Consider the following 45112-nt stretch of genomic DNA (forward strand, 5'->3'; position numbering starts at 1 on the left):
GACACGCCGTGGCCACGGCGTGTCGCTGTCTCATACTCACCGCAAACGCTGTCTTACTCCGACGCCGACGTCAGCAGCGCCAGCTCCTGCTCCGTCAGCTTCAGCTCCGCCACCGCCAGCAGCGCCGGCAGCTGGTCCACCGTACGCGCGCTCGCGATCGGGGCCACGACCGTGGGCTGGGCCGCCAGCCAGGCCAGGGCGACCGTGGCGTGCGCGGCGCCGTGGCCCGCGGCCACGTCGTCGAGGGCGGCGAGGACCTTCTGGCCGCGCTCGGTCTGCAGGTGCTTGGCCGCGCCCTCGGCCCGGGCGCTGTCCACCGAGGCGCCGGGGCGGTACTTGCCGGTGAGGAAGCCTGACGCGAGGGCGTAGTACGGGAGGGTCACCACGCCATGGCGGGCGGCGACATCGGCGAGCGGGCCCTCGAAGGTGTCGCGGGAGACCAGGTTGTAGTGCGGCTGGAGGGCCACGTAGCGGGCCAGTCCCTCCTTCGCCGAGAAGTCCAGGGATGCCTCAAGGCGTTCGGCGGAGATGTTGGAGGCCGCGATCTGGCGGACCTTGCCCGCCTTCACCAGCTCGTCCAGCGTGGAGATGATCTCCTCCACCGGCACCGAGGTGTCGTCGTAGTGGGTGTAATAAAGGTCGATGTAGTCGGTGCGCAGGCGCTTCAGGGACTCGTCGAGGCCCGCCCTGATCGCTGCGGCGGACAGCCCGCGGGGCGTCGGCACGCCCGCGCCCACCTTGGTCGCGAGGACGATGTCGGCGCGGTTGCCCCGTGAGGCGAACCAGTTGCCGAGGATGGTCTCGGACTCTCCGCCCGAGTTGCCCGGTACCCAGGCGGAGTACACATCCGCCGTATCGACGAAGTTGCCGCCCGCCGCCACGTACGCGTCCAGCACGGCGAAGGACTCGGCTTCGTCCGCCGTCCAGCCGAAGACGTTCCCGCCGAGGGAGAGCGGGAAGACGGACAGATCACCGATCTGCCTACGGCTCTCGGCCTGCTTGGTCTGCTTGTTGTCCTTGGTGTCAGCCATGCATTGTTTCAGCGCCGAGGCGGAGGAGGGTATTCCGTCGTACGGGCGCCAATGAGCGGCAAAAAACCGGCGGCCCTGGCGTCAAGGGGGGAGAGAGCGCCAAGGCCGCCGGGGTATGGGGACCCGGTCAGCAGGTCATGTCGCGGCGGTCACGGGGTCAACCCGTGGGCGCGGAGCCAGGGCATCGGGTCGATCGGGCTGCCACCGCCCGGCCGGACCTCCAGGTGGAGGTGCGGGCCGGTCACATTGCCCGTGGCGCCGACGCGGCCGACGACCTCGCCCGTCGTCACCGAGCCCGACGTACGGACCATCGACGACAGGTGGCAGTACCAGATCTCGGTGCCGTCGTTCAGCTTGATCACGATGCGGTAGCCGTACGAACCGGCCCACCCGGCCGAGGTGATCGTGCCGCCGTGCAGCGCCTTGACCGGGGTGCCGGTCGGGGCGGCGAAGTCCTGGCCGGTGTGGTCGGCCGACCACATGTTGCCCGCCTGGCCGAAGGACGCGGTCAGGGTGTACGAGGCGACGGGGAGGGTGTACTGGGCGGCGAGCTTGGCCAGGCGCTCGGCCTCGGCCTTCTTCTTCGCCGCCTCCTCCGCCTTCCGCTTGGCCTCGGCCTCGGCGGCCTTCTTCTTCGCCTCCGCCTCGGCCTTACGCTTCGCCTCCGCGTCGGCGGCCTTCTTGGCCACGCCGGCGGCCCTCTCGGCGGCCTGCTTGGCGGCGGCGTCGGCCGCGGCCTCGCGCTGCGACTCGTCGGCGGAGTTCTGCTGGTTCTCGGCCTGCTGGAGGATGCGGGCGCGCAGCGCCTCACCGGCGTCGGTGGTGCCGTTCTCCTCGTCCTGGGAGGTCAGGCCGGCCTGGGAGAGGGGGGCGGCCGAGGTGCCGTCGGAGCCGGAACCGGAGTCCGAGGAGAGCAGCGAGCCGATGCCGGGCAGGTCCGCCGCGTCGGGGAGGACGTCCGTCACCTTGTCGGCGACGTGTGCGAGGTCCGGCATGGATATGGGGGCCTTGGGGCGGTCCTTGGCGCTCGCCATCCCGCCCGCGCCGACCGCCGCGATCACGCCGACGCCGAGCACGGCGCCGCTGCGGGCCATCGTGCCGCCGCGCTGCCTGGCGACTCGGTGCCGGCCGCGCACCGGGGCTATGGATTCCTCAGTGGGATTCCACTCGTCCCATGTCTCGGTGTCCTGCCCGTCCCTCGCCTCGGCGGCCGGTTCGAACCAGGAGCCGTAGCGGGTGGCTGTCCCCGCTCCGGCGCCGGACGTGCGGGACGGAGCTTCTTCTAGGGCAGACCTGTTGGACGCCACGCGGGCGCACTCCTTTCCTTCCCTCTCGCCTACCGGGTTAGCTGACGGGTTCGGAGCAGGAAGGTCTCCTACGGGTCAGGTTCGACCCGATTCACCCCAAGGTTGGTGGTTCCCCGGTTCCCTTGGTGTTGCTGTTGTCGCTCTGCTGCTGGTGCTGCTGTGCGTACGGGATTCGGCGACGGCGCACGGTGCCGCCTCTTGCGGCGGCAGTAACGACCGCGCTGCGTTATCGAACGTTAATAGAGAGCAGGACCCGATTCCAAGCCGTTCCCGGGAATCAGAGCAACCTTTGAGGTGACGTTCACGAACAACATGGGACAGATGAGGGCGAGTCGACAGCGACCCGAGCACACCCGGAAACGCCCCCGAACTGATCGTGCGTCAATCGTTATCCGGAGGGGTCATGCTCCGCTACGGAACGTGTTCGTGTCCGCATCCATGGTCCGCCCCCGGCGCCACCGGGGCGCGGCGCAGCGCCAGCAGCGCCATGTCGTCGGCGGTCCCGCCGCCCGTATGCCGCTCCACATCCGCCACCAACGCGTCGAGCAGCTCCACCGGTCCGGCGAAGCGACGGCCGCGCAGCTGGACCGCCGGATCGTAGAACGTGCCCTCCGCATCGCGCGCCTCGCTCACCCCGTCGGTGAACAGCAGCAGGGTCACCCCCTCCGCGAACCGCAGCTCCTCCACCCGGTCCGGCCACGCCCCCAGATCGCCCATCCCCAGCGGCAGCGCCGGCCTCTCGGGGTCGGCCTGGCACACCGCGCCCTCCCCGTCCAGCAGCAGCGGCGCCGGGTGGCCGCGGTTGATCAGGCGGAGCATGGAGTCGCCGCGGGGGATCTCGGCCAGCACCGCCGTGATGAACCCCTCGGCCTGCTCGATATCGGCCCGCCGGGCCCGCTCGCGCTGCAGCGCCCGCTCCAGCCGCAGCGTCAGCCCCTCCAGTGTGGCCTCCTGTTCGGCGGCCTCCCGGAAGGCGCCGATGACGATCGCGACCACCTCGACCGACCCCAGCCCCTTGCCCCGTACGTCGCCGATGACCATCCGTACGCCGTGCGGGGTGTCCTGCACCGCGTACAGGTCACCGCCGATCGCGGCGTCCCGCTCGGCCGCCACATAGCGGGCCGCGACGTCCAGGCCGGCCAGCCGGGCCGGCGGCACGGGCAGTACGGCGCGCTGGGCCGCCTCCGCGATGCCGCGCGCCGACGCCAGCCGCTGGGAGCCGCGGCGGACGACACGGTTGATGAGGAGGGCCAGTAGGGCGACCGTCACGACGGTGGCGATCTCGGTGGCCGACTGGGCCCAGTCCCGGACGCCATGGAACTCGGCCAGCAGGCAGGAGGCGGCGACGGCGAGGGTCCCGACGAGGGCGGTAAGCCGCAGCCGATAGAACGGGGCGGCGACCAGGGGGGCGGCGGCGAGGAAGGGGGCCGCGGTGTAGGCGGCCGGGGAGCTGATGTCGTAGATGACCCCGCCCACGATCAGCACGCCGGGGAGCCAGGGCGCGAAGCGGCGGCCGGAGGAGCCCATGGGCACCTCGTCGCCCACGCGGGGTCTGTCGGCGCGGGGCACGTCGGCCCGGGGTCCGTCCGCCCAGGGCCCGTCCGCGCGAGCCACGTCCGCGCGCGGCGGTTCCCCGCGCTGGGGCGCACGCGGTCTCGTACGGCGCCCCGTACGCCGCCTCATGGCCCTGTACGCCGTCTCATGCGCGGGTTCGGTTCGTACGCACCCCACCAGGCTCCCGGGTGACGGGGCGTCGGGCGAGCCGGTGTCGGCCAGGTGGGTGCGTCAGAACACGGCGCGGGGACGGGGACAGGTAAGGGAAAGAGGAAGAGGACGCGTCAGAGGTCGACGCCGAGCGCGCGGGCGTGGCGGTCCGCCGCCAGCTCGGCGGAGACCTCGTCGAGATACACCTCGCACACCAGCCGCCCGTCGGCGGTCAGGTTGTGCTCCAGCTCCCACAGGACGATCTCGTCCCCGCCGGCGAGGAGGAACGCGTGCTCATAGAAGCGGCACCACGTGGCGTCGGGGCCGCCGGGGCGGCGGCGCGGCTTCGGGGCCAGCGCGATGTCATGGGCGAACGCCGTGGCGAGCAGCCGCTCGGTGTCCGCGCCGGGGCGGTCGGGGTTCTCCGCGCGGCGCAGCACGCGGCGGGCGTGGTCGGCCGAGTCGTCGGACACGTACGCGCGCGGGGTCTCCACCGGCGCGACGGCGTGCAGCAGTTGCTCGGGCAGCCACAGCGGTAACCCCTCGAGCTCGTCCCAGCGGGCGCCGCCGATCCGCTCGTGCACCCGGCGCTCGGCCAGGGCCAGGGCGTCCTCGTCGGCGTAGAGCTCGAAGAGCGGGCGGCGGTCCTGGCCGGTGTTGTGCTCCAGCTCCCACAGCAGCAGGCTGCTGCCGTCGGGGAGCAGGAAGATATGGCGATAGGTGCTGTAGCCGAGCGGGCCGGCAGGCTCGTTGCACTGCCGGCAGGAGCGCAGCTCGGACTGGTGCATCAGGGCGTCGCGGGCCCGGCCCAGCACCGCCTCGTCGATCTCGAAGCCGTTCTGCGCGCGGGCGAGAAGCCCGTCCAGGTGCTCGGCTGGAGTGCCGCCACCCCCGCCGGCTCGTGAGTGCCCCATACCTGTCTCCTCCCGCCTCCCGGCCGTCCGCTCGCCGTCCCCCCGGCGACTGTTCTCGCGCACTTACCGTAGCGGCGCGAACACAGGCCGCGCGTGCGGTTCGGCGAAGCCGTCTGTGGGCCGTGCCTCACTCAGTGCTGCGCCGGGAGGCTCGGATATATCACTCGTTCGGCCCGTCGAACAACTCGGACGGTGGGATTCCGGTCCCGTATGAGGTTGACGGCACCTCTTTCGCAATTCGCATAACAGCCTCCGCGCTCGCCCGTCATCTACGGTCCGATCGGCTGGATTCTCCCGCCGGAAGGCGCAAGGCGAACGAGGCAAAGGGGCGAGTAATTATGCCGGATGAGTGAAGGTGAAAGCCAGCCCGAAGCTTTTACAGATTTTCTTCGTTGACGTGGATGTCCGTGAATCCGCGGCAGACACCCACCGGGAGGAATTAAGTGAACATCGCAAAGAAGGCAGCACTCTTGGCTGCGGCCGCCGGCACAATGGTGCTCGTCGGTGCCGGCGGCGCGTCCGCCGCCAGCGGCGGCGGTGGCAGCGTCCAGAGCAATGAATGTGACACTCGCACCGGCTGGACCAGCCAGTGGAGCGGACTCGCAGCCACCGGTGACATCGACATCACCTCCAACTGCGTCAACGTCGACTACACCGGCTCGGCGGTCCAGAGCAACGACTGCGACACCTCCACCGGTCCCACCAGCCAGTGGGCCTGGATGGCCCCGACGGGCGACACCAAGATCGGCAGCAACTGCTCCAACATCTCCTACCCCAAGTCGACCACGTCCGTCCGCTCGGGCGGCAGCGGCTACAACAACAGCGACGGACTCCGCAGCGACGGCCGCGGCAACTACGGCACCGAGCAGCACGGCAGCTACGGCAGCTGACCCCATGCCAAGTTCGCTGTGTTCCCCCGAATGAGAAAAGCAGGGTGAACGCATCTCTGGCTTCCATCGCGGCCCCGGACACTGCTTCGTCCGGGGCCGCGTTGGCGTTGCGAGGAGGAATCGGCCAGCGCAGACTGACGATGTCTCTAATGCGCCGGACGGGTAGAGGTGCGGCGGCTCGGGGACCCAACGCCGACTGCCCTCGTTAGTCAGATGTTCGCGGATAACCGTCGAGAACCCACATTGGAGGCTTTATGCACAGGCGCAAGAGGACAGCCTTGCTTCTGGCGGCTGTAGGTGCGCTGGCCATCGGCGGCGCGGGCAGTGCCGGCGCCACCGACCACGATTCGGGAGCCCAGCCCGCATCCGGCAGTCAGGACGGCGGTCAAGGCGGCAGCCAGAAAAACCGCTGTGACACGAATTCCGTCCTCGGTCCCATCAACATCGTCGGTCTGGCTCCGACAGGAGATCTCTCGACCGAGACCAACTGTGTCAACTACACCGAGTCGGGAGTGGTGGAGCAGAGCAACCGGTGCCGGACCAACTCCACCATCGGACCCATCACCATTAACGCGGGTCTCGCCGGGTCGCCCGATATCACCAGCCGGACGAACTGCATCAACTACAGCAAGACCGGTGGAGCGCTGAAGCAGAGCAACAAGTGCGATACCAACTCCACGATCGGACCCATCACGATCTCGCCGCTGGCCCCAGGACCCAAGGTCACCACCGAGACCACCTGCGCCAACATCTCCGGAGACGGAGCGAACGGCAAGCGGAGCAGCAGCGGGAACAGCGGAAGCCACTCCCGATGATGAGTTCCTGACGGCCTCGCTCGCGGCCCCCGGCGGACAACTCCCGCCGGGGGCCGCATACTTGGAACCCGGTTATGTGTTGTCATGAGGACTCGAAGGCGAAGATATCCTTACTGCGGCGGACGGGTGAAGCTGGGATCGGCCCCGGATCCTTCGCCAATTGCCTTCGTTGTTAAGGCGTCTGCGGAATTCGCGGAGAACCTAAATGGAGGCACCAACCAATGCAGATTGGCAAGAAGGCAGCTCTCATGGCCGCAGCGGCCGGCGCGATGGTCATCGGCACCGCGGGAGCGTCGAGCGCCTATGGCTTCGGCCCCCTGGTCGGCTCGAACGGCGGCGTCCAGAGCAACTCGTGTGACACGAGCACCGGCAGCACGGTCATCACCGGCGCCCTCGCGCCCACTGGTGACACGTCGATCGGCTCGGACTGCATCAACTTCACCAACACCCCTTCCGTGATCCAGGCCAACGACTGCGACACCGCGACCGGAACCACCACCAACACCGGTGGCGGGGCGCCGACGGGTGACATCGCCATCGGCAGCAAGTGCGCCAACGTCGCGCTGCAGTCCCCGGTGCACGAGAACAAGAACAAGGGCAAGAAGAGCAAGAAGTCGAACCGCCGCGGTCACGGCTACTGATGCGGTAGCGGGTGCCGCGTGCCCGCCCCGGCGGAATCGCGGCACCACCTCCCCGGTCGATTGCGACACGAACTCCATCCACTGCGGATGATGAGTTCGTGACCACTTCGCGCACGGCCCCTGGCGGGGATCAAATCTCGCCGGGGGCCGCGTTTTTGGCCTTCACGGTTAAGGCATCTGCGGAATTCAGGTAAGCTTAAAGGAAGGCACCAACCAATGCGGATTGGCAAGAAGGCCGCTGTCATGGCCGTAGCGGCCGGCGCGATGGTCATCGGCATCGCAGGGGCCACGAGCGCCTACGGCGTCGACGCCCAGAGCAACTCGTGCGAAACGGAGACCGGCAGCACCGTCAACGACATCAAGACCGCGCCCACCGGTGACATCGGCCTCGTCAGCACGTGCACCAACATTTCCCTGGCCCCGTGAGAAGCCGCGGCCACAGCGACTGATGCGGTAGCGAGTGCCGAGCCCCCGGCCGAACGGGCGCGGCCCTGGAACGAACCTCTTCCAGGGCCGCGCCCGTTCGGTGTCGGCAGCCGGATCGTCTCAGCACCCGGGCAGACCCGGCACGCAGTTGTTCGGGTTGTTGCCGGACACCACGGTTCCCGTCAGTGTCACCGTCCCCCCGTTCACGAAAATTCCGCCACCCTGGCCACCGTTGGCTGTATTCCCGGTCACCTGGTCGCCGATGAGCTGGGCATTACCCGCGTCGTTGTACAGACCGCCGCCGTTCTGCCCGGCGGTGTTGTTGGTTACGGCGACGGATTGCAACATCAGTTGGCTGCCAAAGTTGGCGATACCACCTCCGTGACTTCCGGATGTATTACCGTCGATGGAGCCGGAATACATGGCGAAATTGCCGCTGTTGGTAGTGATCCCACCTCCTTCGAAGTTAAGGGCGTCATTGCCCCGTACGTCCACCGCCGTCAACGTCACGTTTCCGAAGTTGGAGATTCCGCCGCCCGCGCCATTTGCGGTGTTGTCGGAGATCTCGCTGCTGACGGCCGTCAGCGATCCCCCTGAGTTGATGTGAATACCACCGCCGTCACCGGCGGTGTTGTGCGTCACCTGACTGGAGTTGAGATCCAGTACGGCATTGTTGGCGACCTCGATACCGCCGCCGACATTGCTCGCGAGGTTTCCGGTGACCACGCTCGACGTCAGCCTCAGCGTCCCCGCGTCGAGAATGCCGCCGCCGTCGATCCCCGCGCCGGCAGTGGTCGCCGACCCGTTGGAGACCGTGATGCCGTTGAGGGTCAGGGTTCCTCCGGGAGCGACCTCCGCGATACGGAAGGCCGTGGCCGAGCCCCGGGTGATGGTCGTGTTGGCGCCGATGAAGGTCACATTCCCGGTGATCACCGGCAGCCCGTCCGGCCCGTTCGTGCCCGGGGACACCGCCGGACCGGTGAGGGTGTAGACACAGCTCGGCGCGAGCTGGATCACACCCACCCCCGTGCTGTTGGCATCGTTGATGGCGCTGATCAGCCCGGAGACATCCCCACAGGCCACTTCGGGACGCTCGCCACCATCACCGCTGCCCTTGCCACCACCACCGTCGCCGCTGCCTCGGTCATGGCCCTCGTCGTAATCGGCGCTATGGGCGTATTCGTAGTCGTGGCCGTGCTCATGATCATGACCGTGCCCGCCACCGCCACCTCCTCCCCCGGATCCCACGGCCACCGCCGGCGCGGGGCCGCCCCACACGGACGCCGCCAGCATCATGACCGGGACGAGAGCACGGAGGCCACGGAGGGTTGTCACACATCGCACGAGGTGTCTCCTTCACCTTGCTGGAGTCCGGATGGCTCGAAGCAGCAAGATCAGCCTGAGCGGAGCGCCGGGGGACGGCATCCGCTCGGGCCCAGGTGGGTGACACCATGTGCCAAGAACGACGAAAACCGCAGGTCAGCGGTGCATACCTGCGGTTCGCCAGTGGGTCATCAGGGGCTCGAACCCTGAACCAATGGATTAAAAGTCCACTGCTCTGCCAATTGAGCTAATGACCCGCACCCCCGCAGCATAGCTCGGCCGGGGGCGAAGACCCGAGCCAATACCCCACGGGGTCGAAAGGCCGTGCAACAACCGGGTGTTGCACGGCCCCTCAGTAGGCCGTTCGGTCGGCATCACAGCCGGCCGGAGGGCGGCCCGTCAGCCGTTGCGCTTCCAGCGCGGCTTGTCGGCGCGGCGGTCGAAGGACTGGTTGTGCGAGCGGTCGTAGGACCGGCCGCCGGTGTTGCCGGACCGGTGGTCGTCGCGGCGGGCCGGGCGGTCGTCGCGGCGGTCACGGCCGAACGGGCGGTCGCCACCACGGTGGTTGTGGTCGCGGCGCTCGAACGGACGCCCCGGACGGTCGTCACGGCGGTCGTCGCGGCGGAAGCCGCCACGGTCACGGTCCTCACGACGCTCGAACGGACGGCCGCCACGGTCGTCACGACGCTCGTACGAGCCACCCGGACGGTCGTCACGGCGGTCACGGCCGAACGTGCGGTCACCACGGTCACCGCGGTCCCCGTCCCGACGGTCCCGACGCTCGAACCCACCGCGGTCATCGCGGCGGTCGTCACGCCGGTCGTACGAGCGGCCACCGCGGTCGTCGCGACGGTCGTCGCGGCGGAAGCCGCCACGGTCACGGTCCTCACGGCGCTCGAACGGACGGCCGCCACGGTCGTCACGACGCTCGTACGAGCCACGCGGACGGTCCTCGCGGCGGTCGCGGCCGAACGTGCGGTCACCACGGTCACCGCGGTCCCCGTCCCGACGGTCCCGACGCTCGAAGTTGCCCCGCTCGTCACGGCGCTCGTACGAGGAGCGCCGCGGCGCCTCGCCGGCCTCGGGGGCGGCTTCGGCCACCGCGGCCTCGGCCGAACGCTGGGCGGGCACCACGACGTCCGCCGACGCGTCGACGGGGGCGCCGGCGGCGCCCTCCGGGGCGGCAGCGGCAGCCTCGGTCCCTGCCTCGGCCACGGCCGACGCCGGGGCCACGTGCTCGCCGCGCTCCCGCGCCGCACGCGTGGTCAGCCGGTCGGCGTCCTCGCGCAGCTCCGTTGCCCGCCGCTGCGCCTTCTCCAGCTCCCGGGTGAGGTCCTGGACGTCGCGCTCGGCCTGCTTGGCGGCGTTCGCGGCCGACTCGGCCTGCACCTCGGTCAGCGAGCGGGCGCCTGTGATACGCGCCACGTCCTCGTCGAAGACACCGGCGCCGCCGACGATGTGGCGCGAGGCGTCGACGCCCGCGTCCTCCATCAGCCGGAAGATCTGCCGCCGCTGGTGCGGCAGCGCCAGCGAGACGACCGTGCCGCTCTGCCCCGCCCGCGCCGTACGGCCGGACCGGTGCAGATAGTCCTTGTGGTCGCCGGCCGGGTCCACGTTCAGGACGAGGTCGATGCCGTCGACGTGGATACCGCGCGCGGCGACGTCCGTGGCGACCAGCACGTTCACATAGCCGCCCTTGAAGTCGGCCAGCGTCCGGGTCCTGGCACCCTGCGTCATACCGCCGTGCAGCGCCTCGGCCCGCACTCCGGCGTCGCGCAGCTGCTCGGCCACGCGGTCGGCGCCGAGCTGGGTCCGTACGAAGATGATCGTGCGACCCTTGCGCGCGGCAATGGCGGCGGTGACCGGCGCCTTGTCCTTCGGCTTCACCACGAGCACGTGGTGGGTCATGGTCGAGACCGCGCCCGCGGAGGGGTCCACCTCGTGGGTGATCGGGTCGACCAGGTAGCGCTTGACGAGGGTGTCGATCTCGTTCTCGAGCGTCGCGGAGAACAGCAGCCGCTGGCCGCCCTGCGGCACCTGGTCGAGGATCTCGGTGACCTCGGGCAGGAAGCCCATGTCGGCCATCTGGTCGGCCTCGTCCAGGACGGTGATCTGGACCTTGTCCAGCGACGCGGCGCCGCGGTCGATGATGTCGCGCAGCCGGCCCGGGGTGGCGACGAGGATGTCGACCCCGCGCTCCAGCGCGTAGATCTGATTGCCCATCGAGGTGCCGCCGCAGACCACCTTGAGCTTGAGGCCCAGGACGTCGCCGTACGGCTGCAGCGCATCGCTCACCTGCATGGCGAGCTCGCGGGTCGGGGTGAGGATGAGGCCGCGGGGGCGCTTCTTCTCGGTGTGGCCGCCGGCCAGCGTGGTCAGCAGCGGGAGGCCGAACGACAGGGTCTTGCCGGAGCCGGTGCGGCCACGGCCGAGGATGTCGCTGCCGGCCATGGCGTCCGGGATGGTCGCGGCCTGGATCGGGAACGGCGTGGTGACGCCGTTCTGCGCCAGCTTGCGGACGATCTGCTCGGGGAGGCCGAGGTCACCGAAGGTGATCTGGGGCTGCTCGGGGGCCTGCGGCTGGTCGGTGGCCTGGCTGTCTTCGGCGGTCTGGCTGTCTTCGGTGGACTGGCTGTCTTCGGTGGACTGGGCGGATTCGGCGGTCTGAGTGCTCTCGTCCTGCTCGGTCAGCTCGTTCTGCTCGTCGGCAGCGGGCATGACTGTGTGGTCAGTGGCAACGGACATGCGAAATGCGAAACCTTCCGGAGTTTCGGCACGCGCCCAAACTCCGTGTGATGTCGCAAAAAACCGCCTCAGTGCGGTCAGCCACGGGAAGGTAAGGAACGCGCCACGCGGCGCTCTTCGGTTTGGCGCCGGGCAAATGGGATCAAACGATCTACCACCATACGCACTTCCACCCCTCAAGAGCAAATCCGCCGCGCGGCGGATGACGTGCCCTTCGTCACTCCGTCATTCCGTCTCTTCGGCCTCCGGAGCCGGTGACGCGGGCGGGGACGCCGGGGCGGAGGTGGTCGGCCGCGGCGGCTCCGGGGCGCTCGACGACGGGCTCGAGGGGGCCGCGGTGGAGGGGGCACCCCCGGACGGCGCGCCGGGCGACGAGGGCGCCGACGGCACCGGCCGCTGCGGGCCGCCCTTGGGGGGCTTGGCGGGAGAGGGCTCGGCCGCGCCCGGTGCGGAGGCCGAGGCCGACCGCTTCGCCTCCTTCTCCCCCTCGTTCCCCTTCTTCCCGTCCTTCTTCTCGCCCTTTTTCCCGTTCTTCCCGTTCTTGGCGTCCCCTCCGTCGTCGCCGTCCGGCCCGGCGTCCGGATACGTACGCGCCCTGCCGCCCGACGTCGCCACGCCCCCGCCCGGCTCAGCCGCCCCGTCGCGGTCGCGGGCGCCGTGCTGCGGGCCCGGACGCTTCGGGCCGTCGGACACGCTCGTACAGCCCGCCAGGGCCATGGCCGCGGCGACGAGGGCCGCCACCACGCATGGGCCCCGCAGGGCGCGAGAGGTCCGGGACGCCCCGGAGGAGCGGGCGGGACGGTCGGGACGGGGAGCGGGCGATCCGGGCATGCGGGGCGGGCCTCCAGGGCGCGTACGGACGGGACGCACTGCCCAACTGGCCCCGCCCCGCCCAGGACACGCGCCGGCCGGATCTGAAGCCGTCGCTGGACCGCTTCCGGTTCTGGTGGGTGGGTGAGGACGAGCCGACCGACGTCGGTGTGCCTCTCGCGCTCGCCTCCGACGACGCGTAGTCCGTCCCCTGCAACGTTCGCGGGCCTGCTTCCCCTCTGGGAGGCGGGCCCTGCGCTGCGTCCGTGGCTGGTCACTCGCGGGGGCACGACTTGCGTAACGGCTCCCGGACAACCCCAGAGCAGAAGGGTCGAGCGGCGGCAGAGCCTCTTGTACCCGAATTCACCCGCCCGTCCCCGACAATGGCTCTGTGCTGGAAATCACCCATGAGGCATTTGAAGAGCTGGTGAGCGCGGCCCTTGATCAGATTCCCCCTGAGCTGACGCGGGTCATGGACAACGTGGCCGTGTTCGTGGAGGACGAACCCGACCCGTCCGACCCTGAGCTATTGGGCCTCTACGAAGGGATACCGCTTACGGAGCGCGGTGAGTGGTACGCCGGCGTTCTGCCGGACCGAATCACCATCTACATGGGCCCGACTCTGCGCTCCTGTGGAACGCCCGAAGACGTAGTGCACGAGGTGGCCGTCACGGTCGTGCATGAGGTGGCGCACCACTTCGGCATTGACGATGACCGGCTCCACGAACTGGGGTGGGGCTGACCTCCCGCCTCCGACCACGTCGCGGCCCCGGAGAGCGGGGAGCCCGAGGTCTGGGACGAGATCGACCTCGGTGGACTTCGCCTGGCGAAGGCCGAGGTCAGCCGCCACCTCCCGGCCGAGAACAGCCCGGAGGCGCGTCCGAGACCCGCCTCCTCGTAAACCGTTTTGGCGAACCCCACCGGCATCCCATATGCTTCTCACGTCCCCGACGGCGCCGGAAGGCGCCCAGGTGGGCCATCAGCCCTCATCGTCTAGTGGCCCAGGACGCCGCCCTTTCAAGGCGGTAGCACGGGTTCGAATCCCGTTGGGGGCACGCAACACCATGTGCGAGACTAGAGCTCGCACAAGCTTGGTCCTGTGGAGCAGTTTGGAGTGCTCGCCACCCTGTCAAGGTGGAGGCCGCGGGTTCAAATCCCGTCAGGACCGCTGCGGCTGGGTAGCTCAGTTGGTACGAGCGTCCGCCTGAAAAGCGGAAGGTCGCCGGTTCGACCCCGGCCCCAGCCACCGCAGCCCTACCAGGGCACACACCCTCTCCGAAGATCTTCGGAGAGGGTGTTTTTGTGCCCGTGACATCACCTGGTGACATCAACCGCTCAGGAAAGTGCCTCGTTCAGCCGTTCCAGCGCCCGGCGCTTCTCGTCCAGTGAGGCGTGAGCGTAGACACCCATGGTCACTTCGAGATCGCTGTGCCCAGCGATCTGCATCACCACGTGCGGCGGCACTCCGAGGTCGAGCAGCAGCGTGACACAGGTGTGACGTAGATCATGGAAGCGGTGTGTAAGACCGTACTTCCGGCGGACCGGCCCCCAGCTCCGGCGAAGGTTGTCCGGCTCGTACGGGGTCCCGATCCGGGACGGGAACACCAGATCGTGTTCACGCCACTCCATGCCGGCCGCTGCCCTCTCCTGCGCCTGCCGCTCCTGGTGTTCCCGCAGCGCGGCCAGAGCGAGGGGTGGCAGGGGCAGGGTGCGCTGTGAGGTCTTGGTCTTGGGCAGGACGATCCTCAGTTCACCGCCGACCCGCTGAAGATTCGTAGCGACGGTCAGCGTGCCCTTGTCTAGGTCCACAGCGGCCCAGTGAAGGCCGAGAAGTTCTCCGCGGCGCATGCCCAGCGTCATGGCGAGCACGTACAGCGCGTACATGCGGTGATCGCGCAGTTCCTTCAAAACCAGCTTGGCCATGGATGCCGACAGCCCTTGCCCGGTCCCGTACGAGGGTGTGGTGACCTGTACGAGCTTGGCGACGTTCCTGGTGATCAGTTCCTCCCTGACTGCGTGCTGAAGCCCGTTCCGAAGGACTGCGTGGATGAACTGGACCATGCGCGGCGAAAGGGTGGACTGGCAGCACTGCCCGGCAGCGCAGCACTCCGGGCGCTTCCGCTGTGCGTCCCATTCGTGCTTGCAGCACTGGCACTCGGCCCGGACGCGGTTGATCCAGGCGCGTACCTCCTGTGCGCGCAGCGTCCGGATCTTCTTCTTGCCGAGCCCAGGAACGAGGTGTGTCCGAACCACGCTCTCGTAGCCCTGGTACGTCTTGGGCCTCCGGTTCGGCTTCACCTCCTCGGCCAGCCAGTAGGCGAAGTACTCCGCCGCCGTCGCGTTCGTGTCCGGGATCGGTACGCCGCTGTGCTCCATGGCATGCAGCCCGACCAGCTTTTCGTGTGCCTCGTCCCAGGTCTTCCCGTAGACGTACTGCCTCTTCCTGTAGCCCGAGGCGGTGGTGACGTAGGCCATACCCATGTACCGGCCGTCCTTGCGTTGGGTGATCGACCCTGCGCCGTTGGGATTCTTGCGGCCTCGGGGCATCTATGCAGCCTCCTTGAGCTGGTCGTCTATGAATGCGCGGAGCGCATCGACCGGCACTCGTCGCGCCCGGCCGATGGTGAAGCTCCGGAGTTCGCCGGAGCGGATGAGGTCGTAGACCTTGAAGCGACTGAGTCGCAGGGCCGCCATGACCTCGGGGACAGTCAGGAGTTCGTGGGTCGTCGGCAGGCTCGTGATGCTCATTGGGGCAACGCCTCCGTGAACGGCCGTAGGGGCACACGGCCCCTTCCTCTCAGGTCCGCTACTTCCGCTACCTCCGCTACCGCCCTGGTCAGGGGCATGATCGAGGTAGCGGATAGGGGTAGCGGTAGCGGATAAGTGCCGCTACCGACGCCCGGTCGGGGGCGGGGTCGGTAGCGGCAGGGTGGTGCTCGGTAGCGGATGATTCGGGCTGATCCGCTACCGGTTTTAGGGCTCTGACCTGCCCGGTAGCGGCGGTAGCGGAAGTAGCGGACTTTCCGGGGGTGGGGGGCAGTAGCGGGCCCAGGCATCGGCGAGATCGGCCGCGTAGTAGCCCTTGAGGACTCCGCCGCCGGTCTTGATGTTCCGGGCGGTGACGGGCCGGTTGTCCGCCGTCATGTACTCGCGCAGCAGCTTCGCCAGCCCGCGGGAGTCGAGCGGCTTGCCGCCCATGTCGGCCCAGGGGGCTTCGTCCAGGCTGTGCAGCCGCTCCAACACCGCGACGGTGGGAAGACGGTCGATGCCGTTGAGCACGTGGTCACGCAGGTCGGTGAGCAGCCGGATGCCGACGCTGCCTTTGTCGTCAGCCTTGGCCGCGTTGACCAACTCCAGGCACGCCGCGCGGGCCCGCTCCGGCCAGTCCCCACCGGCCGCATCGGCGACCGCGATCAGCGGTTCCCAAACGTCCGCGGGCCGGTCGGTCACCTCCTCCGGCATGTCCGGGAAGACGCCATCGACCAGATGCCGCACACTGTCCGCCCACGCTGCCAGCCGATCCCGCAACGCGTGACCTTCCTGGGTGTGGATGCGCTGCCGGAACGGCTGGACCTTCTCGTTCCGGGCGCGGCGGCGCATGCGGATGATGACCGAGCGGGTCAGGATCGTGTCGGGCAAAGAGCCAAGCCCCGCGACGGCCACGCCAGCGTAGGACGGGAACGCCTGCACGCTCTGGTTCCCGCCGTCGCCCACGCACCGGTAGGTGACCCCGGAGCGGCGGTGACCTGCGTTGAGGAACCCGCGCAGTTCCTCGTTGTCCCCGGCTTTGGGACCGAAGACGGTATCGATCTCATCGAAGAGGATCGTGGGCCGTCCCTCAGCGCCAGAGACGGCCCGGAACAGGGCCGCAGCGCTGGCGTTGACCGCGACCATGGGCTGAGGCACCAGGGTTTCCACGATCTCCAGCGCCCGGGACTTCCCCGACCCCGGTTCGGGGGAGAGGAACGCCAGCCGGGGGGTGGAGTCGAAGCAGTCCAGCAGGTGCGCGTGAGCGTCCCACAGCGCAACGGCGACGTAGGCGGCATCGAGCGGGAAGACGTTGAACCGGCGGTGGTACTGCTCCACCTCGTTGAGCAGGGCCGCGCCGTCTGTGGCGGTCGTGGTCTGCTGCGGGTCAGAACCAAGAGCAGAAGGGACGGCCTTACGGCCGACGTCCTTCGGCGCGCTACGGCCGTCCGGGGAGGGGGCAGGTTCGGCGGGGCGCGGCTGGTCGGGAGCGCTGGGCAGGCTCTTCAGGTGGGGGCGGGGAGGGGTGCTCATGCGGTCCTCCGCTGCTGGTTGCGTGCGATGGACCAGTTCAGACCGCTGCGGATGGTGGTGCGGCACTCGGCATCCGGCAGTCCGGCCCACGCTCCTGCCTCCTGAAGAGCCTCCTCCACCACCGACCGGGGAAGGTCGCCCCACGCGATGAACCGCCCCAGGGCCCGCGCAGCGCGCAGCAGGGTCGCGTTGCGCTCACCCTCGCCAGCGTGCTGCACCGCCGCCGTCTCCGCGGTCAGGGCCGTAGAGGCATAGCGAGAGGCCCTGTAAGCCGCACGGACGGACGGCGGATCGATGACGGCCCGGGCAGCCTGACGGGGCGCCAGGAGGCCGTACAGCCATCCCGGCAGCGGAGCGACCGGCGCCGGATCGGTCACGGCGTACGAGCCGCCGGGGGTGGTGCTGCCGGGGGCCACGACGTAGCCGCCCCAGGCACGGGTATCGATCCGCTTGCCCAGCCGCCCGGCGCTGTTGCCCAGGCGCGCGCCCTCGGGGGTGGTGAAGTACAGGTGTTGTCCGCCGCTCGCGGTCCGCACCGTGAGGGTTGTGGGGACGGCCTGTTCGGCGCGCTCGCAGAGCGCATGGAAGGTCGTCACGCCGGAAGGCGTGTCCGTACTGCCCTTGCCCTTGTGCTTGGGCATGTCGAGATCGACCACGACCAGCCCGGACGGGCCGGTGGCGATGCCGACGTTGAACGGCACATCGCCCCAGGCACGGCGGATACGGTCGGGGTCGGTGGTCGCGCGGTCCTCCCACTTGCGGTGAAAGCCCGCACAGTCCCCGATACCGGGGCAGGACTCCTCACCGTGCAGCGCCGGACGCTTGGTGTCGGGGCGGAGAGGGAAGACCGCCCAGCCGCGTTCAGCAGCGTCGAGAGCCGCGCGCAGCAGCGTGGAGCGTGCTTGATGGGTCATGCTGGAGACCTCCAACAGGTCTGTCGAGGGCTGGTTGGGCCGGGGCGACTGCGGATCTTTGGCGAGACGTGCAGTCGCCCCGGGCGTATCTAGCTGTGGAAGTGGTTGCGCTTGATGACGGCCTTGCGGATGTGGACCGTGGTTCCGCTGCTTCGGCCGCGGCTGGCGCCGAGGATCTGGACGGCGATGAAGCCGCCGAAGATGACCGCGGCCAGGATGATGAGCTGAGTGATGAATGCGGTCAGGGCGGCGATGAATGCGGTGAGCAGGAAGAGCCCGCCGCAGACCGCGGCGAACCCGATCCCGCCGAGGGCGACGTTTACCGCCGTGGGGGAGATGACGGGCTTGGCCGTGACGGGTTCGGGCTTGACCGGCTCGATGGCGTAGCCGGTGATGACCCGCCCGTCCGGCAGCACGACGCTTTGCACCTGCGCCACCGTGCCCGGCTGCACCGGCACCAGGGGCGCGGCGGTCGGGTGCGGGGTGATGGGTTGGGGATGGTGGACTTCGGCGGCCGGGTGCCGGTCGAGGTGGGTCATCGCGAATCCCTCCAGGATGCCCGCGGGCCCGCGCCGGGGTGGCGCGGGCCCGCGTATCGGGTGTCAGGCTCGGGTGTCAGGGGTGTCACGCGGTGGTGTCACGCGTTTCTGACAGCGGGTTTGCCTAGGGGTTTGGGTGTCAGAGGTGCGTGACGGTGTCAGGTGTCAGGCGGCCGTCAGGGCGGGGACGATGCGCCACCGGCCGGTGGTGTTGGTCGGCTCCAGACGCCCGTCCATGGCGGCGTCCTTGAGCCGTGCGGACACCCACGGGCGGGAGAGGTTGTTCCGGTCGCACCAGTCCGTGAAGTCCTTCGGCCCGACGACCATGCGCCCCTCGGTCTCGAACTCCTCCAGCGCCTGCGCGAAGAGCTGCCGGGCCTCGGCCGGGGAGGGCTTGCGGCCGGTGTCCTGCCCGAACATGGGGGCGTCGTCGCCCGGCTCGGAGTCGGGCAACTCCACCTCGGGGTCGATTCCCTCGTCCTCGGAGTCGAGCAGCGGGCCGGTCATCTCGTCCTCGTCTCCGTCGGCCAGGAGGTGAGTGTTCTCGTCGGCCTCGTTGGTCTGCCGCTGGGTGTAAGCAGTGCCCGCGACCGATGCGGCGGCCTTCTCGGTGACCGGATCGACCCGGGCGCCGTTGCGGACCGCCCACTGCGCCACGGTCTCCATGAGGGAGATCGCGGTGTCGGTGAACCAACGGGTCCGGCCCGGGCTGGAATACCGCTCCTCCGCCACGCCCGGGGTGACCAGGTAGCAGTAGCCGGGGCGCCGGTTGGACCAGCGCTCGGGAGCCGCGCCCGCGTCGACCACCGAGTCGGGGAGCATGAACCCGGCCGCCGTGGCGTTCGGGACGCCGAAGCACAGCCGGGCGCCCAGCGCGTCACGGGTGGTCGTGCTGATCTGGTCGTGACTGGGCCGCTGGAGAGAGACGACCAGCGCCATGCCGGCCGACCGGGCGAGGTTGGCGATGGAGTTGAAGGCGTCATCCCCGAGGAGTCCGAGGGACACCCCGGCCTCCTCGAACCACGCGATGTGGAAGGGCAGGCCCGGGCAGCCGCACGCCGTGCCGTCCTTACGGCACGAATGCTTGGGGTCCGTCTGGCGCTGTGCGGCAGCGGCCTCCCACTGCCGGTAGGAGTGCTCCCCCAGCCACGCAGTCCGGGCGGGGATGACCGCCTTCACTGTCTCGACCATGACCTCCGTGCCCGACCCGCCCTCGACCGCCCAGTCGATGGCGGGCAGCAGGGGCCTAAAGTCCTGGAAGCCCTTGGGGTCCGACAGCCAGAAGAGGACGTCGGTGCGGCTCAGGATCTCGGTCATGAGGTTGAGCGCGCCGTCGCCCTTGCCCGATCCGGTCATGCCCGCGATCAGCAGGTGGGTCGCGTTGCGCCCGGCCTCCTTGTCCCCGGGCAGCCACAGCAGCAGCGGCGAGCCGTCGTCGTAGACGCCGATCGTGAGCGGGTCGGTGATCGATCCCCCGGCAAGGGACGGGCCGTTCTCCTCCCAGCGCACTGTGTCGGCCAGCATGTCGCGCGGGACGATGACCAGCTCGCCGCGGCGTGCCGACTCCGGGTCGGGCATGTAGCGCACCGCGGTGGGCGGCAGGTCCAGCGCGGAGGCGATCCGCGGCAGGGTCTTGGTGACGTCGTCGTTGGTCTGCTCCCCGGCCTCCAGCCCCAGCTGAGCCGTGACGCGGTTGGGCCCGACCTCGGTCCGCCCGATGCTGGCCTTGGCCAGACCAACCTTCTCCAGCAGACCCTTGTCCGCGCCCGCGCCTTCCCCGGCAGCGTCGGGGTTGTGGCGCAGGACCATGCGCACGTTCCACGACAGCACCACGACCGGCCCGCCCATCAGGTACAGGTCATCGATCGGGCCTGTGGTCGGCCCGGCCAGGGACGCGGCGGTCAGCCACGCCGATCCGGCGGCCACGGTGATAGCCGAGTGGAGGCGGCGCTGCTGGCCGGTCGATTTGCCCATCAGCCAGGTGGCGCCGGTCAGTCCCACGGAGGCGAGGGTGAGGCCGACACCGGCCGCGGCGCTCTCGCCCCACCGCCAGTTCCCCAGCGCCCCGGCCAGACCGGCGGCGCCCCACCCGAGCCAGGGCGGCAGGTGCGGCTTGACCCGGTGCAGCAGGTACGCCCGGACGGAGCCGCCCGTTCCCGCGTTCGTGTCGTTGGGGACGGTGAGCGGGTACCTCCGGCCGTCCTGGTCGGTCCATTTGTGCGCCATGGTCGTACCTCCTTACTGCTGGGTCCAGTCCATACGCCGCTGCTGCTGGGGGCGCCGGGCGCGGTGACGGACGCGGTTGATCTCTTCCTCGTACTGCTGCTGGAAGGTGGAGTAGGCGGCCGCGGCGTTCTTGGCCGCGTCCCGCAAGTCGTCCGCGGACTTCTGGAGCTTGCGGGCGACCTTCTGTGCGCGGATGCGGGAGCCGAACGGCTTGCCCTCCGGGTCCGGCACTGCGGCCAGCACGCCCTTGAGGATTTCGGCGCCCATGGCCACCTCGATGGACATGGTCACGGCCGCCGCGCGCAGGGTGTTGCAGTAGTTCCGCAGCTGGGCGGGGGAGGTGAACTCCGGGGGCGCAAGCACGGATTCGGCGTGCGACCGGGACTGGTTCGTCCGGGCTGTGCGCTGCCCGTTCTTGTTGGTGGTCCGGTTGACGGTGACGTTGATGGGCGGGACGAACGAGCCGCCCATGGCGCCGACGAAACCGCCCGCGGCGGCTCCGACGTCGGCGAACTTGTTCGACTTGCCGTTGTCGTTGCGGCCGTTGTTGGGCTGAGCCATCAGGGGTCCCCTTCGGTCAGTTGGAGGTGCGGCGGACGATGAGCCATGCGGTCTGTGCGGCGATCAGGTTCAGCAGCCACCACAGCTCGAGCGGACCGGCCAGCGGGCCGAACCCCGCAGCCGCAGCGGCCCAGGCGATGCCGGAGGTGCCGAGCACGGCCGCGGCTATGCGCCAGCCCCACACCCCCGTGTTGGCGGCCGGACGGCGCCGCTGCGTCATGGCCAGCCACAGCAGCGGGCCCGCGGCGGCGGGGGCGAGCAGGAGGGCGGACCACCAGGCCAGCACGTGCAGGAGCGCGATGGTCGGGAAGGCCAGCAGCCCGAGGGCGAGCGGGACGAGCGCGCGGCGGTGCTTCCACAGCCACAGCGCCGCAGCGTCCAGGGCCAGGCGAGTCAGGGTCGGACGTTCGGGCACCACGACCACGAACGGGTCAGCGGAGCGGCGCCCGCGTTGGCGCGGGATACGGACAGTGGTGACACCCGCCGCCGTCTTCACGGTGCGGGCACGGGTACGGCTGGACACAGCGAATCTCCCTCAACAGGACTGGAGTGGAGTGGTCAGGCGGCGCGCTGTTCGTCGGGATAGGCGCAGGCCACGCACAGGCCGAGCGAGGTCGGGATGCAGTACCCGGCATCGGTCCCGCAGGCGGGGCAGGTGCGGCGGGCGAGCATCGCCGCGGCGAGCGCGGCCCGCTTCGCGGCCGTCATCGGCCGGACCTGCTTCGCCTGGTCGAGGCGGTACAAGAACGCGACTTGCACCCCGCCGCGGCGGCGGTTGGCTCGCATGACCTGCGCCTGTACCGGCTGCCCGCCGGGACGCAGCCCGCGGGCCCGTAACTGGCGCCTGGTGGCCAGCCCGTCCGGCGCCAGGCGCCACGGGAAGGTGGGGATGCCGTAGCGGGCGCCGGAGGGGTCGTAGCACTTGCCGAACGCCGGGGACATCAGACCGCCACCGCCTCACGCACGCGGTCGTTGTCGGCGGCCTCGGGGCTGGACACCTGGTCCCTGAGCCGTTGGTAGATCTTGTGGACGTAGGAGGTGGAACGGGTGGACTTCCGAGCTGCCTCCGCGATCGTCTCCCCCATCACCCAGCACGTGCGGATGACGTTCAACGCCTCATCCGCGGGCAGCTTCTCCGTCTCCGTTGCCTCGTCCTCGGCCGAGGTGGAAACCGAGGGAACGGTGAGCTCATACACCCGCCGGTCACCACAGATGACCAGCGACGACGGCTCTACCGCCGCCGGGACCGGCACGGGAGCCGGAACCGGGGCGGGCGGTGCGGGCGGTGCGGGGACCGGGGTGGACACCGGAGGGACAGGGGCGGATTCCACCGGAGCGTCCACCGCTTCCACCTCAGCGCGCAGTTCCGCGATTTTGCCGAGGATCGCGCGCCGGTAGTGCGTGATCGCTTCGGCCAAGACGATCAGGAGGACAGGGGGGATGGAGTGGAGCACCAGCCCCGCCGGATCCACCTGCCGAGGAACGCCGAACGCGCTTCCTTCCGGCCACAGGGAGCCCCAGCAGTTCATGACCCACGTGCCCAGACCGGCGAACCAGCGCAGCCCGGATGCCCACCCGGAGGGGTTCACGCCGTACTCCGACAACCGGCCGTCCACGATCAGAACGGCCCCGAGAGCGACCGCGACCATGGGATCCAGCAGCCACGCGATCCAGGGCGAGACCTCGTGCTGGATCGCGAACATCGTCACGTTCGTCGCGGTGAACGCGAGCGCCACCACGGCCACCAGCACCAGGACCGTCGTCAGCCCCGACTGGAGCCGGTTCAACGCGGCGATCTGGACGCGCAGCGGGGCGGACCTGCCGTTCATCGGGTCCCCCTACCCACGGCCGTAGCCGCGGCGGGGACGTCGCGGTAAGCGACCAGACGCAGCTCTGCACCCGCGTATGCGACGGTCAGGGACAGGGCACGGGTACGACCGCCGCCCTGCTCCCGGCAGTCCACCGCATCCGGGGCAATGCCCAGGGCATCACGCCACGCCTCGAAGCCATCCAGGCCATCGTGAAACGACAGCTCCAACTGGTTCAGGTAGATGGTGGACACGTGCACGCACGGCGCGGGCAGGTGCCCGAAGTCCACAGCCAGCAGGCGCAGCGCCCGCAGCGGCACGGCCAGATCATCGAGCGTCAACGGAACAGCCAGCTCGTGGAGCGCCAACACGTCGTTCACGCCCCCACCCCCGTCACCGGAGCGACCTGGTTGGTCAGCTCCAGCCGCGCGGCCAGCACCTTGCGGCGAGCCCGCCGCAGACGCCGCGTGTCCAGCTCCGACGCGGGCCGGTCCAGCAAGCTGATCTGCACGTCCAGCAACTCGACTTCCGCCTCGATCAGCGGCGTCTCGTACGCGATAGCGTCCAGCTCAGCGCCGGTCGGCTCACGGTCGGACAGGTCGGCGGTAACAACCGCCTGAAGTGCACCGATGGACTTCATAGGTCGTGGTTCCTTCCAAGGTGGAACGGCCTAGAACAGCGGCCCCGGTGTTCCAGCACCGGGGCCGCGCGCCGTTCATGGGTGGAGTGCCCCGGGCCGGATCCGATCCGGCGCCCTCACGGCGAGATGCCGGGGCTGGTTGTGCGTCGTCTCCTTCGGGAACACGAGCTCCCGTTTCAGGCAGAGACGTGACCTTTCGGTCTGTGCCCTCCGGTTGACCAGGGGTCCGGGTCCCTCGGCCCGCTCTGTCCCGGGCCCCTATTCGTGCGTCGGAGCAGCCCAAAGAAGGCCCTCCGCGCCGCCTCCGGTCTTGCTCGGTGGCGACGTGTTCAACATAGCCAACCTGCTTAAGCAGGTCAACCAAGATGGGTAGCTCGCCCAGGCTGGGCAGGTGCCTTACCATGGCGGAATGAGCCTTGACCCGAACGACGACCGACCGCCGTATATGCAGGTCAGCAGCGTTCTGCGAGCGGAAATCCTCACAAGGAAGTTCGAGCCCGGAACGCAGTTGCCGTCAGGCCCGGACCTGGCCAAGCGGTTCGAGGTAGCCCGCGGGACGGTGACCAGGGCGCTGGACTTGCTGAGGGACGAGGGGCTGATCGTGACCCGCAAGGGGTCCGGCTCTTTCGTGCGGGAGCGCACGGAACGACCGGTTGGCCTGCGTCCTCACCTCGAAATGGCCTTCGCGGATCCACACGTGACGGTGGACTTCGCGGGGTTCAGCAGCGAGACGTTGCACGGCGCAATGCAGGAACCACTCGACAAGATCCGCACAGGGCGACTCCGCCCCGAGTCGATCACGGTGCGGCTGCTCCTGCCTGACACCACAGCCCCCATGGCGGTGCCCACGCTCGTGGACGGCCTCGCGGACGACCCGGCCCTACGCAACCGTGCCCGGGACATCGCTCTAACGCACGCGGCCGGCATAAAGCACTCGGTCGAGGTGCTGGCCGAACTCGGCCTCGTCGAGAAGGCGACGGTAGAGGTCAAGGTCTACCGTGCAACGTCACTCTTCAAGCTCTACGTCCTGAATCACCGTGACGTGTTCTTCGGCTTCTATCCGCTGCGAGAGCGCACTCTCACGGTCGAGGGGGAAGCCCGCACGTTCTTCGACATCACCGGCAAGGACACGACGCTCTTCCATCACGCTGCTGGTCCTGACGGAGAGTCGATGGGGTCGCAGTACGTTCAGCAGGCCACGAAGTGGTTCGACAGCATCTGGGACACAATCGCCTACGACCGTGAGGCATGATTCATGGCACCCGAGACCCTCGATGGAACCCTGGCCCCCGTACGACACGTGCTACTCGACTTCGACGGCCCGGTGTGCTCGGTCTTCGCGGGCTTCTCTGCCGGTGACGTCACCCGAAGCCTGGTTGCACTCCTGCGTGGCCCGGACGGCCCGCCGCCGGGGCACGAGGAATCCGACCCCTTGGCGATGCTCCGCCGTATCGCTGAGACCCGGGAAGACCTGGTCTCAGCAGCGGACTCGCACCTCACCCAGCTAGAAGTCGAGGCCGTTGAGCGAGCCCGACCCACGCCGGGGGGCGTCGCCTTCATGGAAGCCTGTGCCGCTACCGGCCGCTCGGTGTGGGTAGTCAGCAACAACGCGACAGCGGCCATCGACCGGTACCTATCCGATCACGGACTCAGCGGCCTGGTCGCGGGCACTTTCGGTCGTACCGCCGGTCGGCCAGAGTCGATGAAGCCTTCGCCGGAACTCCTCATCGCAGCCATGCGCGCGGCTGACGCGAAGCCTGGCGAGTGCGTGTTCATCGGGGATGCGGTCCGGGACGTCGAGGCCGCCCATGCGGCCGACATGAAGACGATCGGGTACGCCAACAAGCCGGGCAAGGCAGATGCTCTGTCCGCGGCTGGAGCTGTCGCGGTGGTGACCTCCATGGAGACGCTGGCAGCAAGCGTCACCTGACATCAACGCTGACATCAACGTCCACGAACAACGGCTCACACGCACGCACCGTGACGCTCGATCAGCCTGGCTCGCCCCCGGGCGGTAGCGTCCCTCAGCTCGCCTGAAAAGCGGAAGGTCGCCGGTTCGACCCCGGCCCCAGCCACCGCAGCCCGCCAAGGGCGTACACCCCCTCCGGGGTTTCCTGGAGGGGGTGTTCTCGTATCGGCCCGTCATCCGTCAGCGCCGCCCGTCAGTCCGCCGCCCGCTCGGGTGTCGCCGGTTGATCGGTTCCGCAGTATCGGCACTTGGCGGCGGCTTCCGGGATGTCGCCGGACAGACAGGCCGGGCAGGTCTTGGCGGGCCCGGGGTCGCCGAACACGGTGATTCCGCGGCGCGCCTGGACGGCCTTGTACGGCACGACGATCAGGAAGTAGACCACCGCCATGAAGATGAGGAAGTAGATCAGCGCGGAGATGAACGAGCCGATGTCGAGGTAGGTGGTCTTGTTCCCGGTCTGGCCGAGCTGCCAGCCGAGACCGGCCGACTTGCCGCCCTGGGCGCGGGCGATGATCGGGTTGATGACGCTGTCGGTGAACGACTTGATCAAGGTGGAGAACGCCAGGGCGACGATCAGCCCCACCGCCACGACGATGACGTCGCCACGCATCAGGAAGTTCTTGAAGCCCTTGAACATGCTCCCAGGACAGTCGATCTTGGATGGGCCGACAACCGGAACTGCTCCGAGTGGCAGACCCCCGGCCGCCCCAGCGGCTACGGCCCGTCAGCGGTCATCGGGCCGGCGTACCGGTGTTTCGCGGCCGCCGGGGTGGCGGTGGCGCCAGGTCCAGAAGACGGTGCAGCTCAGCAGGGACCATCCGGCCAGCACCAGGAACGGGAAGGCGTGCTGGTACTCGCGAAAGTAGACCGCCGTGTGCTGCGCGTTGACGGAGGCGCCCGGGGGCAGCCAGCGGCCGATGTGGCCGAGGAGGGAGGGCAGCAGGGGCCAGGAGACCGCGCCGCCGGAGGAGGGGTTGCCGAGGAGCACCATCAGGCCCCAGGTCGGGATGAGCGACCACCGTCCGAAGAGGACGTTGAACATGGAGAAGACCATCCCGGAGGTGAACATCGTCAGCGCCAGGATCATCCAGGACTCCGCGAAGGGCAGGTCGACCGCGCCGAGGCCCCAGTCCACGATGGCCGCGATCGCGAAGCCGCCGAGCAGCGCGTACGCGATGGTGAAGGCGATCCGCTCCGCCGGTTCGAGGGCCCGTGCGTTCACGCTGAGCTGGATGGCGCCGATGAAGCCGATGACCACCGCGGCGAGCGAGATGTAGAAGATCGCGAGCCCGCGCGGATCGCCCGGCTGCAGCGGGTTCACGTCCCTGACCAGGACCGGCACCCCCAGCGCCCGGCCCACCTTCGGCCCGGCCGCGGTCAGCACCTGGGCCACCGACGAGCCCGAGGCGCTGGAGACGTCCATGCCCACGCCGCGGCCGTGCGGCCGGAGCACCACGAAGACGGTCTGCTGGTCGACGGCCTGCAGGGCGCGCTGGTGGGTGGGGTAGGCATGCAGCCGGAGCGAGGCGTCGAGGGCCTTCTCCATGCCGGCGACGAAGGCCTTCTCGGTGGGGGTGCCGGGGACCACGACGGCGGTGGGGATGCGGTGCGGGGTGGGGTTGGCGAAGGCGTAGGTGTACGAGCCGGCGAAGAGGCCCGCACCCGCGGCGATGATCACTACGACGACCGTCGCGGGGAAGTACGGAGAGTGTCTGAAAGTCGACCACCAGGACCAACGCCCCTGCTCACGCCCATCAACGCGCTCGCCGCCCTTCCCCCCGTCGGCCTGGTCGTCGCTCGCCTCATTGCCCATGAGGTCACGCTAGAACGGACATCACGGACATACCTCTCGACGTGGCCTGGACAACACCGGACAGAAATGGTTCGCCAGCCGTTTTCGAGAGGTGAGATCCTGGAGCCCGTATGTCCACCACGCCTGCCCCCGCCCTGTCCGCCCTGCTGGAGCGGCTGCCCGAGCTGATGCTGCGCGACCAGCAGCGGCTGGGGCGCCGGCTCGACGGCGCGCGCCGGATCCGTAAGCCCGAGGCCCGCGCGGCCGTGCTGGGCGAGATCGCCGATGACATCGAGCGGGCGGAGCTGCGGGTCGCCGACCGCCGCGCCGCCGTGCCCGCCGTCACCTACCCCGAAGAACTACCGGTCAGCCAGAAGAGGGACGACATCCTCGCCGCGGTCAGGGACCACCAGGTCGTGATCGTCGCGGGCGAGACCGGCTCCGGCAAGACCACCCAGATCCCCAAGATCTGCCTGGAGCTGGGCCGCGGCGTCAAGGGCCTGATCGGCCATACCCAGCCGCGCCGCATCGCGGCCCGTACGGTCGCCGAGCGCATCGCCGAGGAGCTGCGGTCGCCGCTGGGCGAGTCCGTCGGCTGGAAGGTCCGCTTCACCGACCAGGTGAGCCGGGACACCCACGTCAAGCTGATGACGGACGGCATCCTGCTGGCCGAGATCCAGACCGACCGCGAGCTGCGCCAGTACGACACGATCATCATCGACGAGGCCCATGAGCGCAGCCTCAACATCGACTTCCTGCTCGGCTATCTGGCCCAGCTGCTGCCCCGCCGCCCCGACCTCAAAGTCGTGATCACCTCCGCCACCATCGACCCCGAGCGCTTCTCCCGCCATTTCGGCGACGCGCCGATCGTCGAGGTCAGCGGCCGTACGTACCCGGTCGAGGTGCGCTACCGCCCGTTGCTGGAGGAGGGCGGCGAGGACAGCGACCGGGACCAGATCACCGCGATCTGCGACGCCGTGGACGAGCTTCAGGCCGAGGGCCCCGGCGACATCCTGGTCTTCCTCTCCGGCGAGCGGGAGATCCGGGACACCGCCGACGCGCTGAACAAGAAGCAGCTGCGGTCGACCGAGGTGCTGCCGCTGTACGCGCGGCTGTCGCATGCCGAGCAGCACCGGGTCTTCCAGCGCCACACCGGCCGCCGGATCGTCCTCGCCACCAACGTGGCGGAGACCTCGCTGACCGTCCCCGGCATCCGGTACGTGATCGACCCCGGCAGCGCCCGGATCTCCCGCTACAGCCACCGCACCAAGGTGCAGCGGCTGCCCATCGAGCCGATCTCCCAGGCCAGCGCCAATCAGCGCAAGGGCCGCTGCGGCCGTACCAGCGACGGCATCTGCGTCCGGCTGTACACCGAGGACGACTTCCTGACCCGCCCGGAGTTCACCGACGCGGAGATCCTGCGGACCAATCTGGCCTCCGTCATCCTCCAGATGACCGCCGCCGGGCTCGGGGACATCGAGAAGTTCCCGTTCATCGACCCGCCGGACCGGCGCAACATCAAGGACGGCGTCCAGCTGCTGGAGGAGCTGCACGCGCTGGACGGCGCGGAGAAGGACCCGCGCAAGCGGCTCACCCCGGTCGGGCGCAAACTCGCCCAGCTGCCCGTGGACCCCCGGCTGGCCCGGATGGTGCTGGAGGCCGACCGCAACGGCTGTGTCCGCGAGGTCATGGTGATCGCGGCGGCGCTGTCCATCCAGGACCCGCGCGAGCGGCCCGCCGACAAGCAGCAGCAGGCCGATCAGCAGCACGCCCGCTTCAAGGACGAGGGCAGCGACTTCCTGGCCTTCCTCAACCTGTGGAAGTACATCAGGGAGCGGCAGAAGGAGCTGTCGTCGTCCGCGTTCCGCCGGATGTGCCGCCAGGAGTTCCTGAACTACCTGCGCATACGCGAATGGCAGGACATCTACAGCCAGCTGCGTACGGTCGCCAAGACCATGGACATCGAGCTGTCCGACCAGGACGCGGCGCCGGACCACATCCATACGTCGCTGCTCGCCGGGCTGCTGTCCCACCTCGGCCTGAAGGACACCGAGAAGAACGAGTATCTGGGCGCGCGCAGCGCCAAGTTCGCGGTCTTCCCCGGTTCCGCGCTCTTCAAGAAGCCGCCGCGCTGGGTCATGTCGGCCGAGCTCGTGGAGACCTCGCGGCTGTGGGCGCGGGTCAACGCGAAGATCGAGCCGGAGTGGATCGAACCGCTCGCCCAGCATCTGGTCAAGCGCACCTACAGCGAGCCCCACTGGGAGCAGAAGCAGGCGGCCGTGATGGCGTACGAGAGGGTCACGCTGTACGGCGTGCCGATCGTCGCCCAGCGGAAGGTGAATTACGGCCGGTTCGACCCGGAGACCTGCCGGGATCTGTTCATCCGCAATGCCCTGGTGGAGGGCGACTGGCGCACGCACCACCAGTTCTTCCACGACAACCGCAAACTGCTCGGCGAGGTCGAGGAACTGGAACACCGCGCCCGGCGGCGCGACATCCTGGTCGACGACGAGACGCTGTTCGACTTCTACGATCAGCGGCTGCCCGAACACATCGTGTCCGGGGCGCATTTCGACTCCTGGTGGAAGCACAAACACCGCGAAGAACCGGAGCTTCTCAACTTCGAGAAGTCGATGCTCATCAACGAGCGGGCGGCGGGCGTCACCAAGGACGCCTATCCGGACTCCTGGCGCCAGGGGAAGCTCAAGTTCAGGGTGACGTACCAGTTCGAGCCGGGTGCGGACGCGGACGGCGTCACCGTCCACATTCCGCTCCAGGTGCTCAACCAGGTCACCCCGGACGGTTTCGACTGGCAGATCCCGGGGCTGCGCGAGGACTTGGTGACCGAGCTGATCCGGTCGCTGCCCAAGCCCATCCGCCGCAATTACGTCCCGGCGCCGAACTACGCCAAGCGATTCCTCGACACCACGGTCCCCCTCCAGGAGCCGCTGACGGCCGCGCTCTCCCGCGAGCTGCAGCGGATGGTGGGGGTGCGGATCGACCCGGAGGACTGGGATCCGGACAAGGTGCCGGGACACCTCAAGATCACCTTCCGGGTGGTCGACGAGCGGCGCCGCAATCTCGCCGAGGACAAGGACCTCGAGGCGCTGAAGCAGCGGCTGAAGCCCAAGACCCGGGCCGCCATCTCCAAAGCCTTCGAGAGCTCCAAAGAGGGCGGCGGCATCGAGCAGCGCACCGGGCTCACCCAGTGGTCGGTCGGCACCCTTCCGCGCACCTTCGAGACCCGCCGCGCGGGCCAGCCCGTCAAGGCGTACCCGGCGCTCGTGGACGAGGGCGCCTCGGTCGCCGTACGGCTCTTCGACACCGAGGCCGAGCAGCGGCAGGCGATGTGGCGCGGCACCCGCCGGCTGATCCTGCTGGGGCTGCCCGCGAGCCCGGCCAAGTTCGCCCAGGGGCAGCTGTCCAACCAGGCCAAGCTGGCGCTCTCGCGCAGCCCGCACGGCAGCGTGCCGGCCCTCTTCGAGGACTGTGTGGCCGCCTCCGCCGACCGGCTGATCGCGGCGCGCGGCGGCCCGGCGTGGGACGAGGAGGGCTTCCGCAAGCTCTTCGACGGGGTCCGGGCCGACATCATGGACGCGACGCTGGACACCGTACGGAAGGTCCAGGAGGTGCTGGCGGCCTGGCAGTCCTGCGAGCGGCGGCTGAAGGCCACCACGAGCCCCGTGCTGCTGACGTCCCTCGCGGACGTCAAGGAGCAGCTGGCGGAGCTCATCAAGCCCGGTTTCGTGACCGAGCACGGGGTGCGCCGCCTCCCGGACCTCATGCGCTATCTGGTGGCCGTCGACCGGCGGTTGCAGCAGCTCCCGACCAACGCCGAACGGGACCGCGCGCGGATGGCGAAGGTCAAGGAGATGCGGGACGAATACGCGTGGCTGCTGGAGCAGTTCCCGGCGGGCCGGCCGGTGCCTCAGGAGGCGCTGGAGATCCGCTGGATGATCGAGGAGCTGCGGGTGAGCTATTTCGCGCACGCCCTCGGCACCGCCTATCCGATCTCCGACAAGCGCATCGTGAAGGCCGTCGACGCGGCCGCGCCGTAGCGGGTGTGAGGGAGCGGGTGTGAGGGAGCGGGCGCGCGGCTCCCGGGCCCCTGTCCGGGCCGGGAGGGGCCCGGGAGCCCTGGAAGGCGCTCAGACGGCCTCTGGGGCGCCTTTACGGGCGCCCCAGGGCTCGTTGTGGGCCTCGGCCGGCTTGGCCCCACCTCGTACGGCGCCCGTACGGCACCCCGCAGAGCGCCCCGTACCGCCGCCGGGCGCGAGTTCGACCGCACCCCCTGACCTGCTGTAGAGTCTGTCTCCGCAGCGCACGAAAGAGCGCGGCAGCCAAACGGCGCAAGCCGTATGGTCCTGTGGAGCAGTTTGGAGTGCTCGCCACCCTGTCAAGGTGGAGGCCGCGGGTTCAAATCCCGTCAGGACCGCAGCGCGAAAGGCCCGGACCCGCACAGAGGTCCGGGCCTTTCGGCGTCTTGACGGCGGCACGTACCAGAGGTACCCAAGCTAGAAGGCGACATGGGGGCGCGCGGGAGGTACGGCTCATGACGACATCCGCGAGGCACGAAACCAGGGCGTTGCTCCGTGCGCATCTAGCGGCCGCCACGGGCTATCGCCACTTCACCCGGCACTGTCCTATCTGCCATCGACTGCTGCGGCTCGCCATGGAACCGGCGAAGGATGCGGCGGCGGATTCCCGATCCGCGGAGACCGATGGCGACTCGGCGACAACTCAGTAAGCCCTTACCGCAGTTGCCGAGCGCGCGACAAGTATTGTGCGGTGTGACGGGAGTCACCGAATGGGCTTGCGGCGTGAGGGAACTTACACCCGTCCTACTACAAGTCAATTTAATATGTGCAATTGCACCGCCCATCCAAGACCCGGGAAGACCTCCGGAATGGGCGATTCCGGGTCGACCCGCCCACCCGTTCCGGCCCTCTCACAACATCGCGCCACGGCGTGTTACCGGTGAGTCACCAAGCCATCCGTAGCACCCCGGCAGACCCGGGCGGACCTCGGCAGACACCCCAAGCAGGGCATAAAAAGATCGCGCTGGACCCGGCGGAGTCCAGCGCGATCGACGACGCACCCATGTGTCGAGCGGGCGTGGGCCTGTTGGGGCAGGCGCCAGTCGTTTGGAGCCACGGGCGGGATTCCGACTGGGGGGCCGGAAAATGCCCGGTTAAGCGGTTGTTCAGGCCTCGCTGCGCTGCTGCGGGATGCCCGCCAGAAGGGCACGGACCTCCGCTTCGCGGTAGCGCCGATGCCCTCCGAGCGTGCGGATGGACGTGAGCTTGCCTGCCTTGGCCCACCGCGTGACCGTCTTCGGGTCCACGCGGAACATCGTGGCAACCTCAGCCGGGGTCAGCAGCGGCTCGGCATCAGGGGTGCGAGCGGTCATGAGCGGCCTCCTCGGGAGAACCGAACCATCACGGTTCTTTCCTCTAAATTCTGCACCTTGACCCACGTTGCCCGAAATGGCGGACGCGGGCCGAGTCGGTTATAGGACGAACGGCTTGTCCTCGGCACTACAACTACACCATCCGTCCAGCCCCGTCGGCCAAACCGATGGAATTGCCCTCTCAGGTGTTCAACCTCGACGGAAGCCGATGGACCATGTCATAGCGGACAGTCACGCGGCCGTGACGATCAGTCACAACAGGATCAGGGGCAACAGACCCCGCCAAGGAGTGCAATACCGATGATTCCGCCCATAGTTGAGCGGAAGGAGCCCTTCCCGGGCTCCTTGTCCTATTTTGACACGAGGGTGGGGGATTGCCGCAAGGCCCGAAGTCAGTGCTTTAGGTCACGATTGAGGCATAGGCCCGGATCGGGACCTACGTCCCGCCCGTCCAATGCTGTCCGGCTTAGCGGCCTTATCGGCCTCGCCGACTCCGTCGACCCCGTTGGTCTTCCACGCATGCGCGCGCCATCGCCACGCCATCCCCGTGTCCCCGTTCATCCCCGTGCGTCCCCGTACATCCCCGTGCCAGTGGCCCGGCCGGGCCGACCGGCTCAGCTCGCGTTCTGCCGGCCGCGGACCGCTGTCCAGCGCTCCGTCAGCCGCTGGTACGCGCTCCCCGCCCGCTCCCCGTCCCCGTCGCGCAGCGCCGCGAGACCCTCCGCCACATCGGCGGCGGAACGGTCGTCGTCAAGCTGCCCCGGGGGCACCGCGTGCACCAGGCCGCCGTAGTCGAGCTCGACCAGCGAACGCGGATGGAATTCCTCGAGCCACCGACCAACATCTACCAGGCCGTCGATCAGTGGACCCTCACCGAGGCCATCTTTGAGCACCTTCAGTCCGCGCGCCACTCGACGCCTGGCCTGGACCATGGGGGTCCGGTAGCGGAGCAGCGGCCCGTGTTCTCCCTTGTAGCTTTTTTCGTATTCCCGCTCGTCGTCCGCGAAGAGCACGAACCAGCGCACCGGCACATGCCAGGTCGCCGATCTGATCCACGGCCGGGCGTCCGGGTTGCGTTCCAGCCACTGCTCGTAGTCCGCCGCCGCCTGCCGGCGCACCATCGGGGGCAGCACGGCGTCCAGCAGCGACGCCGGGAACTGCTCGGTGAGCTCTTCCAGGGCCAGCCAGCCGCGCAGCCGGGTGCGCCACGGACAGACGCAGGTGACGCCGTCCACGACCGCCACAAAGGCGTCGCTGCTCTCGTGCACGGGCACCGCCACGGGCGGCACCGGCAGCAGGTCGGCCAGCGAGCGCCGCAGCTCGTCCTGGGCGCCCGGGAGATCGTCCCGCTTGGCGTAGCGTGCCCAGTGGGAGCGTTCGGGCTCGGGAAAGGCCGCCAGCGGCTCGTAGACCCTCAGGTACGCCGCGTACGGGACAACCACCGATGACGCCAGGGTCACGCGCGCTCCCTCAAGGCCGACGAAACAGTCCGCCAGGGGCCGCTTGTCCCCGGCTGCCCGCATCGTCCCACGCCCGGCCCGGGCGCTCGCCGCCCCCATCGGGACTCGGCGCCGACCGTGCCGTTCCGAGCCGACCCCAAGGGCTTACGCTCTTGCCCACCGGCCCTCCCCACCAGCAAGGAGGGCGTCCACAACGCGGCATATGGGAGTCACCACAGTGACCGACGTACGTCATACCGTCAGCGTCGACGGTCCGACGGGCAGCGCAGCACCCGATTCTTCGTCCGCCCTCACCACGCTCTTCGCCTCCGATCAGGGCGGCCATGAGCAGGTCCTGCTCTGCCAGGACCGCGCGAGCGGCCTGAAGGCCGTCATCGCCATCCACTCGACCGCCCTGGGCCCGGCCCTCGGCGGCACCCGCTTCCACGCCTACGCCTCCGAGACGCGCCCCGAAGAAGCGGCCGTCATGGACGCGCTCAACCTCGCCCGCGGCATGTCCTACAAGAACGCGCTGGCCGGGCTCGACCACGGCGGCGGCAAGGCCGTGATCATCGGCGACCCGGAGCAGATCAAGACCGAGGAGCTGCTGCTGGCCTACGGCCGCTTCGTGGCCTCCCTCGGCGGCCGCTACGTCACCGCCTGCGACGTCGGCACCTATGTCGCCGACATGGACGTCGTCGCCCGCGAGTGCCCCTGGACCACCGGCCGCTCCCCCGAGGCCGGCGGCGCGGGCGACTCCTCCGTGCTCACCGCCTACGGCGTCTTCCAGGGCATGCGGGCCAGCGCCCAGGCCTCCTGGGGCGCGCCCACGCTGCGCGGCCGCCGGGTCGGCATCGCGGGCGTCGGCAAGGTCGGTCACCATCTCGTCGCCCACCTGCTGGAGGACGGCGCCGAGGTCGTGGTCACCGATGTGCGGGCCGAGTCGGTCGAGCGGGTCCGCGCCCGCCACCCCGAGGTGACGGCCGTCGCGGACACCGACGCCCTGATCCGGTCCGACCTCGACGTCTACGCTCCGTGCGCGCTCGGCGGCGCCCTCGACGACGTCACCGTGCCCGCGCTGACGGCGCGCGTGGTGTGCGGGGCCGCCAACAACCAGCTGGCCCACCCCGGGGTCGAGAAGGACCTCGCCGACCGCGGGATCCTGTACGCCCCGGACTACGTGGTGAACGCGGGCGGTGTGATCCAGGTCGCGGACGAACTGCACGGTTTCGACTTCGACCGGGCCAAGGCCAAGGCGGCAAAGATTTTCGATACGACTTTGGCCATTTTCGATCGGGCACAGGCCGATGGAATTCCGCCCGCAGCGGCCGCCGACCGGCTGGCCGAACAGCGCATGGCCGAGGGCCGCCACGCCTAGCCGGCACTCCCGACAACCGCGTCCGAAGGGCGTACCGGGCCCCGGCGCGGCCTCGTGCCGCCCGGGGCCCGCCCGGTGGTGTCGGGGGCCCGTACGGAGCGCGTACGGAGCCCGTACGGGACGGATACGGGACGGATACAGGGCCGTACGGAGCCATCGGGGAGAGATCCCTCACGACCCGTCGGCGGGTCGGCGTCCAGGACACGTTAAAATCGCAGCTGACCAGCGGGTACAGGGCTGCCCGCCGGTTGTGCGACGTGGCACGTCATACGGGCGACGTACCGTATGGCCACAGAAGCAGGTACCGTTGAAGCCCTACGGGCCGGGTTCTCTTTCGAGAGTCCGCTCTGAATTATGAACATGAACGCGTGTCAAGACTCTGGGGCCGTCGAGCCCCGTCGTTAAGGGGGTCGAGCCATGGGGCGCGGCCGGGCCAAGGCCAAGCAGACGAAGGTCGCCCGCCAGCTGAAGTACAACAGCGGTGGGACTGACCTCTCACGCCTGGCTGATGAGCTGGGCGCATCGCCATCGAACCCGCCGCCGAATGGCGAGCAGTTCGAGGACGATGAGCTGGACAACGACCCGTACGCACAGTACGCGGATCTGTACAACGACGACGATGACGAGGACGACGCCGACGAACAGTCGGGGCCGGCCGCGCAGCGTCGTCGCGCCTGACCATTCATTTCAGGTCGTTTCAGGCGCTCGGCTGCGAGCCGCACCTCCGCCGGTCCGGGGCATCCGCCTCGGACCGGCTTCTGTGCTGTCTTCACGGTCGGCGCCGTCTTCACGCTCGGCTCGCCGTCAGCTCGCGTAGTCGCCGGTCATGGACACGGCCTCGGCGTGCTCGGCGGTCCGCTCGACGATCTCGCCGCTGACCCATGCCTCGACGCCGCGGTCCGCGAGTGTGGCAAGCGCCACATCGACCGACTCCCCGGGCACGACGGCCATCATGCCGACGCCCATGTTCAGGGTCTTCTCCAGCTCCGCCCGCTCGACCGAGCCCACGGTCCCGACCAGGCCGAAGACCGGGCCCGGGGTCCAGGTGGAGCGATCGACCACCGCGCGCAGCCCGTCCGGGACGACCCGCGCCAGGTTGTTCGCGAGCCCGCCGCCGGTGATATGCGAGAAGGCGTGCACCTCGGTGGTCCGAGTGAGGGCCAGACAGTCCAGCGAGTAGATCCGGGTGGGCTCCAGCAGCTCCTCCCCCAGCGTCCGGCCGAGCTCCGGAACCTCCCGGTCCAGCGACCAGCCGGCCCGCTCGAAGAGCACATGGCGGACGAGTGAGTACCCGTTCGAGTGAAGTCCGGACGACTCCATGGCGATCACGGCGTCACCCGTCCGGATACGATCCGCGCCCAGCACCCGGTCGGCCTCGACCACGCCCGTACCGGCGCCGGCCACATCGAACTCATCGGCGCCCAGCAGCCCCGGGTGCTCGGCGGTCTCGCCGCCCACCAGAGCGCAGCCCGCCAGCGCACACCCCTCGGCGATGCCCTTGACGATGGCGGCGACCCGCTCCGGATACACCTTGCCGACGCAGATGTAGTCGGTCATGAACAGCGGCTCGGCGCCGCAGACCACCAGGTCGTCCACGACCATGCCGACCAGGTCGCGGCCGATGGTGTCGTAGACCCCCATCCGGCGCGCCAGGTCCACCTTGGTGCCGACCCCGTCGGTGGCCGAGGCCAGCAGCGGCCGCTCGTAGCGCTTGAGGGCGGAGGCGTCGAAGAGCCCGGCGAAGCCGCCGAGGCCGCCCACGACCTCGGGGCGGGTGGCCTTCTTCACCCACTCCTTCATCAGCTCGACCGCGCGGTCGCCCGCCTCGATGTCGACGCCCGCGCTCGCGTACGTGGACCCGGCCGTGCCCGGGGAAGGCTCAGACATGACGTTGAGATCTTTCGTGTGGTGGTGAAAAGGGAGCTCTTGAGGCGCTCTCCACGCGCACTGGACGTACGGCCGCGCTGGACGTACGGCCGGCCCTGAGGCCGACCGCCCTACCGACGGCCGCCTACGGGCGACCGGCCGCCTGGGGACGCCTAGGGACGCCGCAGCGCGTCCGCGCCGCCGACACCCGCGGTCAGGGTCGCCACACCGTCCGCGTCGCTGCGGACCGGAGCCTGCGTCTCCGCCTCCAGGAGGTGCTTGCCGAGCAGTTCGGGGTCCGGAAGCTCCATCGGGTACTCACCGTCGAAGCAGGCCCGGCACAGGTTCCCCTTGGCGATCGTGGTCGCCTCGATCATCCCGTCCGTGGAGATGTACGCGAGCGAGTCCGCGCCCAGCGACTTGCCGATCTCCTCGACCGACAGCCCGTTGGCGATCAGCTCGGCCCGGGTCGCGAAGTCGATGCCGAAGAAGCACGGCCACTTGATGGGCGGGCTGCTGATGCGGATGTGCACCTCCGCCGCCCCGGCCTCGCGCAACATCCGGACCAGCGCGCGCTGGGTGTTGCCGCGGACGATCGAGTCGTCGACGACCACCAGGCGCTTGCCCCGGATGACCTCCTTCAGCGGGTTCAGCTTGAGCCGGATACCCAGCTGGCGGATGGTCTGCGAGGGCTGGATGAAGGTCCGGCCCACATACGCGTTCTTGACCAGCCCCGAGCCGTACGGGATCCCGCTGGCCTCCGCGTAGCCCACGGCGGCCGGGGTGCCGGACTCCGGGGTGGCTATCACCAGGTCGGCGTCTGCCGGGGCCTCGGCGGCCAGCCTGCGGCCCATCTCCACCCGGGACAGATACACGTTCCGGCCGGCGATATCGGTGTCCGGGCGGGCCAGGTAGACGTACTCGAAGACGCAGCCCTTGGGGCGCGGCTCCGCGAACATCGTCGAGCGCAGTCCGTTCTCGTCGATCGCGACCATCTCACCGGGCTCGATCTCCCGGATGAACGAGGCGCCGCAGATGTCGAGGGCGGCGGTCTCGGATGCCAGCACCCAGCCGCGCTCCAGGCGGCCGAGGACCAGCGGGCGGACGCCCTGCGGGTCACGGGCGCCGTAGAGGGTCTGCTCGTCCATGAAGACGAGGCTGAAAGCACCCTTGACGTCGGGCAGCACGATCGGGGCCGCCTGCTCGACGGTCAGCGGCTTGCCGTCCTTGTCGACCTGCCCCGCGAGCAGGGCGGTGACCAGGTCGGTGTCGTTGGTCGCGGCCACCTGGGTGGCGCGGCCGTTGCCCCGGGGCAGCGCCGCGACCATCTCGGCGAGCTGGGCGGTGTTGACCAGGTTTCCGTTGTGGCCCAGCGCGATCGAGCCATGGGCGGTCGCGCGGAAGGTCGGCTGCGCGTTCTCCCACACCGAGGCACCGGTGGTGGAGTAGCGGGCGTGACCGACCGCGATATGACCTTGGAGAGAGCTGAGGGAGGTTTCGTCGAAGACCTGGGAAACCAGGCCCATGTCCTTGAAGACCAGGATCTGGGAGCCGTTGCTCACCGCGATGCCCGCGGACTCCTGTCCGCGGTGCTGCAGTGCGTACAGCCCGAAATAGGTGAGTTTGGCGACCTCTTCGCCCGGAGCCCAGACTCCGAAGACGCCACAGGCGTCTTGGGGGCCCTTCTCTCCGGGGAGCAGGTCGTGGCTGAGTCGTCCGTCACCACGTGGCACGTCGTCGAGTCTAGGCCAGTTCCGCGGCACCTCCGAACGAGGGACCGCCAGGGGGGCGTAAGTCACATTCCCGGAAGGCCTTCCGGACCTTCCGGAAGGCCCCTTCGAACGCGCCCGCAGACCGGGCCGCGGCGCGCCGGACGCCCCCGGACGCCTTGGTACGCCCGGCCCGTCAGCCCAGCAGCGGCAGGTAGGGCGCGATATCGGCCCGCTCGCCGCTCGCCGTGACCTCGGCCTCCTCGACCGCCTCGGACCAGTCCAGACGGCCCGTGGCGAGACGGATCCAGGTCAGCGGGGCCGTCTCGACGACGTTCGGAGGCGTGCCACGGGTGTGCCGCGGCCCCTCGACGCACTGCACGACCGCGTACGGCGGGACGCGGACCTCGACCGAGCCCCCGGGCGCCTTCGCCGCGAGCGCGTCGGCGAGCAGGCGCGTGGCGGCGGCCAGGGCCTGGCGGTCGTACGGAAGGTCGTACGGGACGGAGGCGCCGAGCGCGGCCGCCAGGTCGTCGGTGTGCACGACCAGCTCGACACAGCGGGTGACCAGGAAGTCGTCGAGCCGCATCGCCCCCGCCCGGGTCGCCAGCAGCCGGTCGCCGGGGGCATCGGGCACCAGCTCGGCGAAGCGCGCGGCGGCCCGGTCCAGCAGCTCGGCCGGCTCCGCGCTCGCCGCCAGTACGCGGGTTTTCTCGTCGATGTCGCCGGCGCGCGGGGCTGTCGTGGCCACCCAGCCGGTGGCGGTGACCTCCCGCGCGGGCGGCGCGGGCTGCTCCAGATGGCGCGCGACCGCCTCCACGGCCATCGACAGATGCGCGACCAGCTCGCGGACCGTCCAGCCGCCGAGCCGGGTCGGCGCGCCCAGCCGCTCCTCGTCCAGGCCGCGCACCGCCTCCCGTACATGCTCGAACTGCGCGGTCACGGCGGCGCGCGTCTTGGCCAGGTCATAGGTGCGGGCACGGGCACGGGGCGGCATGCGGCCGAGCTTATCGAGCAGCCCCACGGAGGAGCCCCGATAAGCATGGACAGCCCGGGGACGGCGGCAGAGGATGGAAGAGAAAGCGAGAGAAATCAGCACGAAAGGCGTGAACCGCCATGGCTGAGCACCCGGATTGCGCCCTGATCCGCCGCGGCTACGAAGCGTTCATCGGCGGCGACATGGAAACCCTGTCAGAGCTGATGACCACCGACGTGACCCACCACGTCCCCGGCGAGAGCTCCATATCCGGACATCACAAGGGCCGCGAGGCCTGCGTCCAGCTGTACCGCCGCCAGTACGACGTCACCGGCGGCACCCTGCGCGTCGAACTGGAGACGCTGGCGGCCGACGGGCGCGGGCATGTGATCTCCGTCCACCGGTGCCGCGCGGAGCGCGAGGACCGCGGCCTCGATATGAAGGAAGGCATGTTCTTCACGATCGTCGGCGGGAAGATCAGCGACATCGACGAATGCCATGAGGACATCGACGCCTCGAACGCGTTCTGGCGCTGACCGCCACCGCCATGAAGCGGCCCCGCCCCCTGTGTGACGGCAGGGAGCGGGGCTTGTTCCGTATCTCGGACGAGTCTCAGACGAGCAGGCCCGGGATCGTCGCCTCGTGTGCTTCCTTGAGCTCCGCCAGCGGAATGCCGAACTGGCCCTGGACGTCGATCGCGTCCCCGTCCACCACGCCGATCCGGGCCGCCGGAAGCCCCCGCGCCCCGCACATGTCGTTGAAGCGGACTTCCTCGCTGCGCGGAACGGCCACCACGGCCCGGCCCGCCGACTCCGACAACAGGAAGACGAACGGGGCAATCCCGTCGGGTACGACGATCCGGGCGCCCTTGCCACCGCGCAGACACGACTCGACCAGGGCCTGGATCAGACCGCCGTCGGACAGATCGTGCGCCGCGTCGACCATGCCGTCGCGCGAGGCCGAGATCAGGATCTCGCCGAGCAGCCGCTCGCGCTCCAGGTCCACCTTCGGCGGCAGCCCGCCGAGGTGGTCATGGATGGTCTGCGACCAGGCCGAACCGCCGAACTCCTGCTCGGTGTCGCCGAGCAGGTACAGCAGCTGGCCCTCCTCCGCGAAGCCGATCGGGGTGCGGCGCGCCACATCGTCGATCACGCCGAGGACGGCGACGACCGGCGTCGGGTGGATGGCCACGTCCCCGGTCTGGTTGTACAGGGAGACATTGCCGCCGGTGACCGGGGTGCCCAGGGTCAGACAGCCGTCGGCCAGGCCGCGGGTGGCCTCGGCGAACTGCCACATGACCGCCGGGTCCTCGGGCGAGCCGAAGTTCAGACAGTCGGAGATCGCCAGCGGCTTGGCGCCGGAGGCGGCGACATTGCGGTACGCCTCGGCGAGCGCGAGCTGCGCGCCCGCGTACGGGTCGAGCTTGGCGTAGCGGCCGTTGCCGTCCGTGGCGACCGCGACGCCGAGGCCGGTCTCCTCGTCGATACGGACCATGCCGGAGTCCTCGGGCTGGGCGAGGACCGTGTTGCCCTGGACGAAGCGGTCGTACTGGTCGGTGATCCAGGACTTGGAGGCCTGGTTCGGCGAGGAGACGACCTTGAGGACCTGCTCGCGCAGCTCATCGGCGGTCGCCGGGCGCGGCAGCTTGTTCGCGTCGTCGGCCTGGAGCGCGTCCTGCCACTCCGGGCGGGCGTATGGGCGCTCGTACACCGGGCCCTCGTGGGCGACCGTGCGCGGCGGGACGTCGACGATCTGCTCGCCGTGCCAGAAGATCTCCAGCCGCTCGCCCTCGGTGACCTCACCGATGACGGTGGCGATGACGTCCCACTTCTCGCAGATCTCCAGGAAGCGGTCGACCTTGTCCGGCTCGACGATCGCGCACATTCTTTCCTGCGACTCGCTCATGAGGATCTCCTCGGGCGAGAGGGTCGCGTCGCGCAGATGCACCGTGTCCAGCTCGACCCGCATACCGCCGGAGCCGGCCGAGGCCAGCTCGCTGGTGGCGCAGGAGAGCCCGGCGCCGCCGAGGTCCTGGATGCCGGCGACCAGGTTCTCCTTGAAGATCTCCAGGGTGCACTCGATGAGCAGCTTCTCCTGGAAGGGGTCGCCGACCTGGACGGCGGGGCGCTTCGTCGGCTTCGTATCGTCGAAGGTCTCGGAGGCGAGTACGGAGACGCCGCCGATACCGTCGCCGCCGGTGCGGGCGCCGTAGAGGATGACCTTGTTGCCCGTGCCCGAGGCCTTGGCGAGGTGGATGTCCTCGTGCTTCATGACGCCCACGCACAGCGCGTTGACCAGCGGGTTGCCCTGGTAGCAGGGGTCGAAGACGACCTCGCCGCCGATGTTGGGCAGGCCCAGACAGTTGCCGTAGCCGCCGACGCCCGCGACCACACCGGGCAGCACCCGCTTGGTGTCGGGGTGGTCGGCGGCGCCGAAGCGCAGCGGGTCCATCACCGCGACCGGGCGGGCGCCCATGGCGAGGATGTCGCGGACGATGCCGCCCACGCCGGTGGCCGCGCCCTGGTACGGCTCGATATAGGAGGGGTGGTTATGCGACTCGACCTTGAAGGTGACCGCATAGCCCTGGCCGACGTCGACCACGCCCGCGTTCTCGCCGATACCGACGAGCAGTGCGTCGGAGGCGGGGGCCTTGTCGCCGAACTGCCGCAGATGGACCTTGCTCGACTTGTACGAGCAGTGCTCGGACCACATGACGGAGTACATGGCCAGCTCGGCGCCGGTCGGGCGGCGGCCGAGGATGGCGCGGATGCGCTCGTACTCGTCCTGCTTGAGGCCGAGCTCGGCCCAGGGCTGCTGGACGTCCGGGGTCTGTTCCGCGTGCTTGACGGTGTCCAGGCTCATGCGTCAACCAGGTTCTTGAGGATCGAGGTGAAGAATCCGAGCCCGTCGGTGCGCCCGGTGCCGATCAGCGGCTCGACGGCGTGCTCGGGGTGCGGCATGAGGCCGACGACATTGCCCGCCTCGTTGGTGATGCCGGCGATGTCGCGCAGCGAACCATTCGGATTGCTGCGTTCTTTGGGGGGGTACCCCCCAAGCCCCCCGCCTTCGTAACGGAAGGCGACACGGCCCTCGGCTTCAAGTTCATCCAGAACCCGCTCGTCGGCCACATAGCGGCCGTCGATGTTCTTGAGCGGGATGTTGATCTCCTGGCCCTGCTCGTAGGAGCGGGTCCAGGCGGTCTCGGCGTTTTCCACTCGCAACTTCTGATCACGGCAGATGAAGTGCAGATGGTTGTTCCGCAGCATCGCACCGGGCAGCAGATGAGTCTCGGTGAGAACCTGGAAACCATTGCAGATGCCAAGTACGGGCATGCCCGCCTTCGCCTGCTCGATCACCGACTCCATTACCGGGGAGAAGCGGGAGATCGCTCCGGCCCGCAGATAGTCGCCATACGAGAAGCCACCCGGCAGCACGACCGCGTCGACCTGCTTGAGGTCCTTGTCGCGGTGCCACAGCGGTACGGCCTCAAGACCGGCGACCCGGACCGCGCGCTGGGTGTCGCGGTCGTCGAGCGTGCCGGGGAAGGTGATGACTCCGACGCGTGCGGTCACGACTCCGCCCGCGCGGCGAGGGCGGCATCCGCGGCCTGGTCGGCCTCGATCCGCACGGTGAAGTCCTCGATCACGGTGTTGGCGAGGAAGGTCTCCGCGATCTCGCGGATACGGGCGAGGGCGGCATCGTCGACCGGGCCCTCCACCTCGAGTTCAAAGCGCTTGCCCTGACGGACGTCGGCGATCCCCTCGAAACCCAGACGGGGCAGCGCGCGCTGCACCGCCTGTCCCTGGGGGTCGAGGATCTCCGGCTTGAGCATGACGTCGACTACGACGCGTGCCACTGGCACTCCCGGTGGTGTGGTGCTGGTGCGTAAGGCGGTTCGCCCAGCGTACCCCGGCCCAAAATCTACGCGGGTAGATGAGCCTCGCCTTCCGTCACGTTTAAGCATCGGCGCCACCATCCACTGGGGAAAGTTCCAGGAAAAACGTATGGTCCCGATTGCGGCGTGACACGCGGGCAGAATTAGTGGGGCTTCACAATGCATTGCTCGCCGCTGTACAAATGAAAAAGCATTGTTCACTAACAACAGGACAGCTGCCATCTTTGCACGTCAACGCATCGATGCAGCCCGAAAGGACCGATATCCCGTGGCGCAGCGCGTAGTAGTCACGCTCTCCGACGACATCGACGGGGGTCAGGCGGAGGAGACGGTCTCGTTCGGACTTGACGGCAGGGCGTACGAGATCGACCTCAACACTGCCAATGCGGAGAAACTCCGCGGCCTTCTCGAGCCCTACGTGGAAGCCGGCCGCAAGCGGGCCCGCTCCGGCAAGGCGTACCGCCGCACCTCCGTCGCCCCCGACCCGGCCGCGGTCCGCGCCTGGGCCCGGTCGCACGGCATGGAGGTCCCGCCGCGCGGCCGGATCCCCAAGAAGGTCTACGAGGCGTTCAACGCGTCGAACTGAGCGGCCACTGAGCGGCCTCCGCCGCCGAGTTGCACACCCACCCTGGTGATCCGCTAGAGTCTGGATCACGCCGAGGGGCCAGGCCGGAAGGCAAACCCCGAGGAACATGCGGGTGTAGCTCAGTAGTAGAGCGCCCTCTTTCCAAGAGGGAGGCGCAGTGTGCAATCCCTGTCACCCGCTCGCATCGCCTTACCGAACCACTCCGGTGGATCGGGTAGGGTGATGGACACGCCGATCGGCGAGAGCCGGTCGGATGCCACGCGGGTGTAGCTCAGTAGTAGAGCGCCCCCTTTCCAAGGGGGAGGCGCAGTGTGCGATCCCTGTCACCCGCTCTCATCATCGCCTCGACCACCTCGGTGGATGAGGTAGAGTGATGCCGCGCCGGTTGGTGAAAGCCAGTCGGATGCATGCGGACGTGGCTCAGTTGGTAGAGCATCACCTTGCCAAGGTGAGGGTCGCGAGTTCGAATCTCGTCGTCCGCTCCATGGCCTTGAGGCGCCGGTCTAATCGACCGGCG

At 69.3% G+C, this 45112-nt stretch carries 43 protein-coding genes, 8 tRNA genes and 1 riboswitch; of the genes, 21 read left to right on the plus strand and 30 right to left on the minus strand.

Translation table 11 applies throughout. The features are described from left to right. Positions 1-53 precede the first annotated feature (53 nt). The 4 genes from ACWDSL_RS25900 to ACWDSL_RS25915 form a co-directional block, all read right to left on the minus strand. A complete protein-coding gene (locus tag ACWDSL_RS25900; RefSeq protein WP_450489234.1) occupies positions 54-1031 on the minus strand; it encodes an aldo/keto reductase in 978 nt (325 codons plus the stop codon). Between the two features lie 149 nt (positions 1032-1180). Beyond that, entirely contained in the window at positions 1181-2338 is a 1158-nt protein-coding gene (locus ACWDSL_RS25905; protein ID WP_450489236.1) for a M23 family metallopeptidase, read from the minus strand. An 11-nt stretch (positions 2339-2349) separates the two neighbouring features. Beyond that, a riboswitch (cyclic di-AMP (ydaO/yuaA leader) is annotated at positions 2350-2476 on the minus strand. Positions 2477-2749: 273 nt separating this feature from the next. Further along, the gene (locus ACWDSL_RS25910; RefSeq protein WP_450489311.1) at positions 2750-3865 is read right to left on the minus strand and encodes a PP2C family protein-serine/threonine phosphatase; all 1116 of its coding nucleotides are present in this window, start codon (positions 3863-3865) and stop codon (positions 2750-2752) included. A gap of 311 nt (positions 3866-4176) precedes the next feature. After that, the gene (locus tag ACWDSL_RS25915) at positions 4177-4956 is read right to left on the minus strand and encodes a DUF6227 family protein (RefSeq protein WP_450489238.1); all 780 of its coding nucleotides are present in this window, start codon (positions 4954-4956) and stop codon (positions 4177-4179) included. A 443-nt stretch (positions 4957-5399) separates the two neighbouring features. On the opposite strand from ACWDSL_RS25915, the gene ACWDSL_RS25920 reads away from it, so the two are divergent. From ACWDSL_RS25920 to ACWDSL_RS25935, 4 genes are all read left to right on the plus strand, one after another. Continuing rightward, the gene (locus ACWDSL_RS25920) at positions 5400-5846 is read left to right on the plus strand and encodes a hypothetical protein (protein WP_450489240.1); all 447 of its coding nucleotides are present in this window, start codon (positions 5400-5402) and stop codon (positions 5844-5846) included. A 254-nt stretch (positions 5847-6100) separates the two neighbouring features. Continuing rightward, positions 6101-6661 (plus strand): hypothetical protein, encoded by a 561-nt coding sequence (locus tag ACWDSL_RS25925; RefSeq protein ID WP_450489242.1) that lies wholly within the window; start codon positions 6101-6103, stop codon positions 6659-6661. A gap of 248 nt (positions 6662-6909) precedes the next feature. Then, entirely contained in the window at positions 6910-7302 is a 393-nt protein-coding gene (locus tag ACWDSL_RS25930) for a hypothetical protein (RefSeq protein ID WP_450489244.1), read from the plus strand. 216 nt (positions 7303-7518) lie between these two features. Further along, entirely contained in the window at positions 7519-7728 is a 210-nt protein-coding gene (locus ACWDSL_RS25935) for a hypothetical protein (protein ID WP_450489246.1), read from the plus strand. Between the two features lie 120 nt (positions 7729-7848). On the opposite strand, the gene ACWDSL_RS25940 is transcribed toward ACWDSL_RS25935, so the two are convergent. The 4 genes from ACWDSL_RS25940 to ACWDSL_RS25955 form a co-directional block, all read right to left on the minus strand. Continuing rightward, entirely contained in the window at positions 7849-9024 is a 1176-nt protein-coding gene (locus tag ACWDSL_RS25940; RefSeq protein ID WP_450489248.1) for a right-handed parallel beta-helix repeat-containing protein, read from the minus strand. 211 nt (positions 9025-9235) lie between these two features. After that, positions 9236-9308: transfer RNA gene (locus tag ACWDSL_RS25945), tRNA-Lys, on the minus strand. 142 nt (positions 9309-9450) lie between these two features. After that, positions 9451-11796 carry a DEAD/DEAH box helicase gene (locus ACWDSL_RS25950; protein ID WP_450489250.1) on the minus strand — a complete coding sequence of 782 codons (2346 nt, stop codon included), beginning with the start codon at positions 11794-11796 and terminating at the stop codon, positions 9451-9453. Between the two features lie 225 nt (positions 11797-12021). Further along, positions 12022-12540, minus strand: coding sequence for a hypothetical protein (locus ACWDSL_RS25955; protein ID WP_450489252.1), 519 nt, complete (start codon positions 12538-12540; stop codon positions 12022-12024). A 2-nt stretch (positions 12541-12542) separates the two neighbouring features. Here ACWDSL_RS25955 and ACWDSL_RS25960 point away from each other — a divergent pair, with 2 nt between their 5' ends. From ACWDSL_RS25960 to ACWDSL_RS25980, 5 genes are all read left to right on the plus strand, one after another. Continuing rightward, entirely contained in the window at positions 12543-12809 is a 267-nt protein-coding gene (locus ACWDSL_RS25960) for a hypothetical protein (protein WP_450489254.1), read from the plus strand. 188 nt (positions 12810-12997) lie between these two features. Beyond that, positions 12998-13348, plus strand: coding sequence for a metallopeptidase family protein (locus tag ACWDSL_RS25965; protein WP_450489256.1), 351 nt, complete (start codon positions 12998-13000; stop codon positions 13346-13348). Between the two features lie 240 nt (positions 13349-13588). Further along, positions 13589-13661 (plus strand) — tRNA-Glu (locus ACWDSL_RS25970). A 38-nt stretch (positions 13662-13699) separates the two neighbouring features. Continuing rightward, positions 13700-13774: transfer RNA gene (locus ACWDSL_RS25975), tRNA-Asp, on the plus strand. 4 nt (positions 13775-13778) lie between these two features. After that, a tRNA-Phe gene (locus ACWDSL_RS25980) sits at positions 13779-13852 on the plus strand. An 89-nt stretch (positions 13853-13941) separates the two neighbouring features. On the opposite strand, the gene ACWDSL_RS25985 is transcribed toward ACWDSL_RS25980, so the two are convergent. The 12 genes from ACWDSL_RS25985 to ACWDSL_RS26040 all read right to left on the minus strand — a co-directional run bounded on the left by ACWDSL_RS25985 (position 13942) and on the right by ACWDSL_RS26040 (position 23575). Continuing rightward, positions 13942-15153 (minus strand): tyrosine-type recombinase/integrase, encoded by a 1212-nt coding sequence (locus ACWDSL_RS25985; protein ID WP_450489258.1) that lies wholly within the window; start codon positions 15151-15153, stop codon positions 13942-13944. After that, on the minus strand, positions 15154-15354 hold the full coding sequence (locus ACWDSL_RS25990) for a helix-turn-helix domain-containing protein (RefSeq protein WP_450489260.1): 201 nt from the start codon (positions 15352-15354) through the stop codon (positions 15154-15156). Positions 15355-15579: 225 nt separating this feature from the next. After that, the gene (locus tag ACWDSL_RS25995) at positions 15580-16887 is read right to left on the minus strand and encodes a DUF3631 domain-containing protein (protein ID WP_450489262.1); all 1308 of its coding nucleotides are present in this window, start codon (positions 16885-16887) and stop codon (positions 15580-15582) included. After that, positions 16884-17801: a bifunctional DNA primase/polymerase gene (locus tag ACWDSL_RS26000; protein ID WP_450489264.1), complete on the minus strand. Its 918-nt coding sequence runs from the start codon at positions 17799-17801 to the stop codon at positions 16884-16886. Before ACWDSL_RS26000 ends, ACWDSL_RS25995 begins: the two co-directional genes overlap by 4 nt. 89 nt (positions 17802-17890) lie before the next feature. Then, positions 17891-18340: a hypothetical protein gene (locus tag ACWDSL_RS26005; RefSeq protein ID WP_450489266.1), complete on the minus strand. Its 450-nt coding sequence runs from the start codon at positions 18338-18340 to the stop codon at positions 17891-17893. Between the two features lie 165 nt (positions 18341-18505). After that, positions 18506-20566, minus strand: a complete 2061-nt coding sequence (gene traB / locus ACWDSL_RS26010; protein ID WP_450489268.1) for a plasmid transfer protein TraB — start codon at positions 20564-20566, stop codon at positions 18506-18508. A 12-nt stretch (positions 20567-20578) separates the two neighbouring features. After that, the gene (gene traA / locus ACWDSL_RS26015; RefSeq protein WP_450489270.1) at positions 20579-21127 is read right to left on the minus strand and encodes a plasmid transfer protein TraA; all 549 of its coding nucleotides are present in this window, start codon (positions 21125-21127) and stop codon (positions 20579-20581) included. A 16-nt stretch (positions 21128-21143) separates the two neighbouring features. After that, on the minus strand, positions 21144-21650 hold the full coding sequence (locus ACWDSL_RS26020; protein WP_450489272.1) for a hypothetical protein: 507 nt from the start codon (positions 21648-21650) through the stop codon (positions 21144-21146). A gap of 35 nt (positions 21651-21685) precedes the next feature. Beyond that, on the minus strand, positions 21686-22069 hold the full coding sequence (locus ACWDSL_RS26025; protein ID WP_450489274.1) for an RRQRL motif-containing zinc-binding protein: 384 nt from the start codon (positions 22067-22069) through the stop codon (positions 21686-21688). After that, positions 22069-22956, minus strand: a complete 888-nt coding sequence (locus tag ACWDSL_RS26030) for a hypothetical protein (protein ID WP_450489276.1) — start codon at positions 22954-22956, stop codon at positions 22069-22071. Before ACWDSL_RS26030 ends, ACWDSL_RS26025 begins: the two co-directional genes overlap by 1 nt. Next, complete coding sequence (locus ACWDSL_RS26035) at positions 22953-23315, minus strand: hypothetical protein (RefSeq protein WP_450489278.1); 363 nt, start codon at positions 23313-23315, stop codon at positions 22953-22955. The genes ACWDSL_RS26030 and ACWDSL_RS26035 overlap by 4 nt, the downstream gene beginning before the upstream one ends. Beyond that, positions 23312-23575 (minus strand): DUF6284 family protein, encoded by a 264-nt coding sequence (locus tag ACWDSL_RS26040; RefSeq protein ID WP_450489279.1) that lies wholly within the window; start codon positions 23573-23575, stop codon positions 23312-23314. The genes ACWDSL_RS26035 and ACWDSL_RS26040 overlap by 4 nt, the downstream gene beginning before the upstream one ends. Before the next feature lie 409 nt (positions 23576-23984). Here ACWDSL_RS26040 and ACWDSL_RS26045 point away from each other — a divergent pair, with 409 nt between their 5' ends. Both ACWDSL_RS26045 and ACWDSL_RS26050 read left to right on the plus strand, forming a co-directional pair. Continuing rightward, positions 23985-24827, plus strand: a complete 843-nt coding sequence (locus ACWDSL_RS26045) for a GntR family transcriptional regulator (RefSeq protein ID WP_385112789.1) — start codon at positions 23985-23987, stop codon at positions 24825-24827. 3 nt (positions 24828-24830) lie between these two features. Beyond that, entirely contained in the window at positions 24831-25505 is a 675-nt protein-coding gene (locus ACWDSL_RS26050) for an HAD family hydrolase (RefSeq protein ID WP_450489281.1), read from the plus strand. Between the two features lie 232 nt (positions 25506-25737). Here ACWDSL_RS26050 and ACWDSL_RS26055 read toward each other — a convergent pair whose 3' ends face one another. Continuing rightward, positions 25738-26181, minus strand: coding sequence for a large conductance mechanosensitive channel protein MscL (locus ACWDSL_RS26055; protein ID WP_450489283.1), 444 nt, complete (start codon positions 26179-26181; stop codon positions 25738-25740). A gap of 87 nt (positions 26182-26268) precedes the next feature. Continuing rightward, positions 26269-27357 (minus strand): ABC transporter permease, encoded by a 1089-nt coding sequence (locus ACWDSL_RS26060; protein ID WP_450489285.1) that lies wholly within the window; start codon positions 27355-27357, stop codon positions 26269-26271. Positions 27358-27467: 110 nt separating this feature from the next. Here ACWDSL_RS26060 and hrpA point away from each other — a divergent pair, with 110 nt between their 5' ends. From hrpA to ACWDSL_RS26075, 3 genes are all read left to right on the plus strand, one after another. Further along, entirely contained in the window at positions 27468-31394 is a 3927-nt protein-coding gene (hrpA, locus tag ACWDSL_RS26065) for an ATP-dependent RNA helicase HrpA (RefSeq protein WP_450489287.1), read from the plus strand. Positions 31395-31696: 302 nt separating this feature from the next. Then, a tRNA-Asp gene (locus ACWDSL_RS26070) sits at positions 31697-31771 on the plus strand. 117 nt (positions 31772-31888) lie between these two features. Beyond that, positions 31889-32083, plus strand: a complete 195-nt coding sequence (locus tag ACWDSL_RS26075) for a DUF6274 family protein (protein ID WP_450489289.1) — start codon at positions 31889-31891, stop codon at positions 32081-32083. 456 nt (positions 32084-32539) lie between these two features. On the opposite strand, the gene bldC is transcribed toward ACWDSL_RS26075, so the two are convergent. After that, positions 32540-32746 carry a developmental transcriptional regulator BldC gene (gene bldC / locus ACWDSL_RS26080; protein WP_003949541.1) on the minus strand — a complete coding sequence of 69 codons (207 nt, stop codon included), beginning with the start codon at positions 32744-32746 and terminating at the stop codon, positions 32540-32542. Between the two features lie 614 nt (positions 32747-33360). Beyond that, positions 33361-34206 (minus strand): hypothetical protein, encoded by an 846-nt coding sequence (locus tag ACWDSL_RS26085; RefSeq protein WP_450489291.1) that lies wholly within the window; start codon positions 34204-34206, stop codon positions 33361-33363. 202 nt (positions 34207-34408) lie between these two features. Between ACWDSL_RS26085 and ACWDSL_RS26090 the strand changes: the two genes are divergently transcribed. Together ACWDSL_RS26090 and ACWDSL_RS26095 are read left to right on the plus strand one after the other, a co-directional pair. Beyond that, complete coding sequence (locus ACWDSL_RS26090; protein ID WP_450489293.1) at positions 34409-35563, plus strand: Leu/Phe/Val dehydrogenase; 1155 nt, start codon at positions 34409-34411, stop codon at positions 35561-35563. 417 nt (positions 35564-35980) lie between these two features. Beyond that, the gene (locus tag ACWDSL_RS26095) at positions 35981-36241 is read left to right on the plus strand and encodes a DUF3073 domain-containing protein (protein WP_450489295.1); all 261 of its coding nucleotides are present in this window, start codon (positions 35981-35983) and stop codon (positions 36239-36241) included. Positions 36242-36367: 126 nt separating this feature from the next. On the opposite strand, the gene purM is transcribed toward ACWDSL_RS26095, so the two are convergent. The 3 genes from purM to ACWDSL_RS26110 all read right to left on the minus strand — a co-directional run bounded on the left by purM (position 36368) and on the right by ACWDSL_RS26110 (position 40135). After that, positions 36368-37450 carry a phosphoribosylformylglycinamidine cyclo-ligase gene (purM, locus tag ACWDSL_RS26100; protein WP_450489297.1) on the minus strand — a complete coding sequence of 361 codons (1083 nt, stop codon included), beginning with the start codon at positions 37448-37450 and terminating at the stop codon, positions 36368-36370. A 152-nt stretch (positions 37451-37602) separates the two neighbouring features. Next, on the minus strand, positions 37603-39162 hold the full coding sequence (purF, locus tag ACWDSL_RS26105; protein ID WP_450489299.1) for an amidophosphoribosyltransferase: 1560 nt from the start codon (positions 39160-39162) through the stop codon (positions 37603-37605). Between the two features lie 172 nt (positions 39163-39334). Further along, positions 39335-40135 carry a sterol carrier family protein gene (locus ACWDSL_RS26110; RefSeq protein ID WP_450489301.1) on the minus strand — a complete coding sequence of 267 codons (801 nt, stop codon included), beginning with the start codon at positions 40133-40135 and terminating at the stop codon, positions 39335-39337. A 119-nt stretch (positions 40136-40254) separates the two neighbouring features. Here ACWDSL_RS26110 and ACWDSL_RS26115 point away from each other — a divergent pair, with 119 nt between their 5' ends. After that, positions 40255-40650, plus strand: a complete 396-nt coding sequence (locus ACWDSL_RS26115) for a nuclear transport factor 2 family protein (RefSeq protein WP_450489303.1) — start codon at positions 40255-40257, stop codon at positions 40648-40650. A 76-nt stretch (positions 40651-40726) separates the two neighbouring features. Here the strand turns inward: ACWDSL_RS26115 and purL are convergent, their stop codons facing one another. The 3 genes from purL to purS are packed head-to-tail and all read right to left on the minus strand — an operon-like array spanning position 40727 to position 43970. After that, a complete protein-coding gene (gene purL, locus ACWDSL_RS26120) occupies positions 40727-42976 on the minus strand; it encodes a phosphoribosylformylglycinamidine synthase subunit PurL (protein WP_450489305.1) in 2250 nt (749 codons plus the stop codon). Further along, positions 42973-43686 carry a phosphoribosylformylglycinamidine synthase subunit PurQ gene (purQ, locus tag ACWDSL_RS26125; RefSeq protein ID WP_450489307.1) on the minus strand — a complete coding sequence of 238 codons (714 nt, stop codon included), beginning with the start codon at positions 43684-43686 and terminating at the stop codon, positions 42973-42975. The genes purL and purQ overlap by 4 nt, the downstream gene beginning before the upstream one ends. Further along, on the minus strand, positions 43683-43970 hold the full coding sequence (gene purS, locus ACWDSL_RS26130) for a phosphoribosylformylglycinamidine synthase subunit PurS (RefSeq protein ID WP_089504656.1): 288 nt from the start codon (positions 43968-43970) through the stop codon (positions 43683-43685). Before purS ends, purQ begins: the two co-directional genes overlap by 4 nt. Before the next feature lie 307 nt (positions 43971-44277). Here purS and ACWDSL_RS26135 point away from each other — a divergent pair, with 307 nt between their 5' ends. The 4 genes from ACWDSL_RS26135 to ACWDSL_RS26150 all read left to right on the plus strand — a co-directional run bounded on the left by ACWDSL_RS26135 (position 44278) and on the right by ACWDSL_RS26150 (position 45080). Then, entirely contained in the window at positions 44278-44595 is a 318-nt protein-coding gene (locus ACWDSL_RS26135) for a histone-like nucleoid-structuring protein Lsr2 (RefSeq protein WP_450489309.1), read from the plus strand. A 108-nt stretch (positions 44596-44703) separates the two neighbouring features. Next, positions 44704-44775 (plus strand) — tRNA-Gly (locus ACWDSL_RS26140). Between the two features lie 80 nt (positions 44776-44855). Further along, a tRNA-Gly gene (locus ACWDSL_RS26145) sits at positions 44856-44927 on the plus strand. Positions 44928-45004: 77 nt separating this feature from the next. Continuing rightward, a tRNA-Gly gene (locus ACWDSL_RS26150) sits at positions 45005-45080 on the plus strand. The last annotated feature ends 32 nt before the right edge of the window (positions 45081-45112 follow it).

This window comes from Streptomyces sp. NPDC000941, assembly GCF_053599555.1.

Excerpts from the sequence above, each read along its gene's own strand:
- ACWDSL_RS25900 (WP_450489234.1), bottom strand. The coding sequence starts at position 1,031 with ATGGCTGACACCAAGGACAACAAGCAGACCAAGCAGGCCGAGAGCCGT.
- ACWDSL_RS25910 (WP_450489311.1), bottom strand. The coding sequence starts at position 3,865 with ATGGGCTCCTCCGGCCGCCGCTTCGCGCCCTGGCTCCCCGGCGTGCTG.
- ACWDSL_RS25915 (WP_450489238.1), bottom strand. The coding sequence starts at position 4,956 with ATGGGGCACTCACGAGCCGGCGGGGGTGGCGGCACTCCAGCCGAGCAC.
- ACWDSL_RS25925 (WP_450489242.1), top strand. The coding sequence starts at position 6,101 with ATGCACAGGCGCAAGAGGACAGCCTTGCTTCTGGCGGCTGTAGGTGCG.
- ACWDSL_RS25930 (WP_450489244.1), top strand. The coding sequence starts at position 6,910 with ATGGCCGCAGCGGCCGGCGCGATGGTCATCGGCACCGCGGGAGCGTCG.
- ACWDSL_RS25935 (WP_450489246.1), top strand. The coding sequence starts at position 7,519 with ATGCGGATTGGCAAGAAGGCCGCTGTCATGGCCGTAGCGGCCGGCGCG.
- ACWDSL_RS25940 (WP_450489248.1), bottom strand. The coding sequence starts at position 9,024 with ATGATGCTGGCGGCGTCCGTGTGGGGCGGCCCCGCGCCGGCGGTGGCC.
- ACWDSL_RS25950 (WP_450489250.1), bottom strand. The coding sequence starts at position 11,796 with ATGTCCGTTGCCACTGACCACACAGTCATGCCCGCTGCCGACGAGCAG.
- ACWDSL_RS25960 (WP_450489254.1), top strand. The coding sequence starts at position 12,543 with ATGGGCCCCGCAGGGCGCGAGAGGTCCGGGACGCCCCGGAGGAGCGGG.
- ACWDSL_RS25985 (WP_450489258.1), bottom strand. The coding sequence starts at position 15,153 with ATGCCCCGAGGCCGCAAGAATCCCAACGGCGCAGGGTCGATCACCCAA.
- ACWDSL_RS25990 (WP_450489260.1), bottom strand. The coding sequence starts at position 15,354 with ATGAGCATCACGAGCCTGCCGACGACCCACGAACTCCTGACTGTCCCC.
- ACWDSL_RS25995 (WP_450489262.1), bottom strand. The coding sequence starts at position 16,887 with ATGAGCACCCCTCCCCGCCCCCACCTGAAGAGCCTGCCCAGCGCTCCC.
- ACWDSL_RS26000 (WP_450489264.1), bottom strand. The coding sequence starts at position 17,801 with ATGACCCATCAAGCACGCTCCACGCTGCTGCGCGCGGCTCTCGACGCT.
- ACWDSL_RS26005 (WP_450489266.1), bottom strand. The coding sequence starts at position 18,340 with ATGACCCACCTCGACCGGCACCCGGCCGCCGAAGTCCACCATCCCCAA.
- traB (WP_450489268.1), bottom strand. The coding sequence starts at position 20,566 with ATGGCGCACAAATGGACCGACCAGGACGGCCGGAGGTACCCGCTCACC.
- traA (WP_450489270.1), bottom strand. The coding sequence starts at position 21,127 with ATGGCTCAGCCCAACAACGGCCGCAACGACAACGGCAAGTCGAACAAG.
- ACWDSL_RS26025 (WP_450489274.1), bottom strand. The coding sequence starts at position 22,069 with ATGTCCCCGGCGTTCGGCAAGTGCTACGACCCCTCCGGCGCCCGCTAC.
- ACWDSL_RS26030 (WP_450489276.1), bottom strand. The coding sequence starts at position 22,956 with ATGAACGGCAGGTCCGCCCCGCTGCGCGTCCAGATCGCCGCGTTGAAC.
- ACWDSL_RS26040 (WP_450489279.1), bottom strand. The coding sequence starts at position 23,575 with ATGAAGTCCATCGGTGCACTTCAGGCGGTTGTTACCGCCGACCTGTCC.
- ACWDSL_RS26045 (WP_385112789.1), top strand. The coding sequence starts at position 23,985 with ATGAGCCTTGACCCGAACGACGACCGACCGCCGTATATGCAGGTCAGC.
- ACWDSL_RS26050 (WP_450489281.1), top strand. The coding sequence starts at position 24,831 with ATGGCACCCGAGACCCTCGATGGAACCCTGGCCCCCGTACGACACGTG.
- ACWDSL_RS26055 (WP_450489283.1), bottom strand. The coding sequence starts at position 26,181 with ATGTTCAAGGGCTTCAAGAACTTCCTGATGCGTGGCGACGTCATCGTC.
- ACWDSL_RS26060 (WP_450489285.1), bottom strand. The coding sequence starts at position 27,357 with ATGGGCAATGAGGCGAGCGACGACCAGGCCGACGGGGGGAAGGGCGGC.
- hrpA (WP_450489287.1), top strand. The coding sequence starts at position 27,468 with ATGTCCACCACGCCTGCCCCCGCCCTGTCCGCCCTGCTGGAGCGGCTG.
- ACWDSL_RS26075 (WP_450489289.1), top strand. The coding sequence starts at position 31,889 with ATGACGACATCCGCGAGGCACGAAACCAGGGCGTTGCTCCGTGCGCAT.
- bldC (WP_003949541.1), bottom strand. The coding sequence starts at position 32,746 with ATGACCGCTCGCACCCCTGATGCCGAGCCGCTGCTGACCCCGGCTGAG.
- ACWDSL_RS26090 (WP_450489293.1), top strand. The coding sequence starts at position 34,409 with ATGGGAGTCACCACAGTGACCGACGTACGTCATACCGTCAGCGTCGAC.
- ACWDSL_RS26095 (WP_450489295.1), top strand. The coding sequence starts at position 35,981 with ATGGGGCGCGGCCGGGCCAAGGCCAAGCAGACGAAGGTCGCCCGCCAG.
- purM (WP_450489297.1), bottom strand. The coding sequence starts at position 37,450 with ATGTCTGAGCCTTCCCCGGGCACGGCCGGGTCCACGTACGCGAGCGCG.
- ACWDSL_RS26110 (WP_450489301.1), bottom strand. The coding sequence starts at position 40,135 with ATGCCGCCCCGTGCCCGTGCCCGCACCTATGACCTGGCCAAGACGCGC.
- ACWDSL_RS26115 (WP_450489303.1), top strand. The coding sequence starts at position 40,255 with ATGGCTGAGCACCCGGATTGCGCCCTGATCCGCCGCGGCTACGAAGCG.
- purL (WP_450489305.1), bottom strand. The coding sequence starts at position 42,976 with ATGAGCCTGGACACCGTCAAGCACGCGGAACAGACCCCGGACGTCCAG.